Genomic DNA, 54,981 nt, shown 5'->3' on the forward strand with positions numbered 1-54,981 from the left:
GCAATCCCGCTTATAATCTACTTTGCAGCGATGTTCTTCGGCTCCTTCTTCGCAGCCCACGCCCAGGGCCTCTCCTATGAGCGCTGTGTATCGGTCGCCTTCACGGCCGCTGGCAACAACTTCGAGCTTGCGATTGCCGTTGCCGCCGCCACCTTCGGGCTTGAATCCGAGGAGGCGTTCGCTGCCGTCATCGGTCCTTTGATCGAGGTGCCGACGCTGATCATGCTGGTCAATGCTGCCCGCATGTTCGAAAGGAGGCTTGCATGGCCAAAGAGGGCGGACGCACGGTGAAGATTGCCTTCATCTGCACGCACAATGCCTGCAGGAGCCAGATGGCAGAAGCGCTTGCGCGCGAGATTCTGCCCGCGTGGGCAGAGCCCTGCTCTGCCGGGACCGACCCGGCGCCTGTGATAGACCCGGGAGCTGCCGCAGAGCTTGCCAGGAGGGGCATCTCTGCCAAAGGCCTCCATCCGAAGCCCTTGTCTGCCATCGGCAAGGCCGATATCGCTGTCACGATGGGCTGCGGCGTCAGCTGTCCTGCGCTTCCCTGCACGCACCGCGAAGACTGGGAGCTCGAAGACCCTATGGGCGGAGCCCCTGAAGGCTATGAGGAGTGCGCTGACAGGATAGCCGAGCATCTCCGTGAGCTCAGCAGACGGCTCTGCCAGCAGCGCGCTGCAGCGGATGCCAGGATGCTCGCTGTCTTCAAGGCACTCGCGGACGAGAACCGGCTCGCAATCGTCCAGTCAATAGCAGACGAAGGCGAGATCTGTGCCTGCGAGCTCCTCGAGCAGCTCGATATCACGCAGGCCACGCTCTCGCACCACATGAAGGTGCTCTGCCAGACAGGGCTCGTCAGCTGCCGCCGCGAAGGCCGCTGGTGCCATTATTCGATCGATCCTGCAGAAGCAGGGATGCTTGCCTCCTTCTTCGGAGAGCTCAGATGTACGGCAGAGGCGCCCCGCTGCGTAGCCTCCTGCTGCTGAGCGGAAGAGCGCTACAGGAAGAAATCCTCGACAGGAACGCCCGTCCGGTCCAGCTGCCGGACGGGCGTTCCTGCATCTTCATGCATCGGACTTCAGACGTACCGCTATTCGAACTGCAGCTCGCCGAGCCAGCGCTCGAGCACCTCGTCCGGAAACGCCACAGAAAGAAGACGTGCGCCACGTACCGTCGAGCCCGGTGTCAGCGCCTGGATGCGGGCAGGGCTGGATCCCATATCTGAGCCGCCGCTCGTCGCGAAGGGGACGATGATCTTGCCCGTGAAGTCATTGCCCTCGAGGAAAGAATCGATGACACGAGGCTCCTGTCCCCACCAGATCGGATAGCCGACGAAGATGACGCCGTAGTCCGCAAGATTGCGCTCCAGGGGCTCGAGCTCAGGCCGGCAGGAATCGTCGCCCATCTCGAGCGAGCTTCGAGATCCGGTATCGCCCCAGTTCAGGTCGGCTACGCTGTAGGGCACCTTCGGCAGGATGGGCACCGCTTCGCAGCCACGAATCCCAGCTATCCGGGCAGCCAGCTTGGCTGTAGTGCCAGTAGCCGAGAAATAGGTGACGAGTTCCTGTCTGGGCATGATGCCTCCCTGTGCCAGAGCTTCGGTGCGGATGCCGTGCTGATGGGCCATTCTTCGATCTGGACAATTCTATCGCGTCTTGCGAAACGGCGCGAAAAGCGTTTCCCTAGACGAGCTTTCCCTGGCAGTGGTCGATCATGTGCTGGATCATCTGCGCATACCAGCCCACAAAATCACGGGTCTCGGAGACGAGCTTGCCGTCCTTGAGCTCCTGGTAGCTCACGCGGATCTTCTGGTAGCGCGTGACCTTCGAGACCGCATCCTTCGTGAGGCAGCCTTCCTCGGTCTTGTAGGGACGGATGCCGAAGAGGAGCTTCGGATTGTAGAACACATAGTCGTGCCCGTTGTCATCCGTCAGTGCGCAGACGGCCTTCGAGACGCCGATCTGGTTTGCTGCGAGGCAGGATGCATCCTCGAGCGAATCGAGGGTATCCACGAGATCCTGTGCGAGCGCTGCATCCTCTGCTGTTGCCTTCTCGCAGGGCTTGGAGAGGATGGCTTCGTCCTTCACGAGTTCCTTGATCATGAGCTGCCTTTCTGAAGAGGAATATGCTATCCCAGCATTCTTAAGTCCCTAGTATTGTACGCGGAACTTGGTGTCGTGCACGCAGGGCACCTCCCGCTCCGAGACGAGCCTGGCATCGATCCAGGTATTGCGGCTCTGCGAAAGGTCCTCTATCCCTTTCTTGTAGGCAGAAAGCTGCGCCGCCGTCCCCTCGGCCTCGAGGAGCACGTCTCCGTCGTCGAGGTTCTTGACCCAGCCCGTGACGCCCACAGACTGCGCAAGCATCTGTGCCTGGAAACGGAAGCCCACCGCCTGCACCTTGCCGCCATAGCGAAGCTCGAGGCGCCTCTTCGGACCCTCTGCATCCGTGCCTTCTGCAAGAGATGCCGCATGTGCCGCTGCCGCCATCTCGTCCGGCACCTGATTGACCTTCTTCTGCCGCTTCCACGGCCAGACAAATCCCATGGCTCCTCCTTGTCTCTGTGACCAGTATTCCCCATTGCCTGTATTGCAAAAAGGGAAGCAGCCCCGAAGAGCTGCTTCCCGGATGGAACTCGTATGTGCCTTGGACCTTTAGGCCTCCTGCTGGTAGGGCTTCTTCCAGAGGGAGAGGATGAGGCAGGCAATGACAGAGCCAGCGGCAAGAGCGATCAGGTAGCCGAACGGGTTGCCGATGACAGCAATGACCCAGGCACCGCCGTGAGGAGCGGGGCTCGTGCAGCCGAAGGCTGCGGAGAGGGCGCCTGCAATGGCAGAGCCGATGATGCAGGACGGAAGCACGTGGCCGGGGTCTGCTGCTGCGAACGGAATGGCGCCTTCGGTGATGAAGGAAAGGCCCATGATGTAGTTCACGATGCCGGCGTCACGATCGGCCTTGGACCACTTGTTCTTGAAGAAGGTCGTGGAGAGAGCGATAGCGAGAGGAGGAACCATGCCGCCGACCATGACAGAAGCCATGATGATCTGACCCGAGGTCGTGCCGGCCGTGAGGGCGCCGGTGCCGAAGACGTAAGCTGCCTTGTTGAACGGGCCACCCATATCGATCGACATCATGCCGCCGACAACAGCGCCGAGAAGGACGATGTTCGTCGTGCCCATGCCGTTCAGCCAGTCATTGAGGCCGGTGTTGATGGCGCCGAAGAGCGGGTTCAGGACGAACATGACCGCACCGATTGCAAGCGTGCCGAGCAGAGGATAGATGAGCATCGGCTTGATGCCTTCAAGCGAGTCGGGCATATGGTCGCAGAGCTTCTCGATGCCGAGGACGATGTATCCTGCCGCAAAGCCGGCAAAGAGCGCTGCAATGAAGCCGCCGGAGATGCACGAAGCCGCTGCGGCCTTGGGATCGGAGTTCAGGAGCGTGATGTAGGCAAGGCTGTAGCCGGTCTTGGCAAAGAGGCCGCCGACAAAGCCCGGCGCAAGGCCCGGACGGTCAGCGATGGACATGGCAATGAAGCCTGCAAGGATCGGCAGCATCATGCCGAAAGCTTCGCCGCCGATGGTCTTGAAGAAGGCTGCCGCAGGGATCGAGGAGCCGTAGGCAGCAGTGCCGAGGCCTGGCTGGTCGACGAGGAAGGCGATGGCCGTGAGGATGCCGCCGCCGATAACGAACGGAAGCATGTGGCTGACGCCGTTCATCAGGTGCTTGTAGATCACGTGCCAGGTGGAGTCCTTCTCGCCCGACGTCTCGGAAGCGGAGACCGAGGTGCCTTCCTGGATGGGAGCCTTGCCGTCGAGGATGGTCTGGATGAGCTTCTCCGGCTCGTTGATGCCGGCGGAGACGTTCGTGGAGAGGACCTGCTTGCCGCCAAAGCGTGCACGGTCGACATTCTTGTCCGCAGCGATGATGATGCCCTTTGCGTGGGCGATCTCGTCAGCCGTCAGGATGTTCTTGGCGCCTGCAGAGCCCTGGGTCTCGGCCTTGAGCGTGATGCCCATCTCCTTGGCCTTCTTCTCCAGGTTCTCGGCTGCCATGTAGGTGTGGGCAATGCCGGTCGGGCAGGCGGTGATCGCGAGGACCTCAGGGTATCCTGCAGCTGCCACTGCCTCAGGAGCGGCCTTGGCAGCATCTGCTGCCTCGCGCTTTGCCTCGGCGTGGTCGATCACGGACATGAACTCTTCCGGCGTCTTGGCAGCGCGCAGGGCGTCTGCGAACTCCTGGTGCATCAGGAGCTTCGAGAGCTCGGCGAGCATCTCGAGGTGCGCGTTGTTCTGGCCTTCAGGAGCTGCAATCATGAACATGAGGTCTGCCGGCGCATCGTCCGGTGCATTCCAGTCCACGCCGCCCGGTACCGTCATCGCTGCCAGGCCCGGACGCTTCACGGCTGCGGTCTTGGCATGAGGAATGGCGATGCCGTCGCCCACGGCCGTCGAGAACTCGGCCTCACGGGCGAGGATGGCCTTCTTGTAGGCAACCGTATCGTTGATGTTGCCTGAGGCATCCTGGAGGGCAATCAGCTGGTTGATTGCGTCATCCTGGCTTGTCGCCGTGGCGCCCACCTTGATTCCCTCGGGTTTGAGCAAGTCAGTGATCTTCACGTTGCTCCCCTCTCTTGTCTGGGCACCATGAAGTGCCCCCTGAAGCGCCGGCAATGATGCCGGCACGCTCTACCTATCTCGGCTGCCTTCCGGCAGGTCTGGCTACAGGGTCTTGAGCAGTGCCTCGACCTCAGGACGCGTTGCAAGCTTCGGCGAGAATGCGCTCGCAGATCCCGTGCAGACGCCCATGCGGAAGGCTGTGGCGTAGTCGCCCTTGCTCTCCTCGTAGCCTGCAATGAAGCCTGCGACCATGGAGTCGCCGGCACCGACGGAGTTCACGACTGTGCCCTTCGGTGCTGCGCTCTCGACGACGTCGCCCTTCTCCGGCACGAGGACGGCTCCCTCTCCCGCCATGGAGATGAGGACGTTCCTGGCGCCCATCTCCTGGAGCTTCCTTGCATACGGCACGACATCCGGCCTCTTCTCGAGCTCCACGCCGAAGATGGCGCCGAGCTCGTGGTTGTTCGGCTTGATGAGGAAGGGATGGTACTGGAGCACCTTCACGAGCAGGTCGCGCTCAGCATCGACGACGATCTCGATGCCGCGGCCGGAGAGACGCTCCATGATGCGTTCGTACATATCGGACGGAAGCATCGAAGGAACAGAGCCTGCAATGACCAGGACGTCGCCAGCCTTCAAGGCATCGAGCTTTGCATAGAGCGCCTCGATGTCTGCCTCCTCGATCTTCGGGCCGATGCCGTTGATCTCAGTCTCCTCCTCGGCCTTGATCTTCATGTTGATGCGGCTCATGCCTTCCTTCACCTGGATGAAGTCGCACGTCGCACCGTAGGCCTGCATGCGGGACTCGATCTCGCGTCCGGTGAAGCCGGCAACAAAGCCGAGCGCGCAGGAAGCGTGTCCGAGGTTCGAGAGCACGATGCTCACGTTGATGCCCTTGCCGCCCGGCAGGACATCCTCATAGGTGACACGGTTGATCTCTCCAGGCACGAGCCTGGGCATCCGCACGATGTAGTCAATCGACGGATTGAAGGTGACGGTGTAGATCATGGGCGCTCCTCCTCTAGGTCCACAATGTTCTCCGCATTGCTATAGGCACTCTCGGGATCGAGATGGTCCGTGATGATGGAAGCCTGGTCGAAGGCTGCAAACGTGATGAGAGAGACCTGGTCGAACTTCGTCGCATCCGCAAGCACATAGGGGCTCTGCGTATGGGCGATGCTCACTTCCTTGACCTTGGCCTCGGAAAGCTCAGGCGTCGTGAAGCCAGCAGAAAGCGAGATGCCATTCGTGCCCCAGAAGCCGAGCGTGAAGTGCAGGCGCTCGAGCGAGGCGATAGCGTCCTCCCCGACGACTGCCTCCGTGACGGGCTTCACCATGCCGCCCAGAAGATACGTCTTCATGCCTTTGGCCAGAAGCGCCTGGGCATGGGGAAGGGAGTTCGTGACATAGGTCGCATGGGTCTCCGTCAGCGAATCGACAAGCATCATCGTCGAGGATCCCGCATCTATGAAGACGAAGTCCTCCGGATTCACGAGCGTCGCAGCGTAGGCGGCGATCCTCTCCTTCGCAGAGAGGTTCACCATGCGCTTCTGCGCAACCGGCGAGTCCTGGATGACCATATGGCGCTTCGGCGCACAGGCACCACCGTGCACGCGCACGACCTTGCGCTGGCGCATGAGGGTATCGAGATCTCTGCGCACCGTCGACTCTGATGCATCGAGCGCTGCCATGAGCTCAGGGGTCGTGACGCTCCCCTGCTCCGCCACGAGCTTGCATATGAGGTCCTGGCGTTCTGTCGCGAGCATCTTTCATCCCTCTCCCTGGTTGCTGAAGACAGTATGCACCCAAAATCCGTCATTTTCAAGCACTAATCTTCATTTTCGGTGACTGTTTTTGAATGTTTTAGGAGGTGTACCCCGAAAACCGGTAGCCTTCCAGCACGGCAGCAGCCCCTCCTTCCACCGCATCCCGCCTTCGCCTACCATGGATGGAACAATATTCCAGAGGAGGCCGCGATGAACATCCAGATCTTCGGGACGAAGAAGAGCAATGACGCAAAGAAGGCAGAGCGCTGGTTCAAGGAGCGCCGCATCCGCTTCCAGTACATCGATATGAAGGAGAAGGGCATCGCGAAGGGCGAGCTCGAATCCGTCGCCCGTGCCGCAGGCGGCCTCGAAGCCCTGATCGATCCCGCCTGCAAAGATGGCTATGCCCTGGCCCTTGTGCAGCACACGCCGAAGGCGATGCTCGAAGGGGTCCTCCTCGAGAACCAGCAGGTCATCAGGCTCCCGATTGTGAGGAACGGCCGCCAGGCTACGGTCGGCTATGCACCCGACGTCTGGAAGACGTGGGAATAGCCCTCAGCCACAGACTCCTGTCCTGCGCGCAAGCGTGCCGAGACTTGCGGCAAGCTCTTCCATCTCTCCATCTTCGAGCCGCTCGTACTGGAGGACGAAGCGCGCAGACCTGTCTCCTCGATACGGCAGCTGTGCATACGAGGAGAGCGCTGCAAGCCCTATGCCGCACTTTCTGGCAGCTTCCACAAGCGCCTCTTCTGCTTCCTGTTCGCGTCCGCACCATGCGGGCTGAAGCCTGAGCGCAAGCATCATATGGAGGCCGGAGTCTGCCTCTTCGAGCTTCATGCTCTCCCCGAGCTCCCGTGCAAGCGCCTCCGCAAGATGGTCACGACGCTCCTTCACGAGCCTCCGGTAGCGTGCGACATGGCTCTCGTAGCTTCCGTCCTCGAGCATCGTAGCCAGTGCGAGCTGGTCGATCGTGCCGAGCGTGCCTGCCGCAAAGGACCGGAGCTCTTCGTAGCGCCGCGCTGCTGCAGGCGGAAGCACTGCATAGGCTGCGCGCACGACCGGACCCAGGCTCTTCGAGAACGTGCCGATATAGATGACAGCACCCGTCGCGTCGATGCTTGCAAGGGCAGGAATGGGCCTTCCTGCGAGCCTGAACTCGCAGTCATAATCATCCTCGACAATGAGGCGGCCAGGCACCTCCGCAGCCCAGCCCAGAAGCTCATAGCGCCGGGAGATGCTCATGACACGGCCTGTCGGGAACTGGTGCGACGGCATCGCGTGCGCGAGCTGCACATCCGTGCTCCTGATTCCTTCCATTGCGATGCCCTCTGCATCGAGCGGGACCGACACCGCCCTCTTCCCTTCTGCCTCATAGGTCCTTGCAATGCGCGGGAATCCCGGGTCTTCCACGGCACAGAGGGAGCCTGCCGGCAAGAGCTGCGCCACAAGCTGGTAGAGCACCTGGGCGCCTGCTGCCACGACAATCTGGTCTGCCTCCACCCTCATGCCTCGCGTCTGAGCGAGATGCGTGGCTATCGCCTGCTGGAGCCTCGGCAATCCCTGTGGCGTGAGCGAAGAGAATGCCTCGTCGAGGTCTTCTGCCGAAAGGACATGTCGAAGGCTCCTCTCCCAGAGGAGCAGCGCGCTTCTGTCGGGACGTGCTGGCAGATGCGATGTATCGATGCGGAGCTGTTCCCTCTCTGGGAGAGTCTTCACCTCTGCCTTGGACAGCGCCTGTGCCGTAGCCTCCGGAAGCTTTCCCAGCCGCTCGACATAGTAGCCGCGACGGGGACGTGCCTCGATGTAGCCTTCCGCCGCAAGCTGCGTGAGCGCAGACTCGACCGTGATGAGGGAGCAGCCAAGCTCGTCTGCAAGCTTCCTCTTGGAAGTCAGCTTCTCTTCCGGGGCAAGCTCTCCTGCCACGATTGCATCGCGAATGGTCCGGTAGAGATATTCGGAGCGCGAGAGCGTGCCACGGTCTGCGAGATCGAGAGAGAGCATCTGCTGGTCCTATCTATCTGCATGATCTGGCCTTGTTCTGATCCTGCCAATTATATGTCTTCTGGCTCTAAACACAGAACCAGCTATCCCCTATCCTCGCCCGCATGCACAGAAGGCAGCAGAAAGGATGGATGATGGGAGCAAAGGGCCAGGAAGCAGGACCGGAGCGCGCAAAGCTCAACCGCGAGCTTGCGCAGATGCTCAAGGGTGGTGTCATCATGGACGTCACGACGCCCGAGCAGGCCAGAATCGCCGAGGATGCAGGGGCGTGCGCAGTCATGGCGCTGGAGAGGATACCGGCAGACATCAGGGCTGCAGGAGGCGTCTCCCGCATGAGCGACCCTGCGATGATCGAAGGCATCCAGAAGGCCGTAAGCATCCCGGTCATGGCAAAATGCCGAATCGGGCATATCGCAGAGGCACGTATCCTTCAAGCCATCGATATCGACTACATCGACGAGTCGGAGGTGCTCTCGCCTGCTGATGACATCTACCACATCGATAAGACGAAGTTCGCGGTGCCCTTTGTCTGCGGCGCCAAGAACCTGGGAGAAGCACTCCGCCGTATCCAGGAAGGCGCCTCGATGATCCGCACGAAAGGCGAGCCAGGCACAGGAGATGTCGTGCAGGCCGTGCACCACATGCGTCAGATGCAGAAGGAGATCCGTGAGCTTCAAGCCCTTCGGGAAGACGAGCTCTTCGAGGCCGCCAAGCAGCTCGAGGTGCCCTACGAGCTTGCAAAGAGCGTGCATGATGCAGGAAAGCTCCCCGTCGTGAACTTCGCCGCAGGAGGCGTCGCCACGCCGGCCGACGCTGCCCTCATGATGGAGCTCGGCGCAGAAGGCGTCTTCGTGGGGTCTGGCATCTTCAAGAGCGGAAACCCCGCCAAGCGTGCAGCTGCTATCGTCGGCGCCGTCACAGCCTGGCAGGATCCCGAGAAGCTTGCCTATCTTTCCCGCGACCTCGGCGAGGCCATGGTCGGCATCAACAAGGACGAGATCGAGCTCCTCATGGCAGAGCGGGGCAAGTGATGGGGACAGCAGTGCTGGCGCTCCAGGGCGCCTTCATAGAGCACGAGCAGAAGCTCGAAGAGCTGGGAGAGCCCTTCTTCGAGATCCGCGAGGAGGCAGACCTCAAGCGTCACTTCGACCGCCTGATCCTGCCGGGAGGAGAATCCACGGTGCAGGGAAGGCTCCTCAGGAAGGAGGGGCTCTTGGACCCTCTCCGCGAGCGCATCGAGGACGGCATGCCCGTTCTTGCAACCTGTGCAGGCCTCATCCTTCTGGCCAGAAACATCGAGGACGACGTGGAGGATGGCACAGACCGGAGCGCCGCGCGCCCCGAGAGCCACTTCGGCACGCTCGATGCCACAGTCCAGCGCAATGCCTACGGACGCCAGCTCGGAAGCTTCCGGACCGAAGCCGAGTTCAAGGGACTGGGAAAGATCGGCATGACCTTCATACGGGCGCCTTACATCAAGAAAGCAGGCCCCGAGGTGGAAGTCCTGGCCAAGGTGGATGGCCGCATTGTCGCCGTCAGGCAGGGAGCCCAGCTTGGCCTTGCCTTCCATCCCGAGCTCGAAGAGAGCCTGGCCGTGCATGAGATGTTCCTTGCGCTCTGAAGCAGCGGCTGCATCCTCTGACGGATGCAGCCGGCATTCTGCCATGCCCCTTCCCTAGCCGCATCCGGTCCTCCGAGAGCTCCGGCTGTGCCTGGGTCACAGAATGAATAATTATTCAGTTGTTACACATATTTCAGATCTGTAGCAATGGCTTTTCCGATTCTGCCTATTCCCGTAAACACTCAGATATCCCTGTCTTCCTCATTGCTTTCAAACCACTTCAGCTCTACGATTTCAAGTGTATTCGACGCAGGCAATGACAGGCCCGCTGCTGGTACGACAGCTCTCTCCTCCAGCGGCAGCTTCCAAATATATGCATTTTATTGCATATAATGTCAGTGCTGGCATCGAGTGGCAGGTTTGGGCTATGGACGGAGGAATGTATGGGATCTATCGGCAGCATGAGCAAGCCAAAGCTCGGATTTCTTGTCGCAGCAGTCCAGTTCCCGGCCCCGGTCGTCAACAGCCGGGAAGATATCGACCGCCAGGTCGCGAGCATCGTGCGCACGGTCCATGCAACCAAAGCTGGCTATCCGGGCGTCGAGCTCATCGTGTTTCCTGAGTACAGCACGCAGGGACTGAATACCTCCAAGTGGCTGACCGACGAATTCCTCTGCGATATTCCCGGACCGGAGACCGATGCCTTCTCGAAAGCCTGCCAGGAGGCCGGCGTCTACGGCGTCTTTTCCATCATGGAGCGCAATCCCGATCCGAACAAGAATCCCTACAACACCGCAATCATCATCGACCCTTCGGGAAACATCATCCTCAAATACCGCAAGCTCTTCCCCTGGAACCCCATCGAGCCCTGGTATCCAGGAGACCTCGGCATGCCGGTCTGCGAAGGCCCTGGCGGCTCCAAGCTTTCCGTCTGCATCTGCCATGACGGGATGATTCCCGAGCTTGCGCGCGAAGCTGCCTACAAGGGCTGCAATGTCTATATCCGCATCTCCGGCTACAGCACGCAGGTCAATGACCAGTGGATTCTGACCAACCGCTCGAATGCCTGGCAGAACCTCATGTACACCGTCTCGGTGAACCTTGCCGGCTACGACAACACCTTCTACTACTTCGGCGAGGGCCAGATCTGCAACTTCGACGGCACGACGCTCGTCCAGGGACAGCGCAATCCCTGGGAAATCGTCACCGGCGAGATCTATCCCGAGCTTGCTGACAATGCCCGCCGCACCTGGGGTCTCGAGAACAACATCTACAACCTCGGCCACCGCGGCTATGTCGCAAAGCCAGGCGGCGAGAGCGATGCCGGCCTCACCTACATCAAGGACCTTGCCGCCGGCAGATACCATCTGCCCTGGGAGGACGAGATCCAGATCAAGGACGGCTCGATCTACGGCTATCCGACAACGGGCGGCCGCTTCGGAAACGACTGAGCACATCTTCCGCCGAAACAGCAAGGACTCCGCACCTCATGGTCTGCACCACAGAACCTGGCACAGAAGCCCGTGTTCCGAGAAGGGCAGCCCATCGTGGTGCGGAGCCCTCTTGCATGGTTCTGGGATATGCCTGCCGTTCTTCATGCTTTTCTTTTTGATGCAATGCGCGCAGCCGGCATGTCCTGGAATTGCCTCTATGCCAGGCTGCCGAGAAGCTCGTTCTCCTCTTCGAGCGGAAGGCCCAGGAATACATCCTCCTGGTCCTTGTGACGCCAGATGAGCGTACGCACAAGGTCCATCGCAGTGCGCACCGCTTCCTCGAAAGGCGTGCCATAGAGGACCTTGCCGAGCATGACAGAAGAGAAGATGTCGCCGGTGCCGGCAAAGTAGCAGGGGATATAGTCGATCGCAAGACGGAAGATTCTGTCCTGCTGCCTGTCGTATCCGAGCACGCAGTCCGCGCCTTCCACGCGGCAGCTCGTGATAGCAAGAGACCCAGCATCAAGCTCTCTCAGGCGTGCCACGAGCTCTTCCGCTTCCTTCTCTGTCAGCTCCTCTTTCGAGGGATCCATGCCGGCAAGAAGGCAGGCCTCTGTCGCGTTGGGCACAGCATAGTCGGACAGCGCGACAAGCTTCCTCATACGCTCGACGCTTCCAGAATCGACACCGTGGTAGAGGGAACCGTTGTCTCCCATGATGGGGTCGACGAAGATGGCCGCACCTTCCTCTGCCTTCTTGCGGCAGAAGTCGGCAATGGAGTGAGCTTCGTCCTCGGTGGCAATGTAGCCCGTGGCGACGGCTGCAAATTCCACTCCCAGCCGGTCGAGAGCAGAAAAGGCATCGCGCACATAGGAGCCGGTTTCGAGCACGGCCACTTCCTCGCGGTTGAACGTGCTCGAGACGAGAGCCGTCGGCACGAGGCTCGTCGCATAGCCCATGCGCGAAAGGACTGCATCCATTGCCGTCAGCGATACGGTCCCGTAGCTGCAGAGATCGTTTACCAGCACTATGCGCTTGCCCACGCCTGCTCCATTCCGTCCTTGCCAGGTCCATCCCGGCATTCCCTGAAAGGGTAGCAGGAAGCTTCTCTTCCGAGGTGCATCTGCTCCGTTTGGACATAGAGTCCTTACCTCGGCCCTGCCTTCGGCACCCCCCCATGGCTTCATGCATCTTTTCCAAGCTCGGGCGAACAGGTCATCCGAGCTCTCCTGCTCGTGCTATCGTATGCATCAGGGCAGCAGCTGCTGTCCTGGACAGAGCGTGCGCTGTGACTGACGGATAAAACGTGGGCCTACCACGGGGAAGCAGCGTTGCCATACATTCGCCGACCGTCTGGGCATGCGCAGCTTCATGAAGGAGCGCGGGCCCTCATGCGCCTTCCTCCCTGAGCTGTGCTGAAGAGAGAGGAAGACCATGCAAGATCTTCTGGAACTGCTCGAAGGCAATCCCTATCCAGGCCGCGGCATCGTGGTCGGACACAAGCGTGTCTACTACTGGATCATGGGACGTTCCGCAAACAGCAGGAACCGCATCTTCGTCCCGACCGATGACGGCATCCGCACCGAGGCATACGACCCTTCGAAGCTTGAAGATCCCTCGCTTATCATCTACCACCCTGTCCGCGCGATGGGCGATGCCCTCGTCGTGACGAACGGCGACCAGACCGACACGATCGTCGAAGAGAACGACTTCTTCCGCGGCTGCCTGAAGCGCCGCTTCGAGCCCGATGGCCCGAACTTCACGCCGCGCATCTCCTCCATCCTGCACCCCGACGGCTCCTTCGCAATCTCCATCCTGAAGCATGCAGAGACGGAAGCCGACGAGTGCTGCCGCGAGTTCTTCGTCTATGAAGGCGTCGAAGAAGGTGCCGGCTATTTCATCAGCACCTATCAGGGAGACGGCAATCCACTTCCGAGCTTTGCCGGCGAGCCGATAAAGGTCACGATGCCCGAGCCTAACGAGATCTGGGCAGCCCTCAACAAGGACAACAAGGTCAGCCTCTACACGAATGTCGAAGGCACGGTACGCCTGTTCAATGCACGCGAAGGAGAGTAAGCGATGAACTCACTGGAACTCAAGTATGGCTGCAACCCCAACCAGAAGCCTGCCCGCATCTTCATGAAGGATGGCTCCGACCTGCCCGTGACCGTGCTCTCCGGCAAGCCGGGCTACATCAACTTCCTCGATGCCCTGAACTCCTGGCAGCTCGTCCGCGAGCTCAAGCGTGCAACCGGCATGCCGTCCGCTGCCTCCTTCAAGCACGTGAGCCCGGCAGGCGCCGCTGTGGGAACGCCGCTCTCCGATATCGAGAAGCAGATCTATTTCGTCGACGACGAAGGTCCGCTCACCCCTATCGCCTGCGCCTATATACGCGCCCGCGGTGCCGACCGCATGAGCTCCTACGGAGACTGGGCAGCACTTTCCGATATCTGCGACAAGCGCACCGCACAGTACCTCAAGCATGAGGTGAGCGACGGCATCATCGCTCCGGGCTATACGGACGAGGCGCTCGAGATCCTGCGCTCCAAGAAGGGCGGCAAGTACAACGTCGTCCAGATCGATCCGAACTACGAGTGTGCACCGGTCGAGCAGAAGGATGTCTTCGGCATCACCTTCGAGCAGGGCCACAACAACTACGAGATCTCGACCGACCTTCTGAACGAGGTCGTGACGAAGAACAAGAATATCCCCGACGAGGCCAAGCGTGACATGGTCATCTCCCTCATAACGCTCAAATACACGCAGTCGAACTCCGTCTGCTACGTGAAGGACGGCCAGGCCATCGGCGTCGGCGCTGGCCAGCAGAGCCGCGTCCACTGCACGCGCCTTGCCGGAAACAAGGCCGATACCTGGTATCTGCGCCAGCACCCGAAGGTGCTCGGCCTCAAGTTCGCAGACGGTATCCGCCGTCCGAACCGCGACAACACGATCGATGTCTACATCTCCGACGAGCACGACGATGTCCTGCGCGACGGCGAGTGGCAGAAGTGGTTCGCCGAGAAGCCTGAGGTCCTGACCCGCGAGGAGAAGGCAGCCTGGATTGCCACGCAGACCGGCGTGACCCTGGGTTCCGATGCCTTCTTCCCCTTCGGCGACAACGTCGAGCGCGCCCACAAGTCAGGCGTCTCCTACATCGTCGAGCCTGGCGGCTCCATCCGCGACGACAACGTAATCGAGACCGCCGACAAGTACGGCATTGCCATGTGCTTCACGCACATGCGCCTCTTCCATCACTAAGGCGCGTAGCCACAAAGAACTGGGCAGGGCCTGCAGCCACATCGCTGCAGGCCCTGCCTTTGAATTGACACGCACTGTCATGACCGCGCAAGGCTGTCGCAAGAGACTACTCCGCCACAATGCTCTTCCGGTCGAAGCGACTTGACTCCGCTCCATCGTTCTTGGAAAGGAGATAGAGGCAGTATTGATTCATGCTGACACCTTCAGCCTTTGCGTGTTCGGCAAGAGAGCGGTGGGGGCTCTTCGGGAGGCGGAGCTTGAACTGACCAGAATAGCTCTCATCCGTCTTCGGCTCAGCTATATCCACACCCTCTTCCAGCGCAGCCTCGAGCCAAGCACGTTTTGCATCAGCAGCATTCTGTACAACCTCGTCCAACGTGTTACCGCATGTGATGCATCCCGGAAGTTCAGGATAGCGCGCTGCAAATCCCCCTTCATCGGGGTCGGGAACGATCTCCAGCCTGTAGGGCAGATTCAAATAGTAATCAATCTTCTTCACGGCCTGCCTCCTCGACTGCTTCGCGGACAAATTCTCTGTATCTTGATGGGGGACATGACGCGGTATCGTGATGGGATTCCTGCCGGGCTTTCGGAACATGCAGTGGCTGCTTCCACCTGACGGTCGAGACATTTCATATCCGCAGTTTTCCAGCACCTTGCACAGCTCCTCAAACCTCAAATTGCCGGAAAGAGCCTGCACACGTTTCAGCAGCTTATCCCATTTTTATATGGTCCTTCCTTCCCTAGAATGGTGTCATATTCGGTATCATCTTGCAGGCCTCTCTATAATAGAACATTTGTTCTTTTCATTGGAGCATCCCTATACCCCATTTATGGGTCAGCAGATGCATTTTTCGGAGATGAGGAATGGGACAGCGGCCATCCGTGGCTTGTCTTTTTTCAAACACGAAGAGGCGCCCCATCCTCGAGATGGAGCGCCTCCCATGCTTCAACGCGATAGCGTCAGCAGCCTACTTCTTGAAGCTGATGACCGGCTCGCCTGCCTTGACCGGACCCTCGTGCGTGAACTCGACGGAAGCAAGATCGTCGGTGTTCGTGAGAGCCATGATAACGACAGTGTCATGGCCAGCAGCCTTGATCTTGTCCTTGGAGAAGGAAAGCAGGGGCTCGCCTGCCTTCACATGAGCGCCCTTCTCGCCGTAGACCTTGAAGCCCTCGCCCTTCATCTCGACCGTGTCGACGCCGACATGGATCAGGACCTCTGCTCCGTCATCGCCCTGGATGCCAAGAGCATGGTAGTTCGGGGCACCTGCTGCCGTAAGGGTGCCGGAGACCGGCGCGTAGACGCACTCGCCCTCAGGCTCGATGCCGCAGCCCTTGCCCATGGCGCCGGAGCTGAAGACCGGGTCGGACACATCCTCGAGCTTGACGGCCTTGCCGGTGACCGGAGCAAGAACGGTGCCTGCAGGCGCAGAGACGCTCAGCGCTTCAGGCTTGGCGGGCTTTGCCGCCTTCTTGAACTTGTCGAAGAATCCCATGATGCACTCCCTTGTATCGCATATGCGCCGCAGGCTGCAGCGCCTCTTGCCGAAAGTACTCCTAGTTTAAGTCATTTCCATTCGTTGCGATGACCTTCTTGTACCAGAAGAAGGAATCCTTGCGGGAGCGCGCAAGCGAGCCCTTCCCCTCGTTGTCCTTGTCCACATAGATGAAGCCGTAGCGCTTCTTCATCTCGCCGGTCGAGGCGCTCACCAGGTCGATGCAGCCCCACATCGTGTAGCCCATGAGGTCGACGCCGTGCTCGATCGCCTTCTCCATCTCCTGGATGTGGGTCCTGAGATAGTCGATGCGGTAGGTATCATGGATGGAGCCATCCGGCTCCACCTTGTCGACGGCGCCGAGGCCGTTCTCGACAATCATGAGCGGTACCTGGTAGCGGTCATAGACGCACTCGAGATAGTAGCGCAGACCCTCCGGATCAATGGCCCAGCCCCAGTCGGACTTCTTGAGGTAGGGGTTGCCGGCGCCGCCGAAGATGTTGCCGCCCTCCCTGGCCGTCTTCTCCGTCGAGGTCGTGGAGCTCATGTAGTAGCTGAAGGCGTAGAAGTCGACCGTGCCCGCCTTCAGGATGTCGGCGTCCTTTAGGGCAAGATCAGAAAGATCGACCCCTTCCTTCTTCCAGAGCTCCGGTGCCCAGCAGGGATAGCTGCCCCTCACCTGGACATCGCCGCAGTAGAAGTTGCTCCTGTCCATCGCATCGTGCGCCGCGAGCACATCGTCCGGATTGCAGGTATAGGGATAGTTCGCGCTTCCTGCGATCATGCAGCCGACCTTGTTCTCAGGATCGATCTCATGCGCTGCGAGCACGGCCTTCGCGGATGCCACGAACTGGTTGTGGAGGCCCTCGTAGCGCTTCTGCGGATCGTCCCACGGACAGTCGGCGAAGTTCACGTCCCAATCATGGTCCGGCAGGATGCCGAGGCCCATGATGTTGCCAAAGCCGCCCATCATTGCGCAGTTGATCTCGTTGAACGTGAGCCAGTAGCGCACAAGGCCCTTGTACTCGGTGAAGCAGGTCTTCGCATAGTTCACGAAGAAATCGATGAGCTTCCTGTTCGACCAGCCACCGTACTCATGGGAAAGGGCAAGCGGCAGCTCATAGTGCGACAGCGTCACCATGGGCTCGATGCCGTGCTTACGGCACTCCTCAAAGACGCTCTTGTAGAAGGCGACGCCTTCGGGATTGGGCTTCTCCTCGTCGCCACGCGGGAAGAGTCGCGCCCAGTTGATGGACATACGGTAGCACTTGAAGCCCATCTCGCCGAAGAGCGCGATGTCTTCCTTGTAGTGGTGGTAGAAGTCCACGGCCTCGTGGCTTGGATAGAAGACGCCCGGCTTCACGCCAGCAGGCGTAATCGTACGTGGCGTCGAGACCGTACCGCCAGTCATAACATCAGGGACATTGAGGCCCTTGCCTCCCTCGAGGTAGCCTCCCTCGACCTGGTTGGCTGCAGTCGCGCCGCCCCAGAGAAAGTTCTTCGGAAATGCCATCTCTTCCCCTTTCCGAAGGAGGGGCCTGGATGACCAGACCCCTCCGATTCAGCTATCAGATGATGAACGCGTACGCCCTGCGAAGCTATGCCTTGGAAGCTTCGGGCTTGTAGGACGCAAACTCGAGGGCAAATCCCACGATCGCGGATGCAACCGAGGCAACGATGGCCCAGATCATGTAGGTCACGCCCATGGTGCCGGAAGGATCGATGTAGGAGAGCCAGTTGAAGACGCCGAGGCCGCCGGAGATGTAGACGACAGCGCCGGAGATGCCGATGATGAGGCCGCCCACAGCAGAGCCGATGCAGGCATTCACGAAGGCACGCTTGTCGGGAAGCGCGACGCCGTAGATGGCCGGCTCGGTAACGCCGAAGAAGAAGGCAGAGATCATGGCAGGAAGCGCAATCTCGCGGAAGTTCTCGTCCCTGTTCTTGAGATACATCGCGAAGACGACGGCGCCGAGCGAGAAGGAGTGGCCGATCACGGAAGCAAGGATGAAGTCATGGCCGAGCGTCGTGAGGTTGACCAGGGCGATAGGCACGAGCGACCAGTGGAAGCCGAAGATGACAAGGACCATCCAGAAGGCGGAGACCACAACGCAGCCGACAATCGAGCCGACGACCGGAAGGCCGAAGATCAGCTGGAAGAAGGCGGAGAGCAGGTTCGTGAGCAAGGTAGCGACCGGGCCGATCACCAGATAGCCTACGACGACCGAGACGGTGACAACGATGAGCGGCGTGAAGAACATCTTGAGGGAGGCAGGCATCCACTTCTTGACCCAGTGCTCGACCACAGAGCCGAACCAGACCATCAGAAGGATCGGGATGACCGACGACGTGTAGCCAGAGGCCGGCATGATGATTGGCAGGCCGAAGAAGGTGGCGTACCAGGAGAAGGTACCGAAGACGCCGAGGTCGACCGAACCCAGGATCTCGCCCTTCGTGAGCGCGACCATCGTCGGATAGACGAGCGCGAAGGCGATAGCAAGGCCATTGAACTCGTTCATCTTGAACTTCTTGGCGGCCGTGTAGCCAAGGACGACCGGCAGGAAGTAGAACATGCCGTCAGCCACGGTATAGAGCAGCGTATAGGCACCCGAGGTCGCAAAGGCCGGGGCGAAGGCCGTGCAGCAGGCAAGGATGCCCTTCATGATGCCGGCAGCGGCGAAGGTGCCGAGCATCGGCGCGAAGATGCCGGAGATCAGGTCGACAATCACTGACAGGACCGTCTTCTCTTCGCCTTCCCCATCGTCGTCGACAGCGACTTCGCCGGCGCCGGTCAGGCCCGAGATCTTGAGGAATGCATCATAGACATCCTCGACCTTGTTGCCGAGGACGACCTGGTACTGGCCGTTGGCATTCATGACCTTGATGACGCCCGGAAGCTTCTCGATGACTTCTGTATTCGCCTTGTCGACATCCTTGAGCTTGAGGCGCAGGCGCGTGATGCAGTGCGCGACAGAGCGGATGTTGTCCTTGCCTCCTACGTTCTCCAGGATCTGTTCGGCCAGATAGTCGTACTTTCCTTCTGCCATTGGTTCCTCCTTAAGACCTTTGGCCTCCCCCATAGGGCCCTATCAGGACGCGTCCTCCCACGTCCGGATATGCAGCTAGCAAGCCGTCACGAGACGGTTCACATGCATCATCAGATAGAGCAGCTCCTCATTCGAGCAGCTCCAGCTGTATGTGTCGGCAAGATAGCGCTGTATCTTCTCGACACAGCTGTAGATATCGGGAAAATCCTTCGCTGCCTGTTTGAACAGCGAGCTGTTCTTGGTCTGTTCGCTCTCGCCGTGCGAGAGGCGGGCCACAAGGTAGCGGAAATGGCCGACGAAGCGGTTGTAGGCGTATGAGCGGCGGTCGAGCGTGACGCCGAGCTCGCTCTCGATGATCTTGGTGACCTCTTTCATGATGCGGGCGGTCTCCATCACCAGGTCGATGCTCGAGGTGTCTCCTGCTCCGCCCATCTCGCCGTTCACGATGTGGAGAGCAATGGAGCACGCCTCGCTCTCCGGCAGGTCTGCATCCTCGACGCGGGCATTGACCATAGCGACACCGGTGCGTCCGATCCTGAGCTCGTTCGGGTAGACGAATGCCACCTCGTTCTGGAGCGGATTCTGGACATCGATGCCTTCGCGGCGGCGCTCGATGGCAAACTGGATATGGTCTGCAAGGGTCACGACGAGATTGGGGTTGAGCTTGCACTCAAGCTCCATCTTTGCAAGATCGACGATATCGGAGGCAGCCAGAAGCACATTGTCGGAAAGCCCGGCAAGCGTGCCTGCCATGCCTCTGCTCACATCGAAGAAGATGCGCTGCACTTCGTCGGTGGGGGTGATGTCGTATGGCATGTGCTTGAAGCCGACGCCCTTGCCGAACACGACGACATCGCGGCCGGAATCATCGATGCCGAGCGCTACGTTGTTGTTGATCTTCTTGACAAGGCGCATAAAAAAATACCCTTCAGGCTTCTACGCGAGACGAGGACTTCGAGTCATGCCACACTTCGCGCAAGTAATGCCTCAAGGGATGAGTAACAATCTTGCCATGTATGTGATTCTAGCAGAAGGACATCCACTGTTTTCAGCAGATGTCCTTCATTTTCCGTTCACCGACAGAATCACTCCGTTCGTCAGAGCAGAGCGGAGCCTACGCCGTGACAGAAGCTTCCTTCTCTGCCTGCTCCTTCGCTGCACATTCCGGGCAGAGGCCCTGGAAGATCGTAGCATGCGAATAGACGGTCCAGGGATAGCCCCCCTCCGCGAACGGACGCAGGTCGGCCGTTGCCTGGGCATCGAGCGTCTGGTCTTCATGGACGCCGACGTCCATGACCTTGCCGCAGCGGACGCAGATCACATGGGCGTGCTCATCCGTACGAAGGTCGAACCTCTCCCCGCCTGGCGCCTTGATCGAGAGAATGATGCCTTCGTCAGCCAGAAGGTGGAGATTGCGATAGACCGTGGCGCGGCTCAGATGCTCGTCGACCTTGTGCACCTCATCAAAGATCTGCTCAGCCGTCGGATGGTCGTGCCGGGAGCGCACCTCCTCGAGCACCAGCTGGCGCTGCCTCGTGTTTCTTCTCTCTGTCATGCTTCCTCATTTCCTGGGTCCAGAGCACAGCGTCTGGGATCCGTAAAGCTTCGGAGAGTCGGGCAGAAAGTCCTTGACTTGCCGCTTCTCCTGTCTATCATAATAACTGTTCCTGATAAGAATGCAAGCACCCCTCTGGAACATGCTCGGCCATCGTAGCAGATGCATGCTGGTCAAATGTGTGTTTCATGCGGAGAAGCAGCTTCTCCATAAGACGTCTAAGGGAGACCCTTATGAGAGGCATTCCTGTTCGGGAACAGAAAGATCGGGACGGAAGCGCTGTCCCGGCAAAAGAGAGAGGAAATGCGCCATGAAGTTTGTATGCCCCGTCTGCGGTTACGTGGAAGAGTTCGACGGCGACGAGCTGCCTGCCGACTACAAGTGCCCCCAGTGCGGCTGCCCCGGCTCCCGCTTCACGAAGCAGGAGGGCGAGCTCACCTGGGCTGCCGAGCATGTCGTGGGCGTCGGCAAGGCTGAGGGCGTTCCTGAGGACATCATCGAGGACCTCCGTGCCAACTTCAACGGCGAGTGCTCCGAGGTCGGCATGTATCTTGCAATGAGCCGCGTCGCAATGCGCGAGGGCTATCCCGAGATCGGCATGTACTATCGCCAGGCTGCCTTCGAGGAGGCAGACCATGCATCCCGCTTCGCCGAGCTCCTCGGCGAGGTCGTGACCGACTCCACCAAGAAGAACCTCGAGATGCGTGTCGAGGCCGAAAACGGCGCCACTGCCGGCAAGACGGATCTCGCAAAGCGTGCCAAGGCTCATAACCTCGATGCAATCCATGACACGGTGCACGAGATGGCCCGCGACGAAGCCCGTCACGGCCGTGCCTTTGCTGGCCTCCTCAAGCGCTACTTCGGCTAGGCCACAACCTGCATTACCCTCTTCGGACAGGCCGGGATCCGCTCCCGGCCTGTCCACTTATATATGCATGTTTCAGAGCTCAGGCTTCACCCGGCCGAGCGCAAGATGGTCGAGCCAGCCCCAGCGCGGATCGTCCATGGCCCCATAGATGGAAAGCCAGAGGGCAAGCGGTGCGCATCTGACCCTGTCATCGGCGCAGTCCAAGATCTTGCCGTCTCCGATGTAGAGGCCGATATGCCCATAGGTAAGCCCCTGAGCGCCGTAAGGGTGATGCTCCACCCCTACTGCCATGCCCACCTTGAGCTCTGCGAGATCGTCGAGCCCCAGGTACTTCCGGCAGAGCTCGAACGCATCTCCGTCCACATGCCCATATCCGAGGCGCACAAATGCTTCTTCGATCCAGGCAGCACAGGAGCACTCCCCTGTCCACGGCGTTGCATAGGCAAGCTCGACCAGGCGCTTCTGCGGTGCTGCAGCATCGGCAAGCGCCTCAGGCCCAGGCTCTCCCTGCCTGATTGCCGGCTTTCCGAAGACCGTTGTTATGCCATCGGTGCTGAGCATGTTCCGGCGCTTCAGCTCCTCAAGGATGCGCCGCTCCAGGCACTCATCCATCTGGGGAAATGTCGACATGCCTCAGTCTATTCCTGCATGAAGGAAGGAAGCGTGCCTGCATCGGCAGCACGCGCGATATCTTCGAGCGCTGCTGCGACTGCATCATCCTTCGAGGGGCCGATATGCCAGCGTGCTGCCTCCCTGATCTCAGGAGCTGCATTGGCAACAGCCACGCCATTCGGCACGGCTTCGATCATCGAGAGGTCGTTTTCCGAATCGCCGAAGCAGACGACCTCGTCGAGCCCCACGCCCAGGGCTTCCGCGAGCGCACGTACGCTCGAGCCCTTGTCCCAGCCGGCAGGAGAGATGTCGATGAGCGGCGCCTTGAGGCTTGGCAGCACGAAGCCGAGCTCAGGCACTTCCTGCTTCAGACGGTCTCTGAGCGCACACCTCTCCTCGTAGCTTCCCGATACATGGACATTGGCCTTGATGTAGCGGGCATGAGGGTCGAGCTTCGTCTCGACCCTGCCTGAGGACTCCGTGAAGATCGTCCTGTCCTGCCCGATCAGATCGGGCGCGCCAGAATAGAGCGTAGCCCTTCCATCACCCTCCACATCGTAGATGGCAAGAGCGGCGTGCCCCGTCGCATCGAGGATCTCCTGCGTGTGCACGAGCGCCTCAAAAGGAAGCTCCTTCACGCCGACCTCGCGTCCATCGAGATGGAGGATCTGGCCATTCGAGAAGGCACCTGTCGCAAAGCAGGCCGCATCGTCTGCAAACATCCATCCCATGGCAGAGGGAATGCGTCCCGAGACCGGCCCGAAGTGGATGCCATGGTCGAGGAGTACATGAATCGCTTTCCTGGCACGTGCGGAAGCGCAGGGAGCGCCAACCGGGATGAGCGTATCGTCGAGGTCCGTGAGGATGAGCTTGATCACAGACTGCCTTCTTCCGATGCATTTCTGAAGAGTTATGCGGGCTTCTATCATGGTAGCCGCCCACATCCTTAAAATGGGGCGAGAACAAGGAGATTGCGCGCACAGCCCACCTGCCTCGCAAACAGAGAACGTCTGCAGGGTATACAAACCTCCGAAATATGGCTGCGCAGAGCTACGCCCCGAAGAGAAAGGATTCAAGGAATCCATGGCAAAGCAAGTCAAGATCATCATGCTCACCGGCTATCTCGGTGCCGGCAAGACGACCCTTCTGAACCACATCCTGAACAATGACCAGGGCATCCGCGCTGCTGTCATCGTGAACGATATCGGCGAGGTCAATGTCGACGCCTCCCTCATCAAGGACGGCGGCCTCTCGAAGACCGACTCCCTGATCCCGCTCACGAATGGCTGCATCTGCTGCACGCTCGCTGGCGACCTTGCAAACCAGCTTGACGGCATCGCCAAGTCCGGGGACTTCGATTACATCATCATCGAGGCTTCCGGCATCTGCGAGCCCATCCCCATCGCCTACACGATCTCGAACTTCTGCGACCAGTCCAAGACGGACGGCGAAGCCCCGCTCGATCTCGACAACATCGTCGCTGTCGTCGACTGCAAGCGCATGTACGACGAGTTCAATGGCGGCAAGGACCTGCTGCGCGACGATATCGAGGAAGACGATATCGAATCGCTGCTGATCCAGCAGCTCGAGTTCTGCACCACCGTCATCCTGAACAAGAGCGACCTCGTGACGGAGGACCAGCTCTCCGAGCTCAAGGCTCTCGTCAGGAGCCTCCAGCGCGATGCAAAGATCGTCGTCGCCGACCACGGCAACGTGCCGATGGACGAGCTCCTCGATACCGGCCGCTTCGACTTCAGCCGCGCCTACAACTCTGCAGCCTGGATCGATGCAATGGATCACCCCGAGGAGCATGAGAACCCCGAGGTCCTCGAGTACGACGTCACGACCTTCGTCTACGAGCGCAGGCAGCCCTTCGACGTCGACAAGTTCAACGAGTTCCTCCAGACCTGGCCGGAGTCCATCATCCGCTGCAAGGGCATGTTCTGGTGCTCACAGGATCCTGACATGTGCTACATCTTCGAGCAGGCAGGCCAGCAGGTCTCCCTCACGGAGAACGGCCTCTTCGTCGACTCTGCCCCTGAGGACGAAAAGAAGAAGATGATCGAGGAGAGCCCCGAGCTCATGGACGACTGGGATCCGGAGTGCGGCGACAGGATGACGAAGCTGTGCTTCATCGGCAGGCACATGGACAAGGATGCCCTCGTTGCCGGCCTCGACGCCTGCCTCGTTCCCTGGAAGCGCGACTAAGGAAGGCCCCGCTCCATGCATGTCCGAAAAGCAGGCCCGCAGGATATCCCGGCCATAATCAAGTCCTATGAGCTCGTCCACGACGAGGAAGAGGCAGGACGCACGACGATCGGCTGGGTCCGCAGCATCTATCCGGTCCCCGAGACTGCCCGGCGTGCCCTCGATGAGGGAACGCTCTATGCGATGGAGGACTTCGTCGAAGGCGAGACGAGACTTGTTGCCTCTGGCATCATCAACCAGACGCAGGTGCCGGAGTACGCCCTCGCCCACTGGACGGAGGATACGCCGGACGACCAGGTGCTCGTGCTCCATACCCTGGTCGTCGATCCGCGCTACAAGGGCAAGGGCTACGGCTCTTCCTTCGTCGGCTTCTATGAGGAGGAGGCAGCCAAGCGCGGCTGCACAGCCTGCCGCATCGACACGAACGAGCGCAATGCTTCCGCCCGCAGGCTCTATGCCCGCCTTGGCTACAAGGAAGTGGACATCGTTCCCTGCAACTTCAATGGCATTCCCCATATCCAGCTCGTCTGCCTGGAAAAGCTCCTCTAGAAGAGACAAAAGCGCAGCAAGACCGCCGGAAGGGCAATTCCCTCCGGCGGCCTTCTTCTGCCGGCTGGAACCTGGCCGTCCCGGATATGCGCTCTTTCATGGGAAGTGGGTACAACAACCAGAAGCAGGAGAAGCATGCAGGAGGTGGATGAGCGATGTGCCACAGGATCGTGCCCGTGCAGATGGACGAGCTGCAGATGGCGCTCGACCTCTATGCAACGACAGGGCATGCCCACATCCCGAAGGACAATCCCGTGCCGAAGGATGTCTATCCCGGCGCGAAGCTTGCCACGATCGTGAAGGAGCCGAAAGGCGGCCTTGCAGCCCAGGAGCTTGTCTGGGGCTTTGCGAGCACGCAGCCGAAGCGCCAGGGGCGCATCTTCAACACCCGTCTCGAGACAGCACTCTCCCAGCTGCGTGATGGCTATGGCATGTGGGTCGACCCCATCACCCGGGGCCGCTGCCTTGTGCCGGTACGTGCCTTCTATGAGTCATGGACAGAGCCCGGCTCTCCTGCACCCGGCGAGAAGGTCGCTGTCCGCTTCGCGTCAGAGACCCACCGCATCTTCCTTCTTGCTGCTGTCATGCGCAACGGCGAGGTCTCGATCGTGACCTGTTCACCGAATGCCGATGTCGGCCCCATCCATTCGAGGATGCCGCTCGTACTGGGACCCGGCGAGTCCTCCATCTGGCTCGGACCAGGCTTCCCGAAGCTCGCCGACCGCTCGCAGATACATCTTTCGGCAGAGACCATCCTGCCCCCGCAGAAAGGCTGATTCCATGCGCATCGCGCTCATCACCGGAGCATCGTCCGGCCTCGGCAGGCAGTATGCCCGCTGGTGCGCCGACCACAAGGCCGCAGACGAGATCTGGGCCATAGCAAGAAGGCAGGAGCGTCTCGAGGAGCTGAAAAGCGAGCTCTCCTGCCCTGTCCGTCCCATACCGCTCGATCTTGCCGACACGAAGAGCCTCGATGAGCTGGAGCATATGCTTGCGGAGGAGAAGGCGAAGGATCCTTCCTTCGAGGTGTCCCTCCTCGTGAATGCTGCCGGCTTCGGCAAGTTCGGGACGTATGCAGACATGACACGGGAAGAGGTCGACAAGATGGTCGACCTCAACTGCCGTGCTGTCGTGGACATGACACAGATCGCCCTTCCCTGCATGGGCAAGGGAGGCCACATCATCCAGATTGCCTCGTCCGCCTCGTTCCAGCCGCTTCCCGGCCTCAACGTCTATGCTGCGAGCAAGGCCTTCGTGAGGAGCTATACAAGAGCCCTCCGCTTCGAGCTCAGGGGCAAGGGCATCTTCGTCACGGCTGTCTGTCCTCTCTGGGTCAAGACCGAGTTCATCAAGGTCGCCCGCGACACGAGAAACGGCCACACCGTGAACCATCCGTTCCCGCAACTCACCGCAGAGCACGTCGTGAACTGGTCCATGTTCGTGAACAGCATCAACTACCCCATTGCCACCTGCTGCATCACGGGCTTCATCATGCGCATCGCAGACAAGATCCTGCCAGCGCCCCTCATCATGTGGGCCTGGGAGGGGCTCAGAAGAATCTAGTCCTCTGCCGTCTCCCACGAGAACGGACAGAAGTCTTCCGGCTTCTGTGGCATAGTCCGCATCGTGAACTCCCCATCCGTGCAGCTGATGATCGAGATGGAGCCGTTCGGCACCTTCATCGTGAGGCTTGCGATCTTCTTCGAGGCTGCGCTCACGCGCGAGAACTCATAGACGCAGGAGCGCAGGAGCGCCCCATGGGCAACGACGAGGACAGCGTCCCCGTTGCGTGCTGCCTTGTACATCTTGCGGAATGCCCGCTCGGCACGTCCCCGTACCTGCTCTCCCGACTCTCCCCCGATATCGGAGAAGTCCTGCTTCACGAAGTGGCGGGCAAAGTCGAGACGGTGGCCCTTGTAGGGCTTCCCATCGAGCTCGCCGAAATCGAACTCATGGAGGTTGTCGAGCGTCTGGATCTTGATATTTCGTCCTGCCACCACACGCTCAGCCGATGCCTGGGCACGCCCCAGAGGAGAGCACCAGACTGCTGCCAGCGGGATATCCCTGAGCGCCTCTCGTGTCCTGTCAAGCACAGGCAAGGTCTCGTCTGTCAGGGCAGAATCGACCCGTCCTCCCTGTATCACGCCGTCACGGTTGAACTGCGTCTCGCCGTGGCGGACGTAATAGAAGACTACCCGCTTGCTCATGCTCCCGCTTTCTCTGGATGCTTCATACACGCAGAAGGATATACCACTCCCCCATCTGCCCTAAGCGGGCCCTTGCCCAAACGCTCGTCTCTGCCACAATAGAGATTGAGAACCATTATGAACAAGAAGGAGCACCCTCATGTCTGAGATCGTCTTCATCGAGTATCCCCGCTGCACAACCTGCAAGAAGGCCAAGGCCTGGCTCGACGAACACCACGTCGCCTATACCGACCGCAACATCAAGGACGACAACCCCACCAAGGAAGAGCTCGATGCGTGGATCCCCGCCTCAGGCCTGCCGCTTCGCCGCTTCTTCAATACGTCAGGCACGCTCTACCGCTCGCTCGGCGTGAAGAAGATGCTCGACGAGGGGCTCTCCGAAGACGAGGCCACAACGCTTCTTGCCACCGACGGCATGCTTGTGAAGCGGCCGCTCGTCCTTGTGGATGGCGTTCCCCTGACACCTGGCTTCAAGCCGGCAGAATGGGAAGAGAAGCTCCTCTAGAACCAGCTCAATACCCGAAACCGTTCTTCCTCGTTGCACAATATTTATCGTAATACGATAAATATTCATTGCGTTACAGCATGATATCCCGTAAGCTTATGCCATGGTCCCCAAGAGAGGGAGGTCTCCCATGGACGAGAAGAAGCTTTCGGGATATCTCATGTCTGCCACCGCTATCGTCGCTGCCTGTCTGGCCATTGCAGTCATAGCCGTGGTTCCCGCAGCAGGCGAGGCAATCCTCTACGACTATCCGGAGTTCTCTGGCTGGTATATGCCGTGGCTTGCCTTCATCTGGCTCGCTGCCACCCCCTGCTTTGCAGCCCTTGCCCTTGTCTGGAAGATTGCCCAGGCAATACGTGCGGGGCAGGCCTTCACCTCTGGCGTGGCGCATCTCTTGGCCGTCATAGCCAAGCTCGCGGCAGGAGATGCCCTCTTCTTCCTTGCCGGCAACATCGCGCTCTTCTGCAAGGGCATGAACCACCCGGGCGTCCTTCTGCTGTCGCTTCTTGTGGTCTGCGCAGGCATTGCCGGCGCCGCCATCGCCTCTGCCCTTTCCCATCTCGTCGAGCGCGCAGCCGAGCTCCAGGAAGAAAGCGACCTCACGATATGAGCGGCAGGATCGTCTTCAACATCGATGTCATGCTTGCCAAGCGCAAGATGAGTGTCACCGAGCTGGCTGACCGTGTCGGCATCACCGTAGCGAACATGTCGGTCCTGAAATGCGGCAAGGCCAAGGCCATCAAGGTAAGCACGCTCGAGAAGCTCTGCTCCGCCCTCGGCTGCCAGCCAGGAGACCTTCTGGAATATCGGCCCGACGACAAGGAGTCCTGACCGGCCACACAATGCCATTTCCGGTATTGTTCTGACATCTCTCCAACGCTGCATGTCCTCACCTATGCCCTGCATCTTCTCCGCACCTGGAGGATGCAGGGCATTGCCATGGAGCGATCTGCCGCGAGCTATAGACCTTATCGATCCTTTAGCTGCTCATATTGATACGCGTGTATATATACGATATATACATTTATAACAGAGGGAAGGAGATGAACCATGGTCGACATACCGATCTCGAACAGCTCGGGGAAGCCCATCTATGAGCAGGTCGCAGAGGGGATACACGCCCAGATCATGTCGGGCGACCTTGCGCCCGGAGAGCAGCTCCCCTCCATCAGGCAGCTCGCGGCAGACCTGAGGATCTCGGCGATCACGACGAAGCGGGCCTATTCGGACCTCGAGGCACAGGGCTTCATCGCTGCCGTGCCCGGCAAGGGCTCGTTCGTCGCGGAAGGCTCTGCCGGCCTCATCCGCGAGGAGCAGCTGAGGCTCGTGGAGGAGAACCTCGCGAAGGCCGTGGAGAGGGCACGCACTGCAGGGCTTTCCCTGGAAGAGCTCCATGACATGCTCGACCTCGAATGGGAGGAATCATGAGAGAGGCATCCGCCCCCTCGCCTATGAGGGGCGCGCAAAGCGCTACCCCGCACTCACGGTCGGCCCCGTCTCTATATCCGTGCCGCAAGGCATGGTCCTGGGGCTCATCGGCGCAAACGGCGCCGGCAAGACGACCCTCATCCGTGCTGCGATTGGGCTCGTGAAGCTAACGGAGGGGAGAGCCCTCCTTTCGGCCAGGACCCGAAAGCCCTCTCTGCAGCAGAGCTCATAGCCCTGAAGCAGCATGTTGCCTCTGCCTGTGCCGTCTGCCCCTATCCCGAGGAATACACCACAGGAGATATCGTACGTATCGAGCACGGTCTCTATCCTGCCTTCAATCTGGCCTATCTGGAGGAGCTGCTCGAAAGATTCGAGCTTGCACAGAACGTCAGAGCCCTTTCCGGCATAACGGCAAAGAGCCTTTCGCGCGGACAGGGCATGAAGCTCCAGATTGCGCTCGCCCTCGCCTCGGGAGCCACGCTCCTGCTCCTCGACGAGCCAACCGCAGGGCTCGACCCCGTCGTACGCGACGAGGCGCTCTCTGTCCTGCGCGAGCATCTTGCCAAGACTCCTGATACCTTCATCCTCATCTCGTCGCACATCACGTCTGGCCTCGAGTCCCTTGCCGACCGCATCCTTCTTATGGATGCAGGAAAGCTCATCTTCGCCGAAGACGCCGACGTGCTCGAGAAGCGCTTTGCGACGCTGGCGCTCAGAGCTTCCGATTTCGAAGAGAGGAAGGACGCACTCAGGGAGGCAGGAGCCACCCGCTGCCTGCACGAGGGCAGGCATCTGCTTCTCCTGATAGAGGACAGGAAGCGCTTTGCCCGCGCCTTCCCTGACCTTGCACTCGATACGCTCGCCCTCGACACGCTTCTGCGTCTTGCTGTGAAAGGAGAGGAGATCTGATGATGAAGAGCCTGCTTCTCAACGAATGGATCACGTTCCGCCACGCCGTGCGGGCCATGGCATTCACCCTTGCTGCAGTCACCGTGATCCTCGCTGACTCGTTCATGAACGACAGCTCGATGGATCTTGTCGCCCTTGTCAGTCTCTTCTCCACACTTGCGGCAATGGTTCCGCTCTACATGTGCATCCAGGCCTTTGCATCTGATGAAAAGAGCCACTGGGGAGAGGCACTCCTTGCGCTTCCCTCTGCACCCCGAAGCCTCGTCGTCTCCCGCTACCTCTTCTGCCTCATGTCGCTTGCTATCTGCTTCGGGATTTCCTTCGCAGCGGATTCCATGGCGGCGGCTATGCTCGAAGGCGCCCCATGGGCCCTCGTCACAGATGGGTTTTACGACGGAATCCTCCTGCTTCCTGCTGTCATCCTCTGCTTTGCGCTTGTACTCCTGTCTCTTCTCATGCCGCTGCTCTATGCCTTCGGCCAGAAGGGGCTCGTGTCGGTTCTCATCCTCCCCGCCATCGCGATTGCCGCCTCCTTCGCAGGTCCGGGCGCCGCAGCTCCAGCCGATTTCATCCATTCATGTCCCAAAGGCATGCTTGCAGCTGGCTTCATCTGCGCTGGCCTTGCGCTCTATGCTCTCTCCTGCCTCATCTCTTCCGCCATCCTGAAGCGCCGCTCGTTCTGAGGACCGACAGCCCAATCCCGCTCCATGCGAAAGGCCCGCACCACACGTAATGTGATGCGGGCCTTCCAACGGGGAGAAGGGAGACTTGATGCCTTACGGCACCATCATGAAATCGGAGATCAGAGTGCAAGCGCAGATTGGGAGCGCACCTCCTGCGCATGTCCGAGATACTGCTCTGCCATGAGCTGCCCTGCGCTCTGCCCCAGCGGCATGAGCTCATGGGAGCCAAGGAAGGCAATGAGGCCTTCGGGCATCATGCCGCCACGCGGCAGCTCGAAGAGGACAGAGCCCTCCGGCAGCGCCTCGTCTCCGGCATCGCCGGAAAGATTCAGGCCCGTATCCCTCGAGCGCAGATGCTCGACGAGCTTCATCTTCATGCCATCCCACTCGATCTCGATGCCAGAGGCATAGACGGCCACCTTTGGCTGGAGCGGGCCCGCCTGGGCAGCAAGCGTCTTCACAGCGAGCTTTGCGGGGCTCAGCACGAACATATCCTCCTGGCTGAGCAGGAGCGTCTCGAGCAGGGACGATTTCGTATGGAAGGTATAGCCGAAGCCGGCAAACGACTCTGCGACCTTGAGATCCACATCGTCCTCGAAGGTTGCCGCCCCTTCGCTCTCAAGCCAGACCTGGGCCCTGAAGGCAGATCCGCGCATGACGCTCTGTGCCAGGGCAAATGCATCGGAATCGAGATAGAGGCGGCGCTTCTCGAAGCGCTTCTCAGCGGTGCCCTTCTGGCTGCGTGCCCAGAAGAGGAGCTCTGCGCATTCGTCCTGGGCCAGAAGATAGCTCTGTGCCCGTACCGTCGTAGCCTCTGCGTTCTTTTCATTCTGTGCCATCTCGTGCCTCCTGACGGATGCTCTTGTCTGTCTGTGCATGGCTCAAGGCTATGGGACGGAGCTTAAACACATCTGAGGCTTTCGTTTCCTCGCCGTATCGCGATGCAGTCGCGACAATGGTTTGAGATAACTGAAAATCGCTGCCTTTGCCTATTTGTACCGTTTCCCGATTGCTGCTTGTAATCAGTCCTGTTTATTGATACTAATTTTGTGACATATGGACGAAGAACGCCATATGTCTCACCAAAAGCAGAACGAGAGGACTTCCCCATGAGCACGATCGTGATTGTCGGCGCCAACCACGCCGGCACGGCAGCAGCCAATGCGATACTCGACAACCATCCCGGAAACGACGTCATCATCTTCGACCAGAACTCGAACATCAGCTTCCTCGGCTGCGGCATGGCACTGTGGATCGGACGGCAGATCTCGAAGCCCGATGGTCTCTTCTACCAGACGAAGGAGCAGTTCGAGGCAAAGGGCGCAGCTGTCCACATGGAGACCCGTGTGGACCATATCGACTACGATGCCCAGATGCTCTATGCAGAAGGGCCCGACGGCAAGACGTATGAGCAGCACTACGACAGGCTGATCTTGGCAACTGGCTCTGTGCCGGTGCTTCCCCGCTGGGAAGGACGCGACCTCGAGAATATCCAGCAGGTGAAGCTCTTCCAGGATGCCCAGGCCGTAATCGAAAAGCTCAGGGATGAGGCAATCAGGCGCGTCGCCGTCGTCGGTGCCGGCTATATCGGTGTCGAGCTCGCCGAAGCCTTCCAGCGCTGCGGCAAGGAGGTCACGCTCATCGACCAGGCGCCGACCTGCGTCTCCTCGAACTTCGATGCACCATTCTCCGAGCGCATGGCAGAGAACCTCTCCTCCCACGGTATCCATCTTGCCTTCGGCGAGACCGTCGAGCGCTTCGAGGGCAAGGATGGCAAGGTCGCATCCGTCGTGACCGACAAGGGGACGCATGCAGCAGACCTTGTCTGCGTCTGCGTCGGTTTCCGTCCGAACGCAGAGCTCTTCTGCGATGCAGGCTTCGCGACGCTCGGCAATGGAGCCCTTCTCGTCGACCACCATCAGGAGACCTCGAAGAAGGGCGTCTATGCCATCGGCGACTGCTCGAGCTGCTTCGACAACGCTGAAGACGGCGAGGCTGCCTATATCGCGCTTGCAACGAACGCTGTGCGTTCCGGCATCGTGGCTGGCCACAATGCCGCCGGTACCGCCATTGACGGCATCGGTGTCCAAGGGTCTTCCGGCATCTGCATCTACGACCTCAAGATGGTAGCGACTGGTCTCACCGAGGCAAAGGCGAAGAAGCTCGGCTATGACGCAAAGGTGAGCGACTTCACAGACGTGCAGAAGGCCACCTTCATCGAGACGGAGAACCCCGAGGTCACAATCAGGGTCGTCTACGACGGCACGACGAGGAAGGTGCTCGGAGCTCAGATGGCATCGACCTACGATATGAGCGCAGGCATCCACATGTTCTCGCTTGCCATCCAGGAGGGCATCACGATCGACCGCCTGGCGCTCCTCGACATCTTCTTCCTGCCGCACTTCAATCAGCCGTACAACTACTACACGATGGCGGGATATCAGGCTCTGCTCGCAAAGTAGAGAGCTGTCTCAAGACATGCATGAGGGGGTGCCAGGCCGTGCTGCCGGGTACCCCTCTTCGCTCTCATCCCGAATCTCTGCTTCAGAATCTGCCATTCAGATAGGCTCGGGCAATCACGTAGGACGGCTCGCAATAGGCGCTCGCATTGCAATCGTCGATGGTGCGGCAGATACCCGATGAATAGACGCGGATGATACCATCCGCATAGTCTTCGTCCGGCTGCATCGCATCGAGGACCAGACGACAATAGACCTTCCCCATAGCAAGGGCAGAGGGAATTCTCTCAACGAGGCTCAAATCCACCCTGGCAATGTCGAAGCTGCCCATTTCGAGCCCATAATCCGCAATCCACTGGTCCTCGACGTCTTCCGGATTTTCCGCATGGAGCACATCCCCCACGCTCAGGCAGTGCTCGAGATTCTTCCGGCCTATGCGCGAGACGGTATAGCGATTCCTCTGGTGGAGCTTCCGGGACACGCGCTCAATCATGTAGCAGACAAAGAGATGGTCATCTTTCGATATCTCCTCGTCGGGAAAGCAGATGCTCTTCATCGCTCATCTGCTCCCTCGAATCTCAGCGTCTCGGGCGCGTCCTCAGTGCAGAAAGCAATCTGATGGGTCGGGTGCCTGAATATCACAAGCTCCCAGAATGCCTCACGCGTGATCTCGCCTGCCACGAAATCCTCGACATAGTTCCAGATCCGATTGTCCGCCATGAGGCCTTCGACGATATCGTGATCGTGCCCGGATCCCCTCCGGCAACTTACAATGAAATCGAGCCACTCTTCGCTCATCTCAGGGGAGCTCAGGACATCCAGGCCGCTGCTTTCTGTATAGGTCACACCTGAAGACCTGCCTGCGCGTCAGCGCCCAGCGCTTTGCCTGTCTGAGGCTCTCAGTGCCATAGAAGCCGTATCCGAAATCCCAGAGCCGCCCATCGCGGGGAAGCTCCAGGCGCACAACGATATGCGCATCCCCATGATAGATGGTGCATCTTCCATCCATGCTGCCCCCGCACCGAACCGATCTGCTTCGATGATAGCTGCAGGCAGCATCCATCTGCCAGATGCTGTCATGTCCTGCCCAACAGCACGTCCATAGGCAGCTGGTATACTTTGCTGTGCTTGTTTCTATACATGGGCAGGCATCGTCTGCCCTGAGCACAAGGAGACGTGCATGAGCGAGAAGAAGGATCCGAAGGATACCTGCGTCCTCGTCACCGGCGGTGCAGGATTCATCGGCAGCCACACGGTCGTCGAGCTCCTGAACAGCGGCTACCAGGTCGTGATCGTGGACGATCTGTCCAATGCCTCGGAGAAGGTCATCGACCGCATCGATACGATCGTCGGCGAAGAGAAGGCAAAGAACCTCACGTTCTATCGTGCCGATGTGAATGACCGCGAGGCGATGAACGAGATCTTCGACGAGAACGATATCGACCGCGTCATCCACTTCGCAGGCTTCAAGGCAGTCGGCGAGTCGGTCTCGAAGCCTATCGAGTACTACACGAACAACCTCGGCAACACGCTCACCCTTGTCGACGTGATGAGGAACCACGGCTGCAAGGACATCATCTTCAGCTCCTCCGCCACGGTCTACGGCAAGCCCGATTCCCTGCCCCTCACCGAGGAGAGCCCGAAGAAGCCTGCCACAAACCCCTATGGCTGGACGAAGTGGATGATCGAGCAGATCCTGACCGACCTCCACACGGCAGACCCCGAGTGGAATGTCGTGCTGCTCCGCTACTTCAACCCCATCGGAGCCCATCCTTCGGGACTCATGGGCGAGGACCCGAAGGGCATCCCCAACAACCTGCTTCCGTATGTCGCACAGGTCGCTGTCGGCAAGCGCGAGTATGTCCATGTCTACGGCGACGACTACAACACGCCTGACGGCACAGGCGTGCGCGACTACATCCATGTCTGCGACCTCGGTACCGGCCATGTCGCAGCACTGCGCTGGATGAACGGCCGCACAGGCGTCGAAATCTTCAACCTCGGCACCGGCAAGGGCACCTCGGTCCTCGAAATCATCAAGGCCTTCTCCAAGGCCTGCGGCAAGGAGCTTCCCTACAGAATCGAGCCGCGCCGTCCGGGCGATGTCGATGCGAACTACGCCGACTGCTCGAAGGCAGAGCGCGAGATGGGCTGGAAGGCCAAGTACACAATCGACGATATGTGCCGTGATGGCTGGAACTGGCAGTCCAAGAACCCGAACGGCTACGAGGGATAGACAGCTATGGGAGAAGCGCACGGCCGCCTCTTTGCGGCATATCTTGCTCAGAAGCGCCCTGCCATCAATGCGTACCTGGCCGAACATGCACCGAAACCCGAAGCCGGGACGCAGGCAGTGGATGACATGGAGCGCTATGCCTATGCGCCCCTCGCCCGCTTCACCGAAGCAGGCGGCAAGCGCACCCGCCCTGCCCTTGTGCTCTTGGGCACCGAGGCCGTAGGCGGAGACGAGGCCCGTGCGCTCTCCTGTGCCTCTGCTATCGAATATTTCCAGTCAGCTGCCCTCATCCACGACGATATCGCCGATGAGGGACAGCTGCGCCGCGGCGAGCCCTGCACCTACCTCACGGAGGGCACAGGCGTCGCAATCAATATCGGAGACCTCGGCATCGTCCACACCTTTGCAGGCATCCTGGACGATTGCACGCTCGATGCAGAGACGAAGCTCTCCGTCCTTTCCCTTCTTGCCCGCATGGAGCAGCGCACTGTGGAGGGCCAGGCCTTGGACCTCGGCTGGACGAGGGATGGACGCTGGGACATCACGCCCGATGACTATAGGGTCATGGCAAGGCACAAGACAGCCTACTATTCGGCAGCAACGCCTCTCGCAGCAGGCGCCATCACGGGAGGCGGCACGAAGGAGCAGGTAGCTGCCCTTCATGCTTTTGGCATGGATGCAGGCCTTGCCTTCCAGCTCCAGGACGACCTTCTGAATCTTGTCGGCGACGCCGAGAAGCAGGGCAAGGACTTCCGGAGCGACATCACGGAAGGAAAGCGCACGCTTGCGGTCTGCCTTGCTCTCGAGAAGCTGCCGAAGGCTGCGCACGACGAGCTCATCTCCATCCTCTCTGCCCATACGGAGGATCCGGATGCACAGGCCCGTGCCGTCGCCCTCATGGACGAGGCAGGCGCCATCGACGCCGTGCGCGAAGAGGCCCACGGACTTGCCGCCTCGGCCAAGAGCCATCTCGAGGGGCTCAGCTGGGCAGCCGATGCCGAAGAGCTCCTCCTCGATATGGCCGACTTTTTTGTGGAGCGCGCCGGCTAGACCATCTAGCGAAGACGCGTACCATACAAAGCGTGTAGCATGCGAGACCTTCCCAAATTGAGCTCCGCATACCATCCGCATGAAGCGATATGGGGTGCATAGACATGAAAGAGGAACGGATGAATCCCATTCTTGAGGGAACAAGCGGCGACGCTGTCGAGGATATCCAGGACCGTCTCAAGCATCTTGCCTATCAAATCGACGACGAGGAGTGCGACGAGCGCCACTTTGGCCCTTCGACGGCAAATGCGGTCGCGAAGTTCCGCATCGAGCACGATCTGCCGCTCGGCCAGGCTGTGGATACCCAGACCTGGGCAGCGCTTGTGGACGAGTGCTATGAGATGGGCGACCGTACCCTGTATCTGCGCCTCCCGAACTTCCACGGCAACGATGTGCGCGAGCTCCAGAATGCCCTGAACATCCTCGGCTTCTCCTGCGGCGAGGCAGATGGCTTCTTTGGCGCCCATACCGAGGCTGCCGTGAAGTCCTTCCAGGAAGGCGTCGGCCAGCTTGCTGACGGCATGGCATTCCCGGAGACGTTCGATGCTATCGAGCGGCTGCACCATGTGTGGGCCGGAAAGCCCGCAGCTGGCCCGCACCCCATGGGCGTCATGGGCTATGCCCGCGCAGCCAACGTGCTCGAAGGTACCCATCTCGCCATCACCGGCGAGGATCCGATTTCGAGGAATGTGGCCGGCCGCATGTTCAACCTCGCAAGCGCAACAGCGAACAACTCTGGCCTCGAGCTCGTGGACGATCCCGACCATGCGACGCCCGACTGCGAGGCAATCTTCAGCATGGCAGCATCTCCCCTGCCTGAGAACTCGACGAATGTCGCTAACCTCACGCTCGACGACACCGACACCCTGGCCACGCGCATCAGGAGCGCCCTCGAGCTCTCCGATGCGAAGCAGCCGATCCTGCGCATCGAGCTTCCGGTCGGTCCCGACTACAATGGCACCTTCACGACAAGCGATGCCCAGACGCTCGCAGTCCTTCTGCTCGATGCCATCTGCGCAGCCTTCGCAAAGTAGCTTCCATCTGGCACGCAGCTCCAAGACCTGATACACTTGATTCCCAGCTTTGGAGCATCGTCCAATGGTCAGGACCCGGGTTTTTGGTGCCTGTAATGGGGGTTCGAATCCCTCTGCTCCAGCCACTGAAACGCAAAGCTCCCCTCTTCGGAGGGGAGCTTTTTTCTTTGTCAAACGCGCAGCATCCCTGCTTCCTGCATGCAATTAACTCAATTGTTTTTGACTCAATTTATTTTGAGTCAAAAGTTTTTGAGTTAAAATCTCTATAGCCGCACAGATACGTCGAGAAAGGATTCCGCTATGGAATTCATTGGAAGAGAGCGAGAGCTGGACAGGCTCATCCGAGAGCTTTCAAATCCTTCCCAGCGCAACGTACTCATCTATGGACGCCGTCGTGTTGGCAAGAGCGAACTCATCAAGCAGACGCTCAAGAAGATTCAGTGCACGGCAATCTACTTCGAATGCACCCAGACATCCGAAGCTGACAACCTCAGCAATCTGTCCCGCGCGCTATCGGACACGCTTGGGCTTCCTCCGCTGGCATTTTCGAGCTTCCGGGAGATTGCAGACTTCCTCTTCCGCCAGGCAGAGAGCAGAGACATGGTGCTGGTTCTCGATGAATATCCTTATCTGCGCGATGTCGTGAGCGGGCTCGACAGCATCCTGCAGGTCCTCATCGATACCTACCGTGAGACTTCGCACCTGAAGCTCATACTCTGCGGCTCCTTCGTCGATGTCATGAAATCCCTGCTCGAACGGGAGAACCCTCTTTACGGCAGAATCGATCTTGCCATGAAGCTCGATCCTATGGACTACTATGATGCAGGCAGGTTCTTTCCCAGCTTCTCGCCGGAAGACAGGGTCCGCCTCTTCAGCGTGTTCGGCGGCATTCCCTATTACGACCGTCTAGTCGACAGCTCGAAGAGTGTCCGTGACAACATCATCGATCTTGTTACAGCACCAGGCGCACGCCTCGAATCGGAGGTCGAGATCTGTCTCTCCCAGGAAATCTCGAAGATGGCAAATGCCAATGAGGTGTTCCTGGCCCTTGTCCAGGGATACTCCCGCTGGAAAGACATACTGGCCCAATCGCATGTCTCGAGCGGCCAGGCAATGAGCGCCGTGCTCGACAAGCTCATCTCCATGGAGCTCGTCCAGAAGCAGACGCCCATCAACGATCCCGAAAGCAGACGCAAGACCGCCTATCGCATCATCGACCCGCTTGTCCTGTTCTATTACCGCTATATCTTCCGCAATGCTTCCGCTCGCCAGATCCAGGATCCGGACTATTTCTATAGCCACCATATCGACCGGGATTTCGAAGAGAACCATGTTCCGCATCTGTTCGAAGAGGTATGCCGGCAATACCTCATCCGTCAGAACCGCACGGGCAGGATGGAAGTCCCCTTCGATGCTATCGGCAGGTATTGGTACGACGATCCGGCACACCATGCCAACGGAGAGTTCGATGTCGTGACGAGAGATCCGACAGGCTATATCTTCTACGAAGCAAAATTCAGGAAGACGCCCATCACGCAAGGCATGGTCGATGAGGAAGTGGCACAGGTCAGAGCCGCGGGGCTTCCCTGCTACCGCTTCGGCTTCTTCTCCCGCTCAGGCTTCGAGGTCGCGCCCGATCCAGCCCTCATCCTGGTCGATCTGCCGGAACTTTTCGAGTAGAACACAGAGAGCTCTTGGGAGCAGAGCCGCTTCATGCTATCAGAGATAGGACGCCTCTATTTCACATATGCGCTTGTTCAGGAAGGCATTCACCGGCACGAGTATGCCATGCTTCCCCGCCCTTCTCAGAACCTCGCCCGAGAACTCGTCCACTTCGGTCCGGTGATGGTTGATGCGGTCCTGTCCCATCGAAGGTGTCGAGGCAGAGAGATCCTCTTCCGTGAGCGCCACCCCTTCTGCCTGGGCAATCTTCCGTTTCCGACGAAGAGGGCTTTTTTCGTATTGCGGCGCTCCTGCTCCATGCCCCTCTGCCCCGATGGCCCAGCAGTGCCTGGACTTGCGCATCCAGGCACTGCGCCAGGCCTTTCCCTCAGCGCTGCTGCGAAAGGATCCAGCTTCTGATCTCGGGGATGCTATAGGCATACTGCCAGGTGAAGTTATGGGTATTGCCGCCCTGGATCGAACTGTCTGTCCCATCAAGCGTGCCCTCGGCAATATGGAAGAAGACGATATGCGCACCCTCGGCATCGGCCTTGCCGAGCGTGGATGCAGCTTCGGCAGAAAGATCTGCCATGAGCTCATCGAGCGTCCTGTCAGAGTCAGCCGCGCGGGCACCCTCCTGGTTGCCCGAGGGATTGCTCTCGCCGGTTGCCGCATAGTCGACCCACCGGCCGGAGGTATGCCCTTCCCCGTCGAAGTCGTAGGTGCAGTCGAGCTGTGCCTCCACATAGGGAACGCCGATGGCAGGGATGCCCTTCTCCGGATCGCTCAGCCCGCCATACGAGCTCTCGTCGTCTTCGGATGCAAAGGCAATGAAGGGCGTCTGCTTGATCTGTGCCATATCGCCCTGCCCTGCCACGAAAAGATAGGCGGCGAAGCGGTCATCGTCTGCATGCTCTGCAGCATAGGAGATCAGCGCCATGCATCCTGCCGACTCGCCCGTGCCGTATATGCGGTCCCTATCGATGGTGCAGCCCTCGTCGGCAAGACTGTCGACAAGATCGAGGCAGGTCTCGACATCGACAGTGGTGCCCGCCACCGTGAGCACGTAGGCCTCCTCGTCGTTCCAGGCCACAGCGCCCGGACCCTGGCGCAGGTTGACCTCAGGGTCGCTCGTCGTGACGCCGGCATCCGGCAGGAAGAGGACCAGAGGGTAGCTCTTCGAGCTGTCATAGCCTGCAGGCTGCAGCAGCTCGAAGGCGGCATGGCAGCCGGTCGCCTCGTCGTCGAAGGTCCCTGCCACATATCCTGCCGTCTGGGCATTCGAGGTGGAGGACGAGACCATGTATCTTGTCATCGTCGCATCTCCGGCAAAGACAGCCCCCGACGAGGAGGAGATGTCCTTGACCTGGCAGATTCTGAGCGTGTCTGTCCCCAGCTCGACCGGTCCGTTCGAGCCGACCTGCCCCCTGCTCATCTGGAAGAGCAGGGTCTGGGCGCCTGCATCCCGAGGGTCGAGCTCGATGATCGCATAGGCGCCGGAAGAGCTGCCGCCCTCCTCGGAGAGCTCCGGGGCATCGTTCACATAGAGCGCAGAGATCGTCCTGCCGAGCACATAGTAGGTGCCCAGCCCCTGCTGGATAGCCTGCTGCTGGATGCCGCCGCCTCCGGCATCGAGAGATGCGGCATCGAGCGGAGCATCGTATTCGATGGCAGCGCCTATGACCTTCTCTCCTGCCGGATAGGTCCTTGCCAGGGCAGTGACTGACCTGACGTGCCCATAGAAGGAAGCGACATCGTCTGTGGTGCCTGCGCTCGACCTGTCCCGGGAGAGGGCAAGCCCGGATGCGGTCTGCGCATCTTCTGTGCTGCCAGAGCTTGCCGCAGATGCGGCCTCCTGGGAAGCTGCCGGCTGGGTCCCACATCCCGCCAGGAAGAGCGCTCCTGCTGCAAGGCCTGCCGTGCCCAGAAACGATCTCCTGCTGATTCCTGCATCCCCAAACTGCATTGCCATGTCCTGTTCCTTTCTCTTTCTGCATCGCCTTCAGACACGAAACGGGCGCGGCCGGATGCCCAGCCACGCCCGTGCACCTGCTCTGCGCAGGGTCTTTCTGTTGGAGCTCCGGAAGCTATTCGACCTTGAGGGTGAAGCCCTTGTTGCCCGCATCCTTTGCGGAGCCGATGACAAGCGCCGCTGCGAAGGCGCAGACAAGCGCCACGACACCGGAGATGATGAGGCCGACGAAGCCGGCGTCGATGCCAGCAGGGTTGATGAAGGAGGGGAAGCCGAGCGGGCCGGAAGCGCCGAAGGAGTAGAGCTTTGCGCCTGCAAGGCCAGCAATAGCGCCGCCGATGCCAGCGGAGATGAAGGTTGCCCACATGAGCTTCTTGCGCGGAATCAGGATTGCGTAGAGGGCAGGCTCGTTCACGCCGAAGATCGAGGAGATCAGGGCCGGAACGTTGACATCAGCGTTCTCCTGGGCATCCTTCGAGCGGACGATCACGCCGATCACGGCGCCGATGATAGCGCAGCCGCCGGCATAGACGAGCGGGTTGATCGGGTCATACCCATAGGTGGCAACGTCGATGAACCACAGCGGGATGATGCCCCAATGCAGGCCGAACATGACAAGAAGGGACCAGAAGGTGCCGATAACGAAACCGGCGATGGCAGGCTGGAAGTTGATGAGCGCGAGGATGATGGCAGCGACGATGTTGGAGAGGACCGTGGTGACCGGGCCGATCACGACGAGGCCGACGATGCCGCAGAAGAACAGGGTGATGATGTTGGCAAGGAAGGTGGCAACAAGCGACGGGAGCTTGTCCATGAGCCAGGCATGGACCTTGGAGGCAAACCAGACCACGAAGATGGCCGGGATGATCGTCGAGGAGTAGGCCTGCATGACCAGCGGGATGCCGAAGATGTCGCCGTAGACATTGGCCTCGAAGATGGTGCCGGCACCGATCGTGTAGAGAGGATCGCCCGACATCAGGGCGACGAGCGTCGGATAGACAAGGATGCCGCCGAGCGCCATGCCCATGACCGGCTTGAGGCCGAAGCGCTTGGCCGAGGTGAAGCCGATGATCAGCGGGAAGAAGTAGAAGACGGAGTCACCGATAGCGGAAAGCGCCACATAGGTGGAGCTCGTGGATGCAAGCCAGCCCGCAGCCGAGCATAGGGCAAGGAGCGACTTCAGGAAGCCGCCGGCCATCAGGACGCCGAGAACCGGCTGCAGGATCTCGGAGACGACGCCGAGCAGGCGCGTGAAGGGGTCCTGCTTCTTGTCCTGCTCGCGTGCAAGGTCCTTTGCGGCATCAGGGTTCATATCGACTGCAGGCTCGGCAGAAAAGCCGCCGATCTTGATGAGGTCCGAATAGATGGCCTCGACTGCAGAGCCGACGACGACCTGGTACTGGCCTCCTGCCTGGATAACGTCGATGACGCCCTTCGTTGCCTTGAGGCCCGCCGTATCGGCCTTGGCCTCGTCCTTCAGATGGAGGCGCAGGCGCGTGATGCAGTGGCTGACGTCCTGGACATTCTCCCTGCCTCCCACCTTGTCGATGATTGTTTCGCAGAGTTCTTGGTATTTCATCGCGATATCCTCCCTGAGGAATCTCCCCATCGGTGACTTCGACGGTGCACTTCCCTAGTCGACAGTCAGGAAGTCCGGACGAGCCCTGTTGATAGCCGCTTGCCTGAGCAAGCCTTCTGCCTGCTGGGCAAGCCCAGTGTAGGGTGCGAATTATTCCGTATCAATTCTTGTTGGATGAATACTTATTCCATTTGAGATATACAAAGGCCATGAGCTGCCTTTTTGGCGGCAGGCCCTAAGGCACACCTGCCGCTCGCAGGATTGCGGTACCGCTCAGCGGCGCAGGGTCCCGTCATAGGCTCCGAGCAGCTTCGAAGCCTGGCAGAACTTGTCCACGATCTTCTCGGGCTCTCCCTTGGGTATCTGGGTATGCTCGGTCTCGAAGGACAGGCCATACTCCCATGCCGGGAAGAAGTATTCGAAATAGCCATTGGTGTAGCCAAAGACAAGACCCTGGACAGGGCATTCCTTGCGCATGCGGATGCCGAAGTCGCAGCCAAGCTCGCTCGGGAAGACGAAGAGATGAAGCCCTCCGAGGCTTATGACCTCGAGCTTCAGGTCGAGGTGGAAGCTGTCGTGCGCGACCGTGTGGTAGGCTGTCTGCACCTCGATCCGGTCCAGCGCCACCGCGCGCTCTGGTCGTATCTTGGAGATTGCGCGTGCAAGCCCGTCGGATACCCGCTCGACCTCCGCGATGCCTCTCCCCTGGCGGAAATTGCGGTCGGAGCAGTCGCCGGCAGCACCGACGATCATGGCAGGGAAATAGCCGAGAGAAGGCTCGAGCTTCTTGCTCACGAGCCCTGCAAGCTCGCTTGTGAGCTCCGTCGTGTCAGGGCCGACGACCGCAGAATGCACCGCCCAGTTCACGAGCCCGGCAAACGGCACGCCCTCTTCATCAGAAAACTCGAGGACGATGACTTCGTTGTCCGCCAGCTTTCCCGGGACATTCCTGTTCCCGTAGAAGCCGGTGACTATCTGGCTTCCGACCTTGGCTGTGGCCTGGCGCGCGTTGCTGCGGCATTCCTCGAAGCAGGAGCAGATCGTCTCGAGGAGCCAGTCGTAGTAGTGCTGGTCGAACTTGTGGGTCCACCAGCTCTTGTGGTAGGCAGCGATCGAGGTATGGTCATGCGTGGCACAGAGCAGCACCAGATCGCGGTCGATCCCATAGCGGGAGGACAGAAGCGTCTTCACCTCCTCTGCCATGCTCTCCTCGAATTCGAGGACATCGGCGCTCAGCACGAAGAGCTCGCGCGTCCCGTCCTGGAAGTAGAGGGCATTGGCGAAGACGTCGTCGTGGACCGCTGTTGCCGGCTCGAGACGGTTGGGCAGGTCCCGGTAGCCGATCAGATAGATATCTCCTTGGGGCGTGATGTCGCGCCGGGCGCATCCTACCTTCATGCGCATCCTCCTTCTCTCATGCGCTCCGTACCCCGAAGCACGGCCTGCCTGAGCTGAGAGGCCGCCTCGCGGGCGAAGCCTGAATTCATCGCTTCGTAGGTGATGAGGTCGAAGTCCTCCTCATCGGCCAGATACTTCTGGGCTCCGTTCACCATCGTGAAGACCGCCTCCGGCCCCGCCTCAGCATCCCTGAGATATGCTCCGAAGCTGCTCGATACCTCGGGCTCGAGGCCAGCAAGCACGCAGGAGCCGATCCTCAGGAAGCTCACGGTCGTGGCCACCGGGGCGTCCTGGCGCCAGACGATGCTTCTGCGGGGCGCAAGCGTCGCGAAGTCTTCCCGCACCTTTCCCGGCAGAAGCACCTTGGCAGCACAGGCAGCAAGGCCGCGTCCCGGCACGGGAGAGAGGCTGGCCAGAGCATCCTGCACGTCCCGGGCAAGCTCACTTCCCAGCCGGCCAAGCACTGCATCTGCCTCACCGGTATAGGAAGGTCCCTCGGCTGCCGCCACGCTCTCGCGTGGTGCCTGATCGGCTGCGCACCCTTCGATGAAGAGCGCGATGCCGGCCCCTGCCTGCTCGAGCTTCGCGGCAGCGGCACCTGCCAGATCTCCCGACACCATGGTCTGCCCCTCGGCGTCCCTTGCATCCTTCAGGACCGAGGACTGGACATCTGCAGAGAAGACGGTCGCGATAGGCCCGCCTTCGGGCGTCTGCACGCTGAGCACGAAGAGGCGATGGTCGCTCGGGCCTGCAGGGTTCTTCCCCAGCCACCAGCCACGCTCGGTCTCGACATCGCAGTTCACCATCACCGAGGTCGTGCCCGAGTCCCGAAGCACGCAGGCAGGCTGGCGCTCATCCATCGCTTTGGAGACCGCCGAAAAGACCGCCTTTCCCAGGGCCGCACGCAGCGCATCGTTTTTCTGCCTGAGCGCATCCGACGCCAGATGCTGGGGAGTCCTTGCATGGGGAGCGGAGAAGGTATGGGTCGCCACAACCCAGAGCGCCGCCCCCGAGACGCCCGAAGCCTTCTCGGCCTGGGCACGCAGCTCCGCAAGCAGATCGGGCCTGATCGAGGTGAGCTCGAGCGCGACCACGCAGATCCGCTCTTTGTCCTCGAGCACCAAGGCACGGACCGCAAGAGGATGGCGGACAGCATCGAACCCGTCGAAGGGCAGGATGCCTGCGAGCTCCACGTCTGCCTTGCCAGCTCCTGCCCAGCAGGGCGCTTCCGCTATATGCTCCATGGCGCCTATCCCTTCTAGTCAAGACGATAGAGGCGCTTCGCGTTTCCGGCCAGCATGAGCTCCTTGTCTTCATCCGAAAGAGCAAGGCTCCGCACGAAGGCAGGTCCGTCAAGCAGCCATTCCTTCCTGACCGGATAGGACGTGCCCCAGATGATATGGTCTGCCCCGAGCACCTTGACGGCGCATTCGAGCGCATCCTTTCCCCAGGGCTGGGCATGGGACATCTCGAAGAACAGATGCTCGCGCAGGCGCTTGGCAAGCTCTCCGCCATCCGTCTCGAAGCGCTGGACCGCATCCTTTCTTCTGCTCGGCTTCGGCAGGAGCATCTCGGCGATCGCGAATATGCCGCCGCCCAGCATCGAGTGCACAAGCCTGAGATGGGGATAGCGGGCGAAGAAATCGCTGAAGAGCTCGCGCCCCACGGCGGTCGTCTGGTCGACGCAGCGGCCATAGGAGCGCCGCAGGTTGTTGTAGTCGAGAAGCGACGAAGCGTCTACCGGAATGGGCACATGGTGCACATAGACCGTGGCGCCCTTCTCGTCGAGCTTCTCGAAGAGCGGGGCAAAGAGTCCGTCATCGAGATAGCGCGTGCCGTAATGGGCGCAGAGCTGCACGCCGGCAAAGCCGAGCTCGTCGAGGCAGCGGTCGATCTCAGCGTCCACGCGGGGGCCGCCAGTCGCAGGCACGACCGCAAGCGGCACCATCCGCCCGCCCGACGCCTCGGCATACGCTGCCATCCCGTCATTGAAGCGGCGGCACATCTCGAGCGACATCCACTCGTTGCATCCCGGCACCTTGAGGATGGCCCTGTCGACCCCCGCCTCGTCCATATCGGCAAGCATCGTCTCGAGGCGGTAGTCTCCCTCTGCATAGTTGAGGCTCGGGAAGCCCTCAGGCTTCTCGACCACGATCTGCGTCGGCCCTTCGCCCTTCTTCAGATAGACATTGGTCCCATAGACGCGGGGCGCCTCCGCGATGAAGCGATCCAGCGCTTCGCGGTCCCCGAAGAGCTCCTCGGGAAACCAGTACATGTTTGCATCGATTACCATTGTTGCCTCCCGTATCGCAGGTTGGCTCCAGTGTACGGGAGATTTATATTCCACAACAATTCTGTTTGTCTGCTGTCTTATTCCATATTGGATATATAGAGGTCCCGATGGGATGGATCAGGCACCAGCTGCCCCGGAGCGGGAGACCGCATCGAGGAAGCGCTGGGCAGCAGGAGAAGGCTCCCTGCCCCTGAGATAGTAGACCTTGATCTCGGTCGTGACCGTCGGCTCCACGTCGACCAGCACGACATCCGGAGTCGCCAGATAGGCGGCGGGCTTTCTCATCAGAAGCGACACCCCCATGCCGCGCCCCACGAGGTCGATGATGTTCTCGCCGCGCCGTCCCTGGTAGCGCACACGCGGCACGAAGCCCTCGATCGCGCAGGCATCGAGGATCAGGGCATGCATGACAGAACCCTTGGGAAGAAGCAGGAAGTCCTCGTCTGCAAGCTCGCCGAGCATGACCTTCTGGCGCCCTGCCAGAGGATGGTCGACCGGAAGCACGGCGACAAGCCGGTCTTCGTCATACGGCACGGTGCCGAATTCCTCGTCGCCCGAGTCCTTCGAGGCATCCCCATCCCATTCGCGGATGAAGGCAAGCTCGAGCCTGTCCTGCCTGAGCGCCTCCCTGAGCTCGTCGGCATCTCCCTCGAAGAGCCGGATCCGCTCGGTCGGATTGTCGTGCTCGTAGCGCGCCATGATGCCCGTGATTCCATAGGGCACCATGATCGGAATCGAGCCGATATCGAGGACATGGAGCTCGTTTTCCTGGACATCGGACAGCGCTGCCAGCATCTCGTTGTCCACCCGCGTGATCTTCTGTGCATAGGGCAGAAACACTCGCCCCGCCGGGCTCAGATCCACCGAGCGGGTCGAGCGCACGAAGAGCGTGACCCCGAGCTCGTGCTCGAGCGACTTGATATGCTTGGAGAGCGAGGACTGGGAGATGAAGAGCTGCTCGCTTGCCTTGAGATAGTTCCTGGTGCGGGCAAGAACCACGAACTCCTTGCACTTCTCGACATCCATCTAGTACGCCGCCTCTATTTCACGTATGCGCTTGTTGAGGAAGGCATTCACCGGCACGAGTATGCCATGCTTCTGGGCTCTCCTCATGACCTCTCCCGAAAACTCGTCCACTTCGGTCCTGTGATGGTTGATGCGGTCCTGCCCCATCGAGGGCGTCGAGGAAGGATCGAGCGTCTCTTCGAGGGCAGCATAGGACGAAAGCTCCTGTTCGGTGAGCGCCACCCCTTCTGCCTGCGCCACAGCCACGACCTCGCGCATCGCCGAGATGAAGGTCCGCCAGAGCTCGGAGGTTTTGTCGGCGTAGACCTCTCCATAGGTGGCACCGAAGGCGCAGCAGGTCTGGTTGATACCGACATTGAGCATGAACTTGGCCCACATGCGGTACCTGATATCTGGCTCCACGACATGCGCGATGCCGGCACGCGCGAGGATGTCTTCCACCTCGGCAAGCACTTCCTCTGGCGTATTCTCGAAGCGACCGATATGCAGCGCGCCTGCCTTCGAGTAGGTGAGCGCACTCCCGAAATGCGCTGCATCCATGCCCTGGGCGACGCAGGGGACGATACGCTCCCAGCCGAAGCGTGCCGCCACCTGCTCCTCGCTCCTGATGCCATTGAGCACGCTCACGATCTTGGTCTTCTCTCCAAGCAGGGGCGGCACGAGGCCGAGGGCCTCTTCAAGCCCATAGCTCTTCACGGCCAGAATCACGAGGTCCTGTACGCCCGCCTCTTCGGGCGCGGCATCACGGAACGGGTATTCGCACCCGTTCACGGTTGAGACATCGCCTGCATGCTTCGCAAGACGTGCTGGATCCATCACGAAGGTGACGGCGTCGGCACCCAGCGCATCCTGCACCATGCTCCCGTAGAGCATGCCCAAAGCACCCTTGCCGATGATTGCGATGCGCGGCTTTCTCATCCAAAGTCCTTCCTCCAGAGAATGTTTCGGATAAAGGGTATCGTGGCCCATCCCCTCAGTGCGGCAGGTTCACAACCTGGCAACAAGAGAAAGCGCACAGACACCTGCCCTGCATGGGCAGAATGCATCCTGTCCTGTGAACTCGACACCGGCATCTTTCTGTCGAGCTGAGCTCGACAGAACTTCCCCGACAAAGGCATCCAAAATGGCTGAAAAGGTTGTGTCGTGTGAATGAGCACGTCATTCGTGCTGCTGCAGGCACAATAGCTGCGCTATCATAAGCCTAGCTGCGGATTGTTCGGGTTCTGTCAAGGAACAGCAAGCATCTTCCAGCAGCCACAGCTTTGACGATTCACGCATAGCAACTTCGTTGGAGGCCGTTCTATGCCATTTACCGCGATTGTCCTCGCTGCAGGCGAGGGTACGCGCATGAAGTCTCGTCACCCCAAGGTCATGCACAAGGTATTGGACAAGCCGCTCGTGTGGTGGTGTGTCCGCGCAGCCCGCAAGGCTGGCGCTACGCGTGTCATTGTCGTTGTCGGCAATGGCGCCGATGAGGTACGCGACTTCTTCGCCCATGAACCTGTCCCGGAGGGAGAGGCACCTGTCGAGTTCGTCGAGCAGGCAGAGCGTCTCGGCACCGGCCATGCCGTCCGCGTCGTGCGCGACGCAATCGGCGGCTTCTCCGGTCCTGTCCTTGTGATGGCAGGAGACACTCCGCTCATAAAGCCTGAGACGCTTGCCGCCCTCGTGGAGGAGCGCAAGGCGCAGCATGCCGCCTGCACGGTGCTGACCATGACACCAGACGACTGCACGGGCTATGGCCGCGTCGTCCTGGACGAGCAGGGCCAGGTCACGGCCATCATCGAGCACAAGGACTGCACCGAGGAGCAGCGCCAGACGCTCAAAGAGTGCAACTCCGCGACGTACTGCTTCTGCGGCCACCGTCTTGCCGACAACCTCGACAAGATCGGCAACGACAACGCCCAGGGCGAGTACTACCTCCCTGACCTGATCAAGATCTTCGTATCCGAGGGCGAGCCTGTCGGCATGCACCACGCACCTGAGGCTTCCGAGGTCCTCGGCGTCAACAACCGTGCCCAGCTTGCTGAGGTCACGAAGGTCATGCAGCGCCGCATCAACCATGAGCTGATGCTCTCCGGTGTCTCCATGCTCGACCCCGACCAGGTCTGGGTCGGCGCCGATGTGACCGTGGGCCAGGACACCGTCCTCATGCCCCAGACCATCCTCTTCGGCCACACGACCGTAGGCACAGACTGCACAATCGGCCCGAACAGCCGCCTCACGAACGCAACCGTCGGCAATGGCTGTACGGTCGACGAGTCCATTCTCGTAGACTCTGCAATCGACGACGACGTGAACTGCGGCCCGCGTGCCTACCTCAGGGGCCATACGCATCTCCTCAAGGGCGCCAAGGCTGGCACCCATGTCGAGCTCAAGAACTCTGTCGTCGGCGAGGGCTCGAAGGTCCCGCACCTCTCCTACATCGGCGACTGCACGATGGGCGCCAACGTGAACATCGGCGGCGGCTCCATCACCTGCAACTATGACGGAAAGCACAAGAGCCATACCACCATCGGCGACCACGTCTTCGTGGGCTCCGACACGATGATGGTCGCGCCGGTGACGATCGGCGAGAACGCCCTCGTCGGTGCAAGCTCCTGCATCACGCACGATGTGCCGGCAGGCGCGCTCTCCCTCGAGCGCAGCCAGCAGATAATCAAGGAAGACTGGGCAAACCACTACTGGGAGCGTCTGAAGGAAGAGGACTAATGTACGAGAATCTGTGCGAACCCATCCAGGTGGAGAAGAACATCCGTCTCTACTCGGGCACGAGCAACCCGCAGCTGGCCGAGAAGATCGGCGATATCCTGCACCTGCCGCTATCCGGCCTCAAGATCGAGAAGTTCGCGAACGGCGAGATCTACGCCCGCTTCGAGGAGACCGTGCGCGGCTGCGAAGTCTTCTTCGTCCAGTCCCTTGCCGGCAAGAACGTGAATGACCTCATGATGGAGACCCTGATCGTCGCCGATGCCGCAACGCGTGCATCTGCTGCCTCCTTCACGGCTGTCATCCCCCACTACGGCTATGCCCGCCAGGACCGCAAGGCCGCATCCCGCGAGCCGATCACGGCACGCCTTGTCGCCAATCTGCTCGAGGCTGCAGGCGTCGACCGCGTCATCACGCTCGACCTGCACTCCAACCAGATTCAGGGCTTCTTCGACATCCCCGTCACGCATCTGACGGCACTCTACCAGTTCGGCGACTATTTCAAGACGAAGGACTTCGACTGGGACAACACCGTCGTCGTCTCCCCGGACATGGGCCGCGCCAAGGTCGCCAAGAAGCTCGCTGACTACCTCGGCTGCGAGGTTGCCATTGCCCACAAGAGCCGCCCGAAGCACAACGCTGCTGAGGTCATGGGCGTCATCGGCAACATCGTCGGCAAGACCTGCATCATCAACGACGATATGATCGACACTGGCGGCACGCTTGTCGGCTCCATCAACAAGCTCAAGGAGATGGGTGCAGGCGACATCTACATCTCCGCCACCCACGGCATCTTCTCCGGCTCCGCTGTCGAGCGTCTCCAGAATGCACCGATCGTCGAGTGCGTCGTCACTGACGCTATCCCCTGCGCTGTTGCAAACCAGCCGGGCTCGAAGATCAAGTCCATCTCTGTTGCCAAGGAGCTTGCAGACGCAATCTACGCCGTCTACGTCAACTCCTCCGTCTCCGGCATCGCCGGCGGCAACTCCGAGATGTAGGACATCCGCTCAGAGCAAAGCGTTTCAGGGCCGCCGCAAGGCGGCCCTTTCTTTATGCCAAGACTCCTTTCCCGAATCCCTCTCTCCCCTTCCCTAGCAGAAAGCCTCCTCCTGCTTGCGCAGAAGGAGGCTTTCGGGGGAGAAACGAAGGAGGTGCTCCACGCAGCACAAGGGAGGAAGCTGCGTGGAGCAGGGGATTGGGGGGCTTAGGAAAGATGCCAGATCTCGTCGTTATACTGGGAGATCGTGCGGTCGGATGAGAACTTGCCGGCCATAGCGGTGTTGACAAGGGACTTCTTCATCCAGGCAGTGCGGTCCTCGTAGTCGGCGTAGACACGCTCCTTGACCTGGATGTAATCCTCGAGGTCCAGAAGCGCCATGAACCAGTCCTTGTTGGCCATATCGTCGTGGAGACGCTTCAGGCGCTCAGGGTTGCCGGTAGCCATGAACTTCGGATTCGTGATGAAGTCGACCAAGAGCTTCGTGCCCGGCCGCAGGTAGAGATCGTGCGGACGGTAGGCATTCTCTGCGTAGAGGCGCACGACCTCCTCCGAGGAGGCGCCGAACGTATAGATGTTGTCCGGGCCGACGAGGTCGGCAATCTCGACGTTTGCACCATCCATCGTGCAGAGCGTCACGGCACCGTTGAGCATGAACTTCATGTTCGACGTGCCCGAAGCCTCCTTCGAGGCAAGCGAGATCTGCTCGGAGATGTCTGCTGCCGGGATGAGCTTCTCTGCTGCGCTCACATTGTAGTTCTCGACCATGATGACCTGGAGATACGGGGAGACATCCGGGTCATTGGCAATCCACTGCGAGAGCGTGAGGATCAGATGGATGATGTCCTGGGCAATCGTGTAGGCAGGAGCAGCCTTGCCGCCGAAGATGACGGTGATCGGGCGTGCCGGGATGTTGCCATTCTTGATATCGAGGTACTTCCAGATGAGGTAGAGGGCAAGCATCTGCTGGCGCTTGTACTCGTGGATGCGCTTGATCTGTACATCGATGATTGCGTTGCGCGGAATCTCGACGCCGCGGTTCTCGTGGATGAACTCACGCATGCTGCGCTTCGCGATTTCCTTGGCATCAGAGAGCTTGCCGAGCATCTCCGGATTGTCCTTGTATTTGAGGAGGCCAGAGAGGTCGCCCGTCGTATGCCAGTCGGTGCCGAGCGTATCATCCAGAATCTGGGTCAGCGCCGGGTTGCAGCCCATGATCCAGCGGCGGAACGTGATGCCGTTCGTCTTGTTCGAGAACTTCTCCGGGTACAGATCGTAGAACGGCTTGAGCTCGGACTCCTCGAGGATCTTCGTGTGGAGCGCCGCCACGCCGTTGATAGAGAAGCCATAGTGGATATCGATATGTGCCATGTGCACGATATCGTCCTTGATGATAGCGACAGCAGGGTCGTCGTGCTCCTGCTTCTGCTTGTAGTCGAGCTTCTCGATGATGTCAGCAATGCGAGGAGAGACTGTTCTGAGGAACGAGAGCGGCCACTTCTCGAGCGCCTCGGCGAGGATCGTATGGTTCGTGTAGGCGACCATGCGGCTCACAATCGAGACGGCCTCGTCGAACTTGAAGCTGTGCTCGTCGACGAGGATCCTGATGAGCTCAGGGATAACCATGGTCGGGTGCGTATCGTTGATCTGGACGACGGCATACTCGTCGAGGTCGTGCAGGTTGGATCCACGTGCAATGGCATCGTCGACGAGGAGCTGTGCCGCGTTCGACACCATGAAGTACTCCTGATAGACACGAAGGAGCCTGCCTGCCTCATCCGAGTCGTCCGGATAGAGGAAGAGCGTGAGGTTCTTCTTCACGGCTTCCTTGTCGAAGTCGATGGAATCAGAAGGCACGAGGCCATCATCGACACCGACGAGATCGAACAGGTGGAGCCTGTTCTTCGTGTTCCTGCCGTATCCCAGGACATCGATATCATAGAGCTTCGACTTCACATCGAAGCCGCCGAAATGCACGGTGTAGGACGTGCCGGTATCGACGAGCCAGTCCTGCTCCTTGAGCCACTCATCCGGAAGCTCGGTCTGCTGGTTCGCGACGAACTTCTGATGGAAGAGGCCGTAGTGGTAGTTGAGGCCCACGCCGTCACCCGGAAGGCCAAGCGTTGCGATGGAGTCGAGGAAGCACGCAGCAAGACGGCCAAGTCCGCCATTGCCCAGCGACGGCTCTGCCTCTGCTTCCTCGATCTTGTTCAGGTCATGGCCTGCACGGAAGAGCTGGTCCTTCACTTCGTTGTAGATGCCAAGATTGATGAGGTTGTTCGTCAGAAGACGGCCAATCAGGAACTCGGCGGAGATGTAATAGAGACGGCGCTTGCCTTCCGTCACCGGAAGCTCGGCTGCCTTCTCGCGGACCATATCCATAAGCATCGTGCAGACGTCGGAATCGTCCAGTGCGGCAAGGGGAAGTCCGAACTTCTCGTGGGCACGCTGTTCGAGATCGATCATGGGATGCACTCCTTATTGCATACAAGAAAAAGAGAGACTGCCATGCGGATGGATGCTCGCATCTAAACTAGGCATCTGTCCTGCAGCAAGCCCGGAAGCGCTTCAGGCGTGATTGGTGGGTGTCACGCTGGAAACGCTTCCAGCTCTTGCATAGCTACACAATACACCACTCTGCTGGAAGCGTTTCCGAGAAACTCGACATTTCCGAAATTTTTTTGCTCCTTGTCGAGTTCAACTCGACAGGCATCGAGCTGCGTCGAGTTCAGAAATCTCTGATGTCGAGTTCATCTCGACATACTTTCAAAACTGCAGGTCAGCGAATTGCCGCAAACCGACGCAAATTGGCCGTACAGAAGAGATGATGACAAATCTGCAAGAGACCGCGCTATAATAAGAGTTTCATGATTGAGGCAAATGCCGTTTTCTGTGCCGATTTCCAAAATTAGTCTACTCTGTATGACTGATTTTCCCGGCATGGGTATATCCCTCTGTAGCCGAAGCGCAGGGTGCGCTTCCATCAAGCATCGGAGGGTTCCATGTGCACTGCAATCCGTTTCTCGGACGACAAAGGCAATCTCTACTTCGCCCGCAACCTCGACTGGAGCCAGGGCTATGGGGAGCGTGTCGTCGTGGCGCCCGAAGGCTATGCGCCCTTCTCGCCCTTCAAGGCTACGCCCGCCCTTCCCCATCCCGTCATCGGCATGGGCATCGTCGAGAAGGATACGCCGCTCTACTTCGACTGCGCAAATACAGAAGGCCTTGCCTGCGCCGGTCTCAACTTCCCGGGCTATGCGCAGTATGAGAAGGAAGCTGTCCCCGGCAAGACGAATGTCGCCTCCTGGGAGCTTCCGCTCTGGATCGTCGCGAACTTCACGACCGTCGATGAAGCCGAGGCAGCGCTCAAGGATGTCGCTGTCGTCGACTCCCCCATCGTCGACAAATATCCGACCTCGCTTCTCCACTGGATTGTCGGCGACGGCAAGCGCAGCATCGCGGTCGAATACACGCAAGATGGCATGCAGATCTTCACAGACGACGTCGACGTCCTTGCAAACCAGCCGGGATTCGGATGGCACCGCGAGAACCTCAGGAACTACCTCAACGTCACAAGCGACGTGCCAGCAACCCAGACCTGGAGGGCAGCTGCGCTCACACCGTATGGATCGGGTGCCGGCATGCGCGGCATCCCGGGCGACTACTACTCGCCTTCCCGCTTCGTGCGCATCGCCTACCTCAATGCAAACTACCCTGAGCAGACGACGGAGGAGGCCAATGTCTCCCGCATGTTCCATGAGCTTGCGGGCGTTGCTATGATCGACGGCGCCGCAAGGATGACGAACGGGGAGTTCGAGAAGACCGTCTATACCGGCGGATATTCCCAGAGGACCCATA

Annotated in this window: 58 protein-coding genes, 1 tRNA gene and 1 riboswitch (1 of these 60 only partly in view); of the genes, 29 read left to right on the forward strand and 30 right to left on the reverse strand. The window is 60.0% G+C overall.

Annotated elements, in window-relative coordinates; translation table 11 throughout:
- Positions 1–291 (forward strand): arsenic resistance protein (locus ABVS03_RS06770; RefSeq protein ID WP_368018523.1); only part of this gene is annotated, 291 nt, incomplete at its 5' end.
- Entirely contained in the window at positions 264–986 is a 723-nt protein-coding gene (locus tag ABVS03_RS06775) for a metalloregulator ArsR/SmtB family transcription factor (protein WP_368018524.1), read from the forward strand. The genes ABVS03_RS06770 and ABVS03_RS06775, both read left to right, overlap by 28 nt.
- A 104-nt stretch (positions 987–1,090) precedes the next feature.
- On the opposite strand, the gene ABVS03_RS06780 is transcribed toward ABVS03_RS06775, so the two are convergent.
- The 6 genes from ABVS03_RS06780 to ABVS03_RS06805 form a co-directional block, all read right to left on the reverse strand.
- Positions 1,091–1,576 (reverse strand): flavodoxin, encoded by a 486-nt coding sequence (locus tag ABVS03_RS06780; protein WP_330972352.1) that lies wholly within the window; start codon positions 1,574–1,576, stop codon positions 1,091–1,093.
- A 106-nt stretch (positions 1,577–1,682) separates the two neighbouring features.
- A complete protein-coding gene (locus ABVS03_RS06785) occupies positions 1,683–2,102 on the reverse strand; it encodes a peptide deformylase (RefSeq protein ID WP_330972353.1) in 420 nt (139 codons plus the stop codon).
- Positions 2,103–2,150: 48 nt separating this feature from the next.
- Positions 2,151–2,546, reverse strand: coding sequence for an acylphosphatase (locus ABVS03_RS06790; protein ID WP_368018525.1), 396 nt, complete (start codon positions 2,544–2,546; stop codon positions 2,151–2,153).
- Between the two features lie 108 nt (positions 2,547–2,654).
- The gene (locus tag ABVS03_RS06795) at positions 2,655–4,619 is read right to left on the reverse strand and encodes a fructose-specific PTS transporter subunit EIIC (RefSeq protein ID WP_368018526.1); all 1,965 of its coding nucleotides are present in this window, start codon (positions 4,617–4,619) and stop codon (positions 2,655–2,657) included.
- Between the two features lie 102 nt (positions 4,620–4,721).
- On the reverse strand, positions 4,722–5,627 hold the full coding sequence (pfkB, locus tag ABVS03_RS06800) for a 1-phosphofructokinase (protein WP_330972356.1): 906 nt from the start codon (positions 5,625–5,627) through the stop codon (positions 4,722–4,724).
- Entirely contained in the window at positions 5,624–6,385 is a 762-nt protein-coding gene (locus tag ABVS03_RS06805) for a DeoR/GlpR family DNA-binding transcription regulator (RefSeq protein ID WP_330972357.1), read from the reverse strand. Before ABVS03_RS06805 ends, pfkB begins: the two co-directional genes overlap by 4 nt.
- Positions 6,386–6,595: 210 nt before the next feature.
- Here ABVS03_RS06805 and ABVS03_RS06810 point away from each other — a divergent pair, with 210 nt between their 5' ends.
- Complete coding sequence (locus tag ABVS03_RS06810) at positions 6,596–6,937, forward strand: arsenate reductase family protein (RefSeq protein ID WP_330972358.1); 342 nt, start codon at positions 6,596–6,598, stop codon at positions 6,935–6,937.
- Positions 6,938–6,940: 3 nt separating this feature from the next.
- Here ABVS03_RS06810 and ABVS03_RS06815 read toward each other — a convergent pair whose 3' ends face one another.
- The gene (locus tag ABVS03_RS06815; protein ID WP_368018527.1) at positions 6,941–8,386 is read right to left on the reverse strand and encodes a PLP-dependent aminotransferase family protein; all 1,446 of its coding nucleotides are present in this window, start codon (positions 8,384–8,386) and stop codon (positions 6,941–6,943) included.
- 134 nt (positions 8,387–8,520) lie between these two features.
- On the opposite strand from ABVS03_RS06815, the gene pdxS reads away from it, so the two are divergent.
- From pdxS to ABVS03_RS06830, 3 genes are all read left to right on the forward strand, one after another.
- Positions 8,521–9,417 (forward strand): pyridoxal 5'-phosphate synthase lyase subunit PdxS, encoded by an 897-nt coding sequence (gene pdxS, locus ABVS03_RS06820; protein ID WP_368018580.1) that lies wholly within the window; start codon positions 8,521–8,523, stop codon positions 9,415–9,417.
- Entirely contained in the window at positions 9,417–10,007 is a 591-nt protein-coding gene (gene pdxT / locus ABVS03_RS06825) for a pyridoxal 5'-phosphate synthase glutaminase subunit PdxT (protein ID WP_330972361.1), read from the forward strand. The genes pdxS and pdxT overlap by 1 nt, the downstream gene beginning before the upstream one ends.
- A 383-nt stretch (positions 10,008–10,390) precedes the next feature.
- Positions 10,391–11,398, forward strand: coding sequence for a formamidase (locus tag ABVS03_RS06830; RefSeq protein ID WP_368018528.1), 1,008 nt, complete (start codon positions 10,391–10,393; stop codon positions 11,396–11,398).
- A gap of 197 nt (positions 11,399–11,595) precedes the next feature.
- Here ABVS03_RS06830 and ABVS03_RS06835 read toward each other — a convergent pair whose 3' ends face one another.
- Positions 11,596–12,423, reverse strand: a complete 828-nt coding sequence (locus ABVS03_RS06835; protein ID WP_368018529.1) for a bifunctional hydroxymethylpyrimidine kinase/phosphomethylpyrimidine kinase — start codon at positions 12,421–12,423, stop codon at positions 11,596–11,598.
- 235 nt (positions 12,424–12,658) lie between these two features.
- Positions 12,659–12,746: riboswitch (ZMP/ZTP riboswitch) on the forward strand.
- A 68-nt stretch (positions 12,747–12,814) separates the two neighbouring features.
- Here ABVS03_RS06835 and ABVS03_RS06840 point away from each other — a divergent pair.
- Positions 12,815–13,456 (forward strand): IMP cyclohydrolase, encoded by a 642-nt coding sequence (locus ABVS03_RS06840; protein ID WP_368018530.1) that lies wholly within the window; start codon positions 12,815–12,817, stop codon positions 13,454–13,456.
- Between the two features lie 3 nt (positions 13,457–13,459).
- A complete protein-coding gene (locus ABVS03_RS06845; RefSeq protein ID WP_330972365.1) occupies positions 13,460–14,638 on the forward strand; it encodes a phosphoribosylaminoimidazolecarboxamide formyltransferase in 1,179 nt (392 codons plus the stop codon).
- 106 nt (positions 14,639–14,744) lie between these two features.
- Here ABVS03_RS06845 and ABVS03_RS06850 read toward each other — a convergent pair whose 3' ends face one another.
- The 6 genes from ABVS03_RS06850 to ABVS03_RS06875 all read right to left on the reverse strand — a co-directional run bounded on the left by ABVS03_RS06850 (position 14,745) and on the right by ABVS03_RS06875 (position 20,739).
- On the reverse strand, positions 14,745–15,137 hold the full coding sequence (locus ABVS03_RS06850; protein ID WP_368018581.1) for a toxin-antitoxin system HicB family antitoxin: 393 nt from the start codon (positions 15,135–15,137) through the stop codon (positions 14,745–14,747).
- A 472-nt stretch (positions 15,138–15,609) separates the two neighbouring features.
- Complete coding sequence (locus tag ABVS03_RS06855; protein ID WP_368018531.1) at positions 15,610–16,137, reverse strand: PTS glucose transporter subunit IIA; 528 nt, start codon at positions 16,135–16,137, stop codon at positions 15,610–15,612.
- A gap of 61 nt (positions 16,138–16,198) precedes the next feature.
- Positions 16,199–17,650, reverse strand: a complete 1,452-nt coding sequence (locus ABVS03_RS06860; protein WP_368018532.1) for a glycoside hydrolase family 1 protein — start codon at positions 17,648–17,650, stop codon at positions 16,199–16,201.
- Between the two features lie 85 nt (positions 17,651–17,735).
- Positions 17,736–19,184: a PTS transporter subunit EIIC gene (locus ABVS03_RS06865; RefSeq protein WP_368018533.1), complete on the reverse strand. Its 1,449-nt coding sequence runs from the start codon at positions 19,182–19,184 to the stop codon at positions 17,736–17,738.
- A gap of 75 nt (positions 19,185–19,259) precedes the next feature.
- Positions 19,260–20,099 carry a PRD domain-containing protein gene (locus ABVS03_RS06870; RefSeq protein WP_368018534.1) on the reverse strand — a complete coding sequence of 280 codons (840 nt, stop codon included), beginning with the start codon at positions 20,097–20,099 and terminating at the stop codon, positions 19,260–19,262.
- Positions 20,100–20,298: 199 nt separating this feature from the next.
- The gene (locus ABVS03_RS06875) at positions 20,299–20,739 is read right to left on the reverse strand and encodes a Fur family transcriptional regulator (protein ID WP_368018535.1); all 441 of its coding nucleotides are present in this window, start codon (positions 20,737–20,739) and stop codon (positions 20,299–20,301) included.
- Between the two features lie 310 nt (positions 20,740–21,049).
- Here ABVS03_RS06875 and ABVS03_RS06880 point away from each other — a divergent pair, with 310 nt between their 5' ends.
- Positions 21,050–21,607, forward strand: coding sequence for a ferritin family protein (locus ABVS03_RS06880; RefSeq protein WP_368018536.1), 558 nt, complete (start codon positions 21,050–21,052; stop codon positions 21,605–21,607).
- 72 nt (positions 21,608–21,679) lie between these two features.
- Here the strand turns inward: ABVS03_RS06880 and ABVS03_RS06885 are convergent, their stop codons facing one another.
- The gene (locus ABVS03_RS06885) at positions 21,680–22,168 is read right to left on the reverse strand and encodes a hypothetical protein (RefSeq protein ID WP_368018537.1); all 489 of its coding nucleotides are present in this window, start codon (positions 22,166–22,168) and stop codon (positions 21,680–21,682) included.
- A 77-nt stretch (positions 22,169–22,245) separates the two neighbouring features.
- Positions 22,246–23,097 (reverse strand): HAD family hydrolase, encoded by an 852-nt coding sequence (locus tag ABVS03_RS06890; RefSeq protein ID WP_368018538.1) that lies wholly within the window; start codon positions 23,095–23,097, stop codon positions 22,246–22,248.
- A gap of 205 nt (positions 23,098–23,302) precedes the next feature.
- Between ABVS03_RS06890 and ABVS03_RS06895 the strand changes: the two genes are divergently transcribed.
- The 4 genes from ABVS03_RS06895 to ABVS03_RS06910 all read left to right on the forward strand — a co-directional run bounded on the left by ABVS03_RS06895 (position 23,303) and on the right by ABVS03_RS06910 (position 26,539).
- Positions 23,303–24,427, forward strand: coding sequence for a GTP-binding protein (locus ABVS03_RS06895; protein WP_330972375.1), 1,125 nt, complete (start codon positions 23,303–23,305; stop codon positions 24,425–24,427).
- Positions 24,428–24,442: 15 nt separating this feature from the next.
- Positions 24,443–24,976 (forward strand): GNAT family N-acetyltransferase, encoded by a 534-nt coding sequence (locus ABVS03_RS06900; protein ID WP_330972376.1) that lies wholly within the window; start codon positions 24,443–24,445, stop codon positions 24,974–24,976.
- Between the two features lie 155 nt (positions 24,977–25,131).
- The gene (locus tag ABVS03_RS06905) at positions 25,132–25,752 is read left to right on the forward strand and encodes an SOS response-associated peptidase family protein (protein ID WP_368018539.1); all 621 of its coding nucleotides are present in this window, start codon (positions 25,132–25,134) and stop codon (positions 25,750–25,752) included.
- Positions 25,753–25,756: 4 nt separating this feature from the next.
- Entirely contained in the window at positions 25,757–26,539 is a 783-nt protein-coding gene (locus tag ABVS03_RS06910) for an SDR family NAD(P)-dependent oxidoreductase (RefSeq protein ID WP_368018540.1), read from the forward strand.
- Here ABVS03_RS06910 and ABVS03_RS06915 read toward each other — a convergent pair.
- Entirely contained in the window at positions 26,536–27,183 is a 648-nt protein-coding gene (locus ABVS03_RS06915; protein ID WP_368018541.1) for a histidine phosphatase family protein, read from the reverse strand. The two genes, ABVS03_RS06910 and ABVS03_RS06915, sit on opposite strands and share 4 nt — an antisense overlap.
- 139 nt (positions 27,184–27,322) lie before the next feature.
- Between ABVS03_RS06915 and ABVS03_RS06920 the strand changes: the two genes are divergently transcribed.
- The 7 genes from ABVS03_RS06920 (at position 27,323) to ABVS03_RS06950 (ending at position 30,708) form a co-directional block, all read left to right on the forward strand.
- Complete coding sequence (locus ABVS03_RS06920) at positions 27,323–27,688, forward strand: arsenate reductase family protein (protein WP_368018542.1); 366 nt, start codon at positions 27,323–27,325, stop codon at positions 27,686–27,688.
- A 130-nt stretch (positions 27,689–27,818) separates the two neighbouring features.
- On the forward strand, positions 27,819–28,298 hold the full coding sequence (locus ABVS03_RS06925; RefSeq protein ID WP_368018543.1) for a DUF2975 domain-containing protein: 480 nt from the start codon (positions 27,819–27,821) through the stop codon (positions 28,296–28,298).
- Entirely contained in the window at positions 28,295–28,519 is a 225-nt protein-coding gene (locus ABVS03_RS06930) for a helix-turn-helix transcriptional regulator (protein WP_330972382.1), read from the forward strand. Before ABVS03_RS06925 ends, ABVS03_RS06930 begins: the two co-directional genes overlap by 4 nt.
- Positions 28,520–28,738: 219 nt before the next feature.
- Entirely contained in the window at positions 28,739–29,116 is a 378-nt protein-coding gene (locus ABVS03_RS06935; RefSeq protein ID WP_368018544.1) for a GntR family transcriptional regulator, read from the forward strand.
- Positions 29,082–29,348: an ATP-binding cassette domain-containing protein gene (locus ABVS03_RS06940; RefSeq protein ID WP_368018545.1), complete on the forward strand. Its 267-nt coding sequence runs from the start codon at positions 29,082–29,084 to the stop codon at positions 29,346–29,348. The genes ABVS03_RS06935 and ABVS03_RS06940 overlap by 35 nt, the downstream gene beginning before the upstream one ends.
- A 125-nt stretch (positions 29,349–29,473) precedes the next feature.
- On the forward strand, positions 29,474–30,025 hold the full coding sequence (locus ABVS03_RS06945) for an ATP-binding cassette domain-containing protein (protein WP_368018582.1): 552 nt from the start codon (positions 29,474–29,476) through the stop codon (positions 30,023–30,025).
- The gene (locus ABVS03_RS06950) at positions 30,025–30,708 is read left to right on the forward strand and encodes an ABC-2 transporter permease (RefSeq protein ID WP_368018546.1); all 684 of its coding nucleotides are present in this window, start codon (positions 30,025–30,027) and stop codon (positions 30,706–30,708) included. Before ABVS03_RS06945 ends, ABVS03_RS06950 begins: the two co-directional genes overlap by 1 nt.
- 119 nt (positions 30,709–30,827) lie before the next feature.
- On the opposite strand, the gene ABVS03_RS06955 is transcribed toward ABVS03_RS06950, so the two are convergent.
- Positions 30,828–31,547: a hypothetical protein gene (locus ABVS03_RS06955; RefSeq protein WP_368018547.1), complete on the reverse strand. Its 720-nt coding sequence runs from the start codon at positions 31,545–31,547 to the stop codon at positions 30,828–30,830.
- Positions 31,548–31,817: 270 nt separating this feature from the next.
- On the opposite strand from ABVS03_RS06955, the gene nox reads away from it, so the two are divergent.
- Positions 31,818–33,170 (forward strand): H2O-forming NADH oxidase, encoded by a 1,353-nt coding sequence (gene nox, locus ABVS03_RS06960; protein ID WP_368018548.1) that lies wholly within the window; start codon positions 31,818–31,820, stop codon positions 33,168–33,170.
- A gap of 82 nt (positions 33,171–33,252) precedes the next feature.
- Here the strand turns inward: nox and ABVS03_RS06965 are convergent, their stop codons facing one another.
- Genes ABVS03_RS06965 through ABVS03_RS06975 form a run of 3 tightly spaced genes read right to left on the reverse strand, consistent with a single transcriptional unit; the run spans position 33,253 to position 34,230 of the window.
- Positions 33,253–33,723, reverse strand: a complete 471-nt coding sequence (locus ABVS03_RS06965) for a hypothetical protein (RefSeq protein WP_368018549.1) — start codon at positions 33,721–33,723, stop codon at positions 33,253–33,255.
- A complete protein-coding gene (locus ABVS03_RS06970) occupies positions 33,720–34,013 on the reverse strand; it encodes a DUF3990 domain-containing protein (protein ID WP_368018550.1) in 294 nt (97 codons plus the stop codon). Before ABVS03_RS06970 ends, ABVS03_RS06965 begins: the two co-directional genes overlap by 4 nt.
- Positions 33,967–34,230, reverse strand: coding sequence for a DUF3990 domain-containing protein (locus tag ABVS03_RS06975; protein ID WP_368018551.1), 264 nt, complete (start codon positions 34,228–34,230; stop codon positions 33,967–33,969). The genes ABVS03_RS06970 and ABVS03_RS06975 overlap by 47 nt, the downstream gene beginning before the upstream one ends.
- 117 nt (positions 34,231–34,347) lie before the next feature.
- On the opposite strand from ABVS03_RS06975, the gene galE reads away from it, so the two are divergent.
- The 5 genes from galE (at position 34,348) to ABVS03_RS07000 (ending at position 39,167) form a co-directional block, all read left to right on the forward strand.
- On the forward strand, positions 34,348–35,403 hold the full coding sequence (galE, locus tag ABVS03_RS06980; protein ID WP_368018552.1) for a UDP-glucose 4-epimerase GalE: 1,056 nt from the start codon (positions 34,348–34,350) through the stop codon (positions 35,401–35,403).
- 6 nt (positions 35,404–35,409) lie between these two features.
- Positions 35,410–36,453: a polyprenyl synthetase family protein gene (locus ABVS03_RS06985; RefSeq protein ID WP_368018553.1), complete on the forward strand. Its 1,044-nt coding sequence runs from the start codon at positions 35,410–35,412 to the stop codon at positions 36,451–36,453.
- 119 nt (positions 36,454–36,572) lie between these two features.
- Positions 36,573–37,487 carry a peptidoglycan-binding protein gene (locus ABVS03_RS06990; protein ID WP_368018554.1) on the forward strand — a complete coding sequence of 305 codons (915 nt, stop codon included), beginning with the start codon at positions 36,573–36,575 and terminating at the stop codon, positions 37,485–37,487.
- A gap of 50 nt (positions 37,488–37,537) precedes the next feature.
- Positions 37,538–37,612: transfer RNA gene (locus ABVS03_RS06995), tRNA-Gln, on the forward strand.
- A 175-nt stretch (positions 37,613–37,787) separates the two neighbouring features.
- On the forward strand, positions 37,788–39,167 hold the full coding sequence (locus ABVS03_RS07000) for an ATP-binding protein (protein WP_368018555.1): 1,380 nt from the start codon (positions 37,788–37,790) through the stop codon (positions 39,165–39,167).
- A 39-nt stretch (positions 39,168–39,206) separates the two neighbouring features.
- Here ABVS03_RS07000 and ABVS03_RS07005 read toward each other — a convergent pair whose 3' ends face one another.
- From ABVS03_RS07005 to ABVS03_RS07040, 8 genes are all read right to left on the reverse strand, one after another.
- Positions 39,207–39,398, reverse strand: coding sequence for a ketopantoate reductase family protein (locus tag ABVS03_RS07005; protein ID WP_368018556.1), 192 nt, complete (start codon positions 39,396–39,398; stop codon positions 39,207–39,209).
- A 139-nt stretch (positions 39,399–39,537) separates the two neighbouring features.
- Entirely contained in the window at positions 39,538–41,121 is a 1,584-nt protein-coding gene (locus tag ABVS03_RS07010) for a twin-arginine translocation signal domain-containing protein (protein ID WP_368018557.1), read from the reverse strand.
- A gap of 115 nt (positions 41,122–41,236) precedes the next feature.
- A complete protein-coding gene (locus ABVS03_RS07015) occupies positions 41,237–42,700 on the reverse strand; it encodes a PTS transporter subunit EIIC (protein ID WP_368018558.1) in 1,464 nt (487 codons plus the stop codon).
- 273 nt (positions 42,701–42,973) lie between these two features.
- Positions 42,974–44,098 (reverse strand): neutral/alkaline non-lysosomal ceramidase N-terminal domain-containing protein, encoded by a 1,125-nt coding sequence (locus tag ABVS03_RS07020; RefSeq protein ID WP_368018559.1) that lies wholly within the window; start codon positions 44,096–44,098, stop codon positions 42,974–42,976.
- Positions 44,095–45,342: a hypothetical protein gene (locus tag ABVS03_RS07025; protein WP_368018560.1), complete on the reverse strand. Its 1,248-nt coding sequence runs from the start codon at positions 45,340–45,342 to the stop codon at positions 44,095–44,097. The genes ABVS03_RS07020 and ABVS03_RS07025 overlap by 4 nt, the downstream gene beginning before the upstream one ends.
- A gap of 14 nt (positions 45,343–45,356) precedes the next feature.
- Positions 45,357–46,391 (reverse strand): amidohydrolase family protein, encoded by a 1,035-nt coding sequence (locus ABVS03_RS07030; RefSeq protein ID WP_368018561.1) that lies wholly within the window; start codon positions 46,389–46,391, stop codon positions 45,357–45,359.
- A gap of 117 nt (positions 46,392–46,508) precedes the next feature.
- Entirely contained in the window at positions 46,509–47,417 is a 909-nt protein-coding gene (locus tag ABVS03_RS07035) for a LysR family transcriptional regulator (protein ID WP_330972398.1), read from the reverse strand.
- Positions 47,418–48,335, reverse strand: a complete 918-nt coding sequence (locus tag ABVS03_RS07040; protein WP_368018562.1) for a ketopantoate reductase family protein — start codon at positions 48,333–48,335, stop codon at positions 47,418–47,420. It lies immediately after the preceding gene.
- A 384-nt stretch (positions 48,336–48,719) separates the two neighbouring features.
- Here ABVS03_RS07040 and glmU point away from each other — a divergent pair, with 384 nt between their 5' ends.
- Both glmU and ABVS03_RS07050 read left to right on the forward strand, forming a co-directional pair.
- The gene (gene glmU / locus ABVS03_RS07045; protein ID WP_368018563.1) at positions 48,720–50,129 is read left to right on the forward strand and encodes a bifunctional UDP-N-acetylglucosamine diphosphorylase/glucosamine-1-phosphate N-acetyltransferase GlmU; all 1,410 of its coding nucleotides are present in this window, start codon (positions 48,720–48,722) and stop codon (positions 50,127–50,129) included.
- On the forward strand, positions 50,129–51,124 hold the full coding sequence (locus ABVS03_RS07050; protein WP_330972401.1) for a ribose-phosphate pyrophosphokinase: 996 nt from the start codon (positions 50,129–50,131) through the stop codon (positions 51,122–51,124). The genes glmU and ABVS03_RS07050 overlap by 1 nt, the downstream gene beginning before the upstream one ends.
- 206 nt (positions 51,125–51,330) lie before the next feature.
- Here the strand turns inward: ABVS03_RS07050 and ABVS03_RS07055 are convergent, their stop codons facing one another.
- Positions 51,331–53,589 (reverse strand): glycogen/starch/alpha-glucan phosphorylase, encoded by a 2,259-nt coding sequence (locus ABVS03_RS07055; RefSeq protein WP_368018564.1) that lies wholly within the window; start codon positions 53,587–53,589, stop codon positions 51,331–51,333.
- Between the two features lie 536 nt (positions 53,590–54,125).
- On the opposite strand from ABVS03_RS07055, the gene bsh reads away from it, so the two are divergent.
- Positions 54,126–54,981, forward strand: partial view of a choloylglycine hydrolase gene (bsh, locus tag ABVS03_RS07060; protein ID WP_330972403.1) — the 5' portion only. Its footprint extends 101 nt past the window's final position; the window shows 856 of its 957 coding nt (coding positions 1–856); its start codon is at positions 54,126–54,128; its stop codon lies off the right edge, out of view.

This window comes from Olsenella sp. AGMB03486 (assembly GCF_040884255.1).
GTDB lineage: Bacteria > Actinomycetota > Coriobacteriia > Coriobacteriales > Atopobiaceae > Olsenella_L > Olsenella_L kribbiana.

What these genes read in the sequence shown, in the direction of transcription:
- ABVS03_RS06775 (WP_368018524.1), top strand. Translation starts at nt 264, where the DNA reads ATGGCCAAAGAGGGCGGACGCACGGTGAAGATTGCCTTCATCTGCACG.
- ABVS03_RS06780 (WP_330972352.1), bottom strand. Translation starts at nt 1,576, where the DNA reads ATGCCCAGACAGGAACTCGTCACCTATTTCTCGGCTACTGGCACTACA.
- ABVS03_RS06785 (WP_330972353.1), bottom strand. Translation starts at nt 2,102, where the DNA reads ATGATCAAGGAACTCGTGAAGGACGAAGCCATCCTCTCCAAGCCCTGC.
- ABVS03_RS06790 (WP_368018525.1), bottom strand. Translation starts at nt 2,546, where the DNA reads ATGGGATTTGTCTGGCCGTGGAAGCGGCAGAAGAAGGTCAATCAGGTG.
- pfkB (WP_330972356.1), bottom strand. Translation starts at nt 5,627, where the DNA reads ATGATCTACACCGTCACCTTCAATCCGTCGATTGACTACATCGTGCGG.
- ABVS03_RS06805 (WP_330972357.1), bottom strand. Translation starts at nt 6,385, where the DNA reads ATGCTCGCGACAGAACGCCAGGACCTCATATGCAAGCTCGTGGCGGAG.
- ABVS03_RS06810 (WP_330972358.1), top strand. Translation starts at nt 6,596, where the DNA reads ATGAACATCCAGATCTTCGGGACGAAGAAGAGCAATGACGCAAAGAAG.
- ABVS03_RS06815 (WP_368018527.1), bottom strand. Translation starts at nt 8,386, where the DNA reads ATGCTCTCTCTCGATCTCGCAGACCGTGGCACGCTCTCGCGCTCCGAA.
- pdxS (WP_368018580.1), top strand. Translation starts at nt 8,521, where the DNA reads ATGGGAGCAAAGGGCCAGGAAGCAGGACCGGAGCGCGCAAAGCTCAAC.
- pdxT (WP_330972361.1), top strand. Translation starts at nt 9,417, where the DNA reads ATGGGGACAGCAGTGCTGGCGCTCCAGGGCGCCTTCATAGAGCACGAG.
- ABVS03_RS06830 (WP_368018528.1), top strand. Translation starts at nt 10,391, where the DNA reads ATGGGATCTATCGGCAGCATGAGCAAGCCAAAGCTCGGATTTCTTGTC.
- ABVS03_RS06840 (WP_368018530.1), top strand. Translation starts at nt 12,815, where the DNA reads ATGCAAGATCTTCTGGAACTGCTCGAAGGCAATCCCTATCCAGGCCGC.
- ABVS03_RS06845 (WP_330972365.1), top strand. Translation starts at nt 13,460, where the DNA reads ATGAACTCACTGGAACTCAAGTATGGCTGCAACCCCAACCAGAAGCCT.
- ABVS03_RS06855 (WP_368018531.1), bottom strand. Translation starts at nt 16,137, where the DNA reads ATGGGATTCTTCGACAAGTTCAAGAAGGCGGCAAAGCCCGCCAAGCCT.
- ABVS03_RS06860 (WP_368018532.1), bottom strand. Translation starts at nt 17,650, where the DNA reads ATGGCATTTCCGAAGAACTTTCTCTGGGGCGGCGCGACTGCAGCCAAC.
- ABVS03_RS06865 (WP_368018533.1), bottom strand. Translation starts at nt 19,184, where the DNA reads ATGGCAGAAGGAAAGTACGACTATCTGGCCGAACAGATCCTGGAGAAC.
- ABVS03_RS06870 (WP_368018534.1), bottom strand. Translation starts at nt 20,099, where the DNA reads ATGCGCCTTGTCAAGAAGATCAACAACAACGTAGCGCTCGGCATCGAT.
- ABVS03_RS06875 (WP_368018535.1), bottom strand. Translation starts at nt 20,739, where the DNA reads ATGACAGAGAGAAGAAACACGAGGCAGCGCCAGCTGGTGCTCGAGGAG.
- ABVS03_RS06880 (WP_368018536.1), top strand. Translation starts at nt 21,050, where the DNA reads ATGAAGTTTGTATGCCCCGTCTGCGGTTACGTGGAAGAGTTCGACGGC.
- ABVS03_RS06885 (WP_368018537.1), bottom strand. Translation starts at nt 22,168, where the DNA reads ATGCTCAGCACCGATGGCATAACAACGGTCTTCGGAAAGCCGGCAATC.
- ABVS03_RS06895 (WP_330972375.1), top strand. Translation starts at nt 23,303, where the DNA reads ATGGCAAAGCAAGTCAAGATCATCATGCTCACCGGCTATCTCGGTGCC.
- ABVS03_RS06900 (WP_330972376.1), top strand. Translation starts at nt 24,443, where the DNA reads ATGCATGTCCGAAAAGCAGGCCCGCAGGATATCCCGGCCATAATCAAG.
- ABVS03_RS06905 (WP_368018539.1), top strand. Translation starts at nt 25,132, where the DNA reads ATGTGCCACAGGATCGTGCCCGTGCAGATGGACGAGCTGCAGATGGCG.
- ABVS03_RS06910 (WP_368018540.1), top strand. Translation starts at nt 25,757, where the DNA reads ATGCGCATCGCGCTCATCACCGGAGCATCGTCCGGCCTCGGCAGGCAG.
- ABVS03_RS06915 (WP_368018541.1), bottom strand. Translation starts at nt 27,183, where the DNA reads ATGAGCAAGCGGGTAGTCTTCTATTACGTCCGCCACGGCGAGACGCAG.
- ABVS03_RS06920 (WP_368018542.1), top strand. Translation starts at nt 27,323, where the DNA reads ATGTCTGAGATCGTCTTCATCGAGTATCCCCGCTGCACAACCTGCAAG.
- ABVS03_RS06925 (WP_368018543.1), top strand. Translation starts at nt 27,819, where the DNA reads ATGGACGAGAAGAAGCTTTCGGGATATCTCATGTCTGCCACCGCTATC.
- ABVS03_RS06930 (WP_330972382.1), top strand. Translation starts at nt 28,295, where the DNA reads ATGAGCGGCAGGATCGTCTTCAACATCGATGTCATGCTTGCCAAGCGC.
- ABVS03_RS06935 (WP_368018544.1), top strand. Translation starts at nt 28,739, where the DNA reads ATGGTCGACATACCGATCTCGAACAGCTCGGGGAAGCCCATCTATGAG.
- ABVS03_RS06940 (WP_368018545.1), top strand. Translation starts at nt 29,082, where the DNA reads ATGACATGCTCGACCTCGAATGGGAGGAATCATGAGAGAGGCATCCGC.
- ABVS03_RS06950 (WP_368018546.1), top strand. Translation starts at nt 30,025, where the DNA reads ATGATGAAGAGCCTGCTTCTCAACGAATGGATCACGTTCCGCCACGCC.
- ABVS03_RS06955 (WP_368018547.1), bottom strand. Translation starts at nt 31,547, where the DNA reads ATGGCACAGAATGAAAAGAACGCAGAGGCTACGACGGTACGGGCACAG.
- nox (WP_368018548.1), top strand. Translation starts at nt 31,818, where the DNA reads ATGAGCACGATCGTGATTGTCGGCGCCAACCACGCCGGCACGGCAGCA.
- ABVS03_RS06965 (WP_368018549.1), bottom strand. Translation starts at nt 33,723, where the DNA reads ATGAAGAGCATCTGCTTTCCCGACGAGGAGATATCGAAAGATGACCAT.
- ABVS03_RS06975 (WP_368018551.1), bottom strand. Translation starts at nt 34,230, where the DNA reads ATGGATGCTGCCTGCAGCTATCATCGAAGCAGATCGGTTCGGTGCGGG.
- galE (WP_368018552.1), top strand. Translation starts at nt 34,348, where the DNA reads ATGAGCGAGAAGAAGGATCCGAAGGATACCTGCGTCCTCGTCACCGGC.
- ABVS03_RS06985 (WP_368018553.1), top strand. Translation starts at nt 35,410, where the DNA reads ATGGGAGAAGCGCACGGCCGCCTCTTTGCGGCATATCTTGCTCAGAAG.
- ABVS03_RS06990 (WP_368018554.1), top strand. Translation starts at nt 36,573, where the DNA reads ATGAATCCCATTCTTGAGGGAACAAGCGGCGACGCTGTCGAGGATATC.
- ABVS03_RS07000 (WP_368018555.1), top strand. Translation starts at nt 37,788, where the DNA reads ATGGAATTCATTGGAAGAGAGCGAGAGCTGGACAGGCTCATCCGAGAG.
- ABVS03_RS07010 (WP_368018557.1), bottom strand. Translation starts at nt 41,121, where the DNA reads ATGGCAATGCAGTTTGGGGATGCAGGAATCAGCAGGAGATCGTTTCTG.
- ABVS03_RS07015 (WP_368018558.1), bottom strand. Translation starts at nt 42,700, where the DNA reads ATGAAATACCAAGAACTCTGCGAAACAATCATCGACAAGGTGGGAGGC.
- ABVS03_RS07020 (WP_368018559.1), bottom strand. Translation starts at nt 44,098, where the DNA reads ATGAAGGTAGGATGCGCCCGGCGCGACATCACGCCCCAAGGAGATATC.
- ABVS03_RS07025 (WP_368018560.1), bottom strand. Translation starts at nt 45,342, where the DNA reads ATGGAGCATATAGCGGAAGCGCCCTGCTGGGCAGGAGCTGGCAAGGCA.
- ABVS03_RS07030 (WP_368018561.1), bottom strand. Translation starts at nt 46,391, where the DNA reads ATGGTAATCGATGCAAACATGTACTGGTTTCCCGAGGAGCTCTTCGGG.
- ABVS03_RS07035 (WP_330972398.1), bottom strand. Translation starts at nt 47,417, where the DNA reads ATGGATGTCGAGAAGTGCAAGGAGTTCGTGGTTCTTGCCCGCACCAGG.
- ABVS03_RS07040 (WP_368018562.1), bottom strand. Translation starts at nt 48,335, where the DNA reads ATGAGAAAGCCGCGCATCGCAATCATCGGCAAGGGTGCTTTGGGCATG.
- glmU (WP_368018563.1), top strand. Translation starts at nt 48,720, where the DNA reads ATGCCATTTACCGCGATTGTCCTCGCTGCAGGCGAGGGTACGCGCATG.
- ABVS03_RS07050 (WP_330972401.1), top strand. Translation starts at nt 50,129, where the DNA reads ATGTACGAGAATCTGTGCGAACCCATCCAGGTGGAGAAGAACATCCGT.
- ABVS03_RS07055 (WP_368018564.1), bottom strand. Translation starts at nt 53,589, where the DNA reads ATGATCGATCTCGAACAGCGTGCCCACGAGAAGTTCGGACTTCCCCTT.